The organism is Bradyrhizobium centrolobii (genome assembly GCF_001641635.1).
Classification (GTDB): domain Bacteria; phylum Pseudomonadota; class Alphaproteobacteria; order Rhizobiales; family Xanthobacteraceae; genus Bradyrhizobium; species Bradyrhizobium centrolobii.
In genome coordinates this window covers 2177-58193 of the sequence record NZ_LUUB01000098.1, presented here as the reverse complement: position 1 = coordinate 58193, position 56017 = coordinate 2177, and the positions used below count along the sequence as shown (strand labels likewise).

The following is a 56017-nucleotide window of genomic DNA, read 5'->3' as shown; positions in this document are numbered from 1 at the left end:
CCGTCGTTCTTGTTGCGCGGCACATAGGGCTTCGCCAATTGCGGCGCGATCAGCTTGGCCGTGTGCCCCAGCTTGCCAAGCTCTCGCGCCAGGTGGTGGGCAGCCCCGCAGGCCTCGATCGCCACCACCGTCGGCGGCAGCTTGGCAAAGAACGCCCGCATCGCCTTGCGGCTCAGCCGCTTGCGAAGCACGACCGATTCCGATGCATCAACCCCATGCAATTGAAAAATATACTTCGACGTATCCATCCCAATGCGGATAATCTGGCTCACGGACGGCTCCTGCGAATGAGTTTCTGACAACCTCATTCTGGCACACTGATGCCGTAGGGGGCCGTCCACACCATCAACCACAGGATTGGGTTTGGCGAAGATTCGTCGTCGTGGGACTATCATCATCCGCGACGGATAGATTCTGCGGTATAGGTCCCGGCTTTCGCCGGGACGACGGTGTTCATTAGCTGCTTGCACCTGCCGCTACTGCAGATGCGCCAGATAATGCGCAAGCGCGGCGATCTCTTCCTCGCTCAGCGAATAGGCGACGTCGGCCATCGCCGCGACGCCGCCGCCGACGCGCTGGCCCGCCTTGTAGTCGTGCAGCGCCTTGACGAGATATTCCTCGCGCTGGCCGGCAAGCCGCGCCACCGCCTTGGTGCCGGCGTAGGTATCGGTGTGGCATGAGGCGCAGCGCCGCCCCACCGCGGCCTGTGCGCCCTTCTTCGACAGGTCCGGGTCCTTGTCCTCCGGTTCCTTGGGCGGCGTCAGCGAGGAGAAATAGGCCCCTAAATTGCGGATGTCCTCGTTACTGAGCTCCTCGACGATCGGCTGCATCTGGTCGTTCTTGCGCGAGCCGGAGCGGAAGAACACGAGCTGCCATTGCAGGAATTGATCGGGCTGACCGGCGAGCGAGGGGATGTTCTCGGTCTGCGAGATGCCGTTCTCGCCGTGGCAACCGGCGCAGACCGCGGCCTTTTCCTTGACGGCAGCGGTATCCGCGGCGTGGGCCGGGACGGCGCCGAGCGAAAGAAGTGCAAGCGCGCTGATTGCGTGCGAGATGAACTGCCGGCGCATGATTGAAAATTCCGATCTGACGGGCTCGTCACTCCGGCTCGCCGAGGAACGAGCCGGACTCCATAACCCTCTTCGCGGTCATGGGTTCCGGGCTCGCGCTGCACGTGATCCGGCGTGACCGCGCGTGAACTTCAAAAGAGAGAAGCTGCGGCCGCCATCGGGCCACCGCAGCCTCCGTGTCGTCGCGCGCTACTTCTTGCTGTAGCTGATGCGGTAGATCGCGCCGGCCCAGTCGTCGGCGACGAGGATCGAACCGTCCTTGGCGAGGATGATGTCATCGGGTCGGCCGAGATAGCCCTGGTCACCCTCGATCCAGCCGGAGGCGAACACCTCCTGCTTGGCGTTCTTGCCGTCGGGCCCGACGATCACGCGCATGATGCGGCCACCCTGGTACTTGTGACGATTCCAGGAGCCGTGCTCGGCGATCAGGATGTTGTTCTTGTACTCGGCAGGAAATTGGTCGCCGGTATAGAACTTCATGCCGAGCGGAGCGACGTGCGCGCCGAGATTCAGCGCGGGCGGCGTGAACTCGGAGCACTTGTGGCCCACCGCGAACTTCGGATCCGGAAGATCACCCTGGTGGCAGTAGGGATAGCCGAAATGCTCGCCCATCTTGTTGATCATGTTCAGCTTGTCGCTGGGCAGATCGTCGCTGACCCAGTCGCGGGCGTTCTCGGTGAACCAGTACTTGCCGGTGCGCGGATCGACGTCGCCGCCGACCGAGTTGCGGACGCCGAGCGCCCAGATTTCGGCGTTGCCGGTCTTGGGATCGACGCGCCGGATCTGCGAGACGCTGGTCGGCGGAATGCCGATGTTGAAGGGCGGTCCGAACGGAATGTAGAACCAGCCGTCCTTGTCGACCGCGATGTACTTCCAGCCATGCGCGGCATAGGACGGCATGTCGTCATAGACGACCTTGCCCTCGCCGAGATTGTCGAGCTTGGCTTCGGCGTCGTCGTAGCGGATCAGCTTGTCGACGGCGATGACGTAGAGCGCGCCGTCCCTGAAGGCGAGACCCGTGGGCATGTTCAGCCCCTTGAGGATGGTCTTGACCTCGCGCTTGCCGTTGTTGTCCTTGATCGCATAGACGTTGCCGAGGCCGAACGAGCCGACGAACAGCGTGCCCTTGTCGCCCCAGGCCATCTGCCGCGCCGCGAGAACGCCCGGCGCCCAGACCTCGATCTTGAAGCCCGGCGGCAGCTTGATCTTCTTCATCATCGCCGCGAGCTCGGCTTCCGACGCGCCGGTCGGCGGACCGGAGGGCGGCGCCAGACCCTTCTGCGCCTCGGTCTCGTCGCCCAGGAACCAGTCATCCGGCGGATGGGTCCAGAACTCCTTGGTGCCGGATTCGTATTTCTTCAGCGCCCGGCCTTGGTCCTGCTGTTGCTGCGCTTTCGCAACGCTGGTCCCCGCGAGAAGGGCAACCGCTGCAAGCGCCAAGACGGATCGATGGAATTTCATCGCGTCACTCCCCTAAGGCAGCCGTCAGGGCTGCACGTTATTTTGTTTTGCTAGTCGGGTAGGCGAAGTTCGGAGTCTGTCGAGAGATCAGACCAAAAAAGGTTAGCACATCTGCGAGCGGTGAGAAGCGCGTCGCGCGCGGTGCAGTTGGGCTCGATCAGAATTGAAATGGAATTTCCATGATCGCCCAACCGGCAGCGACAATGCTCTCGCTGCAACGCGGGATCAAACGACGCGCGCGACTAATTTGCAGGCAGCGGCCGATCTAGGAGACGACTGGATAAGGCCCGTCCTCGAACACGGCATCATGATAGCCCTTCGATCCGACCTCACGCGCCAGCGCACTGCGAAAGTCCATGGACTCGCGAAGGCTGTTCAGGACATGGGCAAAGTCGAATTCGGGCCGCCAGCCCAATTCGCGGCGCGCGCGATCGTTGACATAGACGCGGTCGATTGCCGGAAAGAGACGCCAGCCTCGCGCCGCATAGAGCCGCTCGCAATCGGCATAGAGCGCGCGCACCACGCCGGCCGCGTCGCGGGCAAGTGCTGCGAGATGATGCGGCTCGAACGGACTTGTGGCTGACACGATGTAGCGCGCAAAGCCGATTCGACCGGCCTTCTCGCTCGCGAGCAGATGAGCGCTCACGGCATCGGCGATATCAAGGCGGCGATACAGAAGCTCGTTAGCCTGCGCGTTCTCCAGCGCGTAAGCCGTCCGCATCGCCGGATCGTCATCGTCCTCCGGAAAGAAGCGAGAGGTCCTGAGGATGATGATCGGGAGACGGTGCTCGCGAAAGAACAGCTCGCACAAACTCTCCGCCATCAGCTTGGTGGTGCCGTAGATGTTCTTCGGCACCGACGGCAGATCCTCGGTGACCCAGACCGCCGCCTGTCCCGCCTCCGGCCGGAGCTGCGAGCCGAAAGCGCTCGTCGTACTGGTGAAGACGAAGCTCCGCACGCCGGCGGCGACGGCCGCCTCGAGCAGGTTGAGCGTGCCGGTGACGTTGGTGTCGACAAAATCCTGCTTGGCGTGGGTCGCTACATGCGGCTTGTGCAGCGTCGCGGTGTGGATCACGGCGCTGACGCCGTCCATCTGCGCCCTGACGAAGTCCGGATCGACGATCGAGCCGACGGCATCGGTGTAGGCTGATTCCTTCAAATCAACCCCATGCACAGTAGAACCGCGGCTCCGAAGCGTACGGAGAATGGCTTCCCCGAGGTGGCCCGCGCTGCCGGTGACCAGAAATTTCATTGCAAACCCAACACAGCCGCCAGCGGTGTGGCGGACCACGATCCGATCCGGTTTGGCTGGATGCTCTGGGAAAAATTGGAGCGGGCGAAGGGGCTCGAACCCTCGACCCCGACCTTGGCAAGGTCGTGCTCTACCACTGAGCTACACCCGCATCCTGTGTCCGCCGCATGACGCGCCGGCAACGGCTGTCGTATGCCAAAAGCGGACGGCGAATGCAACAGCTACCGGCAGGATAGATTCGCATTCGGAGCCCCTATATGGGCCCGATCCCGGTCAAATCGGCCAAAAATGGCTGGGAACTGGCGAATCGACTGCCCTGGATTGAAATTCGGCCGTCCCGGCCCAATTTTAGGAGCCAACAGCGAAGCATCTGCATTGGCGACGTGCTAAAGAGCCGCCATTCCAGACATCAGACGAGGGGATCCCGTGACGATCATCGACCAGGGTAACGGAGCGGCGGGCCCGGCTGCGGCCGATCTGATCAAGGACACGACCACCCAGACCTTCGTGAAGGACGTCATCGAGGAATCGAAGCGCCAGCCGGTGCTGATCGATTTCTGGGCGGAATGGTGCGGTCCCTGCCGCCAGCTTACTCCCATGCTGGAAAAGGCGGTCAAAGCGGCCAAGGGCAAGGTCAAGTTGGTCAAGATGAACATCGACCAGCACCCGGCGATCCCGGGCCAGATGGGCATCCAGTCGATCCCCGCCGTCATCGCCTTCGTCAACGGCCAGCCGGCCGACGGTTTCATGGGCGCGGTGCCCGAGAGCCAGGTCAATGCCTTCATCGAACGGCTGACCAAGGGCGTCACAGCGCCGGGCGAGGTCAATGTCGCCGAGATCCTGCAAGAGGCCGAGGCCGTGCTCGCCGAGGGCGACGCCGCCGCGGCGGCGCAGATCTATGCCGAGGTGCTTCAGCACGATTCGACCAACATCGCCGCGCTCGCCGGGCTCGCCAAGTGCTATGTCACCTCGGGCGCAATCGAGCAGGCCAAGCAGACGCTGGCCATGGTGCCGGAATCCAAGCGCAACGACCCCGCCGTGAAGGCCGTGCAGGCCGCGATCGATCTCGCCGAACAGGCCAAGTCGCTCGGCCCGATCGCGGAGCTGGAACAGAAAGTTGCCGCAAATCCGCTCGATCATCAGGCGCGCTTCGACCTTGCGACCGCGCTCAACGCCGAGGGCGACCGGGCGGCCGCCACCGACCAGTTGCTCGAGATCGTCAAGCGCGACCGCAAATGGAACGATGACGGCGCCCGCAAGCAGCTCGTGCAGTTCTTCGAGGCCTGGGGCGGCACGGATGATGCAACCGTCGAAGGACGAAAGCGCTTGTCGACGATCCTGTTTTCGTAGGCGCGGGACTTTTTGTTTGAGCACGATCTTGTCGGAAAGCCGCTGCACACTCTGCGCTAACGCGGTCGTTCGGATCCGGATCATGCTCTAGCGATGTCCGCGGGGACCGGGCAAAGATGCCGATCAATATCGAATATCGCGGCCCCACCGACCTTCCGGAGATCATCCCGGTGTTTCCGCTGCCGGGCGCGCTTTTGCTGCCGCGCGGCCAGATGCCGCTCAACATCTTCGAGCCGCGTTATCTCGCCATGGTCGACGACGCCTTGCGCGACGGCCATCGCCTGATCGGCATGATCCAGCCGGATGTGGCGCATTCGCCGAAGAATGCCGACAAGCCGGCGCTGTTCCGCGTCGGCTGCGTCGGCCGCATCACCCAGCTCGCCGAATCCGGCGACGGCCGCTACATCCTCGAGCTCACCGGGATCGCGCGCTTCAAGGTGGTCGAGGAGCTCGACGTGCTCACCGCCTATCGGCAATGCAAGGTGGACTTCTTCACCTTTGTCGACGACTTCACCGCGCGCATGGGCGAGGACGACGTCAATCGCGAGGCACTGCTTGCGGCGCTGGCGGACTTTTTGAAGGCCAACAACCTCAAGGTCGACTGGGAAGGCGTCGAGAGCGCGCCCAATGAAGCGCTCGTCAATGCGCTGGCCATGATGTCGCCCTATGGCCCGGCGGAAAAGCAAGCCATGCTGGAGGCGCCGGACCTCAAGACCCGCGCCGAGATCCTGATCGCGGTGACCGAGATGGATCTCGCCAAGAAGCGCACCAGCGGCGATCCGCCGCTGCAGTAGGCCGGCCGGCGGCGCTACCGCGGCTCCCGTCGACCCAGCCAGATGTGAAGCGGAAACATCAGGGCCAGGGAAAATCCGACGCCAAGGTGGGTCCAACTCATCCATGGCCTCGGATCCCAAATAATAGAGCCCGAACGCGGTCACGATCAGCACGGCATTGAACGCCGCCATGACCGATCCGGAAACGAGGTTCTTGCCGCTTCGCCACGATCGCCGCAGGTGCACGGGAATGAGGGCGCCCACCAGCAACAGCGCCAGCATCGCGATGCCGCCATGGACCATCAGCATGTTGGCGGCGATCTGCTGCCAGATCTCATCGCCGGCAACGTCCTTCTGCCAGTCGGCCGCGAGCCAACCGGCGCCGGTCAGAAACAGCGCCGCGAACACTGCGTAGAGCGAATAGCGAAACGATGTTCTAAGCCGCAAGGTGCACCGCCTGATGCCAGTCGGAGGTTATCTGAACGTCGCCGTCGGCCGAGATCAACAAGGCGCCGGCCTGGTAACATTCGAGCAGTTGGCCCGCATCGGTCCCGGAGATCATGACGACCTTGGTCAAGGCGTCGGCAACCATGCAGGAGGGCGCGCGAACCGTGACGCCGTCGATCAGGCTTGCCGGCCTCTGAGTTGCGGGATCAATCACCGCCGAACAGCCCGGGTCGCTGCTGTCGAACAGCTCGACGCGGCGCGCCGTTGAGGCCAGCGCTTGGTCGGCCACGTCGATGCGGCAGATCAATCGGCCGGGGTCGCGGGGATCGCGGACGTGAACCGCGCGCGGCTCCGCGCCAAAGGCCCGAAGGTCGCCACCGGCGTTCACCATGCCGCCTGGAATGCCAAAATCACGCAGCGCGGCGACCGCGCGGTCGACGGCGAAGCCCTTCGCTATGCCACCAAGGTCAATCGTGACATCGGTCGAACGAAAGTTGACCTGCTGGTCCGGAAGCAGCTCAATCGCGTCGGCGGAGCGCGCAATCGGCGCCGATGCCGGCTTATCCTTCAGGAGCGGCAACAACCCCATCGTCTGCAACGCCGGCGCGATCGTGATATCAAAAAGCCCGCCGGAGCGGCGATGCAGCTCAACGGCGGTCTGGAGCACCTCGAACGTCCACGCATGAACGCGCAAGGGGCGAATGCCGGCTTCGCGGTTGAGCCGGCTGACGTCGCTATCCGGCTCATGAAAGCTCATCAGCCGATGCACCTGTGCAACGGCATCGAATGCGGCGTCGATGGCGCCGTCCATGTCGGATCTGCGGGCGCCCGCAACCTCGATCTCCACGAAGGTGCCGAGCAGCGGCCTTGCGCGACGGATGCTATCGGAGGCGATTGCCATAAGCTGCCAGTATTCTTTTCACACCTTCGGTGACATGGGTCGACGACAGCGTCGCGCCGGCGATGTTCCTGATATCGCCGTTGATCTTGAGCGCACTGCCGCTGGTCTTGCCGACGAACTGTGCGAGCCAGCTCGGGCTCCTGATATCGCCGCCATAGGATTCGCGATATTCGAGGATCTCGACCTTGTGGACCGCACCCGCCGGCGTCAGCGCCACCGCGTAGTCGATGAAAAGGTGCTTGCCGACGACCCGGTCGAACACGAAGAAGCCGACGACCTTGCCGCCGGCCTCGGCTTTCCAGACTCGGCCCGCCTGGACTTCGGTAAAATGTGTCGCGGACGGAAATGCCTCCTTCTGCGCTTCGTCGATCGACAGATACCGAACGGCATAGGCGGGAGAGGCGACAGACATAATCGCTGCAGCCGGCAGGGTGTATCGAACCCAATTCATAGTCACCTCGCTCCTGGTCCTCTCATCAGCTCTTGCAAAGTTGTCCCAAGCGACCCTCTCGGCATCAAAAGAAGAACCCGACGCCGCCGAGGAACGAATCCGAAAGCGCGCCGGTAACGCTCTTGTCGATCACATGCTGATAGGTCGCCTTCAACACAATCTTCGGCGATGGAAACACTGCAAAACCGGCCGTGTGGTACTGTCGCTGACCCTGACCGGTCGGCAGATTGGCATCGGTGCCGGCGAAGCCGCCCGTCTGCAGGTTCATATAGGTGTAGCGGTAGAACGGCACTGCCTCCCACTCGCTGTTGAGAATCGTGCCGAGCGGGACATGATAGGCAATCTCGCCGGAATAGCCGTACATCGACTTGCCGACATTGTTGGTCGGATCCGAGTCGTTGTTGGCGCGCAGATTTTCCGGGTGCCCGAACTCGGCGCGGACATATTCACCGCGAACCTCGAGGCCCGTGTCGGGCACCCTGTAGCGGAATTCGGCGTCAAACATTGTGAGACTCGACCTGCCGAGGAAGTTACCGAGATCATCGTGCGAACCGCGCGGCGTCGTGTTCGGCGAGTAATAGGCGCTGACGCTTCCGGCGAAGCCGGCCCAGAATGTCGGTGTGAAGTCGAGCCGGCCCGACACGGCCGTGGCGTTGTTGAGTTGCTGGAAGTCGCCGAGTGGGGGCCTCGAGAATGCGAGTGCGGTTATGCCGTCAATGCCCGCGACATACGCCGTGCCGGGAAGCGGGACGGTCTTTGCCTCCGTGCGATTGTCGAAGGAGTCGCCGAAATCCTCGTTGCTGGTGCTGATCATCACCTGATATTTGAGGTCCTCGCTGATCGTGCCATAGACGCTGGTGGCCGGCACCTTCCAGGTCGACGGAATGAGGCCGTTGTAAAGTTCGGGCCGGAGCACGCTGTAAAATTGCGTGGGTTCGTGATGCTGATTGATGTAGCCGATCGGCACAAGATCGACGCCCGGCGAACGCCAGTTGAATTGGTCGATGATCTTGAAATCGATCCATATCTGCTCGATCTCGGCGGTGCCGTGCAGCTTGTCGTCGTTGTCAAATCCGGAGCCCGCGTGCTCAAACTCGATTTCCGCATTGAAGATGATGTTCGGGGTGATCGCATAGGTGGGCAGGAGAACGAACCTCTGCGCATCAAAACCCTTCTGCCACTGGCCACCGGCAGCGGGATTTTGCACGGTGCCGAAGTTGATCTCGCCATAGGCCCCGATGCTGAGACCGGGGACCGGAGAATCCGCAAGCCCGAGGATCGGTTTGTCCGACGCTGACGGCAGCGGCGGCAAGGCGATGAAGTCTTTCGACTTCGACTTGGTCGATTTCTCGGACGATTGGGCTTCGGGCTTTTGATCCTCGGGCTTGGCTGGCGCGTCCTTTGCTTCGGCGGATGGCGCGGCCGCATTGGCGCTCGTCAGCGATGCCGTTTTGGCCGCCCGCTTTGCGCCTGCATCAGCCGCCGGGCGATCCTGCTTCTGCTTCAGCTCCGTTTCGAGCTGCAGGATGCGCTGCTCCATCTTTTCCAGCTTCTTCAGCAACACGGCGTTCGCGTCACCATCCGCTGCGAAAGCTCCCCCAGAACTCAGGATCGATATCGCGGTCGCCGCCAGCAGAGCCGATCGGCTGGGGCATCGACGGGGTTCGAATCGAAATGCAAACGGACCAGTGGAAACGTGCCGTGACATGCGTGCCCCCGAATAATTGCGACATCCGGCCGCAGGAAAAACAGGCAAGAGCGTTCTTGGGAAGCAGAAGAGGGAGGTTCGTGACTAGAATCACTCCACATTAGAATTAGAATAAATAAAAGAAACTCCATCCCACTGCAGCGTGAGCAGTTGATATGACTGGAATCCCTACAGAAACAGACGAGTGGGACTAGGAGATGCACTCGCGCATGGCGGATTGAACTAAACCGTCCCGCCCTAGGAGTGACTGCGGATGCGTTTGCGCCCCGTGATCATCGCGCGCACGAGGTTCTCGCGCTGGAGAATCCCCATCAGCACCACGCCCGCAACGTGCAGCACGACGAGGACGATGACGACGTCCGAGGAATAGGTGTGGGTGTCCTCGACCCACCAGATGCCGAAGAAAGTGACCGTCACCGCCATCGCGCCTGAAATCGCGGAGACGGCGAGAGTCAGCAGCAGCGCCACCAGCATCAAGGTGCCGGCGGGATTGAGCCCGATATAGCGGCCGGTCATGCCGCGGCGCAGATTCAGAAGATAGCGCGGCGCGGCGCGAAGCCTGACGCCGACCATCCGGAAGCGCGCGTAGCGGCTTCCGAAAAAACCCCAGACGAGGCGAAAGGCCAACAGCCCGATCACCGTATACCCCGCGAAGCGGTGAAGCCCGTCATAGACGTTGGGCGTGAACCAGGCGAGCACGACGAAGCCGGCAAGAAGCCAGTGCCAGAGGCGCAGCGGGAGGTCCCAAACCGTGACCATCCGCGAAACGGTTCGATCCGCGGGGCTCCCTGTGGACGCCCCGCGCGCTTCTGGCACCGCTTCTTCCATCAATCCCGCTTCATTCCGCGCAGTTCACTTGGCGCAGTTCACTTGGCGCAGTTCACTTGGCGCAGTTCACTTGGCGATCGTGTGCTTCAGGCTGAGATCCTCGGGGCTGTAGAACAGCTCGTAGAGCTTGCCTTCCTTGACACCATAGACCTCATAGCACGAACCTTCGATCTTGGAGCGCCGCACCTCGTAGCCGGCCTCCTTGGCCTTGGCTTCGGCGTCGCTGGCAGGTTTCCACGATGCCTTGTCGAGCTTGGTGCAATTCTTGAAGCCGTCGGCCATGGCCGCCGACCCCATGCTCATCCCGATCGACAGTGCAATGGCAACAACACGAATGATCCTCACGAAAATCTCCTCCTCTTTCGTGTGCGCAACGCCTAGCGCGAAGCGTCATCGAAGGAAGCGAAGGTGATCGTAGAGTCAACTCGGTTCGGGCCGGAAATGCTTTAGAGGTATTCTAACGTGGAGCAAAAGATCAGCGCTCTCCGTATGCAGCGCTTGTTTGACACCTTGCTGCGGCCTTACGCCTCATGAGTTGAGATCAGACCTCAAGCTGCATCTCGCGTGGCGGGATACCGACGCCGCAGCCAGTCTGCCCAGGAGAGCCGACCGCGCACGCCGCGGCTGACGACGAAGCCCATGCCCTGTGCCTTCGCCTGCGAAAGAGCCAGCGGTAGGATCTTGCGGCTGAGCCCGCGCGCATCCCGGTATTGGCCGGCAAGCGCGACGAGGCTGATATCCTGGGGACCACCGATCTCCGCGCGTTCGCCGCGCTCACCATCAAACGCGCACGTCACTACATGATCGGCGACATCCGACGTGTCGACCGGATTGAACAGCGTCGTCGGCACCGGCCACACCGGAAGCCAAGCGAGGTTGGAAAGCATGCTGTCGAGCAGATAGTAGAACGGCATCGCGCGAACGACAGACCACGGAGTTGCGGAGGCACGGACCAGCCGTTCGCCGGCGAGCTTGACCCGGGCGTAAGGCAATGTGGCGCTCTCGAGGCCGACGATCGAGACGTGGAGGAAGTGCTGCACTGACACATCCTGACAGAGCGACAGCAGCCGCTCCGTTCCCTCGACGTCCACCGCGGAGGGAGACCGGAAGAAGTCCACAGGCCGAACCCCGCCGCGTCGTGCGATCGGCGAGTAGGTCGCCGCATTGATGACCATGTCGACGCCCTGCAGCGCCTCGCGCAGTCCGGCGCCCGTGGCGAGATCGCCGATCGCCCATTCAACGTCCGACCGCGTGCCCGGCGATCTCGCGAAGACCCGGACGCGATGGCCGTCGCGCACCAGGCGATGGACGATATCCTGGCCCAAGTGGCCCGTACCGCCGGTGACGAGTGTCAACGCCATGCTTCAACGCTCGTCTGTCTTGCGCACGGGCTCGCCCGTGGGAATGAGCACGGTCTCGCCAGTTGCGACGAGGGACAGTTCACCGCGCTCGTCGCCGGCGAGAAGCTCGGCGCGAGCGAATACCTGCCGGCGGCCGGCACGCACCGTCGTTCCCCGCGCGACGAAGTGATGACCAACGGCCGGCTTCAGGCAGTTCATCGAGAAATGCGATGCGGTGACCGAACCCACCAGGGACGCGGCGGCGAAGCCGCAGGCAGTGTCGAGCAGCGCCGCGATCAGGCCGGCGTGGAGGTGGCCGGAATATTGGGTGAGATCGTCACGCCAGGTCATACGGATGGTCGCTTCGCCATTTCCGGCCGCAACGACTTCGAACCCCGCGAGGCGGTTGAAGGCAGCGGACGCATTGACGGCGTTGAGCGTTTGCAGATCGAAACCGTCGGTGGTGCTCATGCACAGCTCCATTGTGGTGGCCGGTTCTCGAGATTGCTCCTGACCGCCTCGACGTGATTGTACGAGCCGAGCAATGCGGCCTGTTCGGCGGTTTCGGCGGCAAGACCGGTGGCCGCGTCGCAGGTCGTCGCCAGAGTGAGCAATCGTTTGGTAGCGCGGACCGCATCGGGGCTGCGGCCCGCGATCTCGCGCGCGATCGATAGCGCGGCCGCCAGCGGATCGTCGGCAAGGCCTGTCGCAAAGCCATAGGCGAGCGCCTGCTCGGCCGAGAACACGCGGCCCGTGTAGGTCAGCTCGCGCACGACATCCTCGCGTGCGAGGTGGCGCATGAGCTGCGTGCCGCCCATGTCGGGAACCAATCCCCATTTGGCCTCGATGATGCCGAGCCGGGTATCGGGTGCGAGATAGCGGAGGTCGGCTGCGAGCGCGAGCTGGAAGCCGCCGCCGAAGGCGACACCATGAAGCGCGGCAATCACGGGCACTGGCAGCTCGCGCCAGAGCCAGACGAGATGCTGCGCATAATTCGCGATGCCGTGGCTTCGGCGCGTCAGGTCGATGGACGGGAGGAGGGGATCACCGTCGGCAGTGGCCAGAAGACGTTCCAGGTCGAGGCCCGCGCAGAATGCACGGCCTTCGCCGGAGAGAACGACAGCGCGGACATCCCTGCGCTCACGCAGGCTCGTGCCGGCCTCTATCATCGCTTCGAACATCGCCGGATCGAGCGCATTCATTTTGTCGGGACGATTGAGCCGCACATGAGCCACCCCGTCGTCAATCGTCAGGCGAACACGATTCTCCATGACCAGGCTCCGGTTGAGCGCATGGCGCTTCATTTGAGGGCGCAGTCAGTAGCCGGCAATCGCCATCGCCACGACGGCACTGAGCGCCATCCAGCCGAAGTGGCGGCCGCGCGTCGCCCAGGCATTGGCGAAGGCCGCGAAGGCGAACACGCAGGCCAGCGTGGCGATGATCCAGTGCCGCGCCGGCTCCGAGGCCATCCAGGGCGTGGCGATCAGCAAGACGCCGCCGCCGATCCAGGCGACGGTCGAGGTCTGCCAGACCAGCCGGATCAGGGTGCGCAGCCGTTCCGGCTCGATGCGGGCGCGCGCGAAGACTTTGGTCTCGCCGAGAATTCCGTGAGTGAGGGCCACGGCGATCGTGGCCAGCCCGGCACATTGGAGCAACAGGTCGCGCATCGCCAAGTCTCCGTATAGTGCTGTCCATACAGTAGTGTATGGAGAGATAGGCGCTGGCGCGGCGACTGTCAATACACTACTGTATGGTCGAATTCTGGAACCGCAGATGACCGAACAGCTTTCCGCCGACGACTGGGTCAAAGAGGGACTCAAGACGCTCGCCAAGAACGGCTTCACCGCGCTCAAGGCCGATCCGCTCGCAAAGGCCATGGGCGTCTCGCGCGGCAGCTTCTATTGGCATTTTGCCGATCTCGGCGCGTTCCACGCGGCCGTGCTGAAGCGCTGGCGCGAAATCGCGGCCGAGCAGATCATCGCCGATGTCGAGGCCGACAGCGACGAGCCGCTGAAATCCCTGCTGCGCAGGTCCTTTGGCGCGCGGCTCGACCTGGAGCGGGCCGTGCGCAACTGGGCGGCGTTCGATCCGGCGGCGCAAGGCGCGGTCCGCGCGATCGACCGCCGCAGGCTCGACTATATCGAGACACTGCTGGAGAAACGGGGGCTCGCCTCGGCGATGGCACAGGCCCGCGCGCAAATTCTCTATTGGACGTTCCTCGGCTTCGCCCTGTCGGGCGCGCCAGTACCGGCGGTGCGGCTTCAGGCGCTGCTCGACGAGCTCTGGCAGATGGTTTCTGCCTGACCACCGGCCCGCGGTCGCCGCGATGGGCGGCCGGCACTTTCTGTGCTACAGCCAGCTGATCACCGGAGACCACGATGAACGCGACCACCGAACGCCCCGAAAACAGCGTCGATCCCAAATTGCTGGAGATCCTGGTCTGCCCGCTGACCAAGGGCCCGCTGGAATTCGATTCGACGCGGCAGGAACTGATCTCGCGCTCAGCCAAACTCGCCTATCCGATCCGCGACGGCATCCCGATCATGCTGCCGGAAGAGGCGCGGAAGATCGACTGAGGTAGGGGCCGCCTGACCTAGATGTGTTGCGCGATGACCGTGCAACATTCTCAGTGTCGTCCCGGCGAAGGCCGGGACCCATAACCACAGGAAGTGGTTTGGCGAGGGCTGGTGGTTACCAGCTTCGCGCCACAACTACTCCCTGGGGTTATGGGTCCCAGATCTGCGCTCCGCTTCGCTGCGCTTGTCCGGGACGACATGGGAGTGTGTGGCGCGAGCGCGCTCTTACAACGCCTCGCCCTTCAACAGCCTCGGCACCTCGCCCGTCAGTCCGGCGGCCTGGCGGATGAACAGGTTCTTGAGCGGCGGCGCGCGGTCGACGATGCCGAGGCCGATGTCGCGCACGGTGCGGAGCAGCGTCGACTTGTTGGAGAACAGGAAGTTCAGCGAGTTGGTGGCGACGCCCATTGCCATCGTATCGAAGCGCCGCCAGCGCTGGTAACGTTCGAGCACGTCGGCCTGGCCGATATCCATGCCGAGCCGCGCGGCGTCGACGACCACTTCGGCCAGCGCCGCGACATCCTTCAGACCCATGTTGAGGCCCTGACCGGCGATCGGATGGATGACATGGGCGGCATCGCCGACCAGCGCCAGGCGCTCGGCGATGAAGGAGCGCGCCACGAAATAGGACAGCGGGAACGCGCGCGGCTTGTCGAGCGCCTTCACCTCGCCGAGATGCAGGCCGAAGCGCTGCTCGAGCTCGCCGTGGAATTCCTCCTCGCTCAAGCCAACGATGCGCGCGGCTTCCGCGCGGCGCTCGGTCCACACCAGCGAGGAGCGTTTTCCGGTGAGCGGCAGGATCGCGAAGGGACCTGAGGGCAAGAAGTGCTCTTCGGCACGCCCCTCGTGGTCACGCTCATGGCCGACAGTGACGACGATGCCGGACTGATCATACTCCCAGCCATGGGTGACGATGCCGGCGCGCTCGCGCAGCTTCGATCTTGCACCATCGGCGGCGATCAAGAGGCTCGCGGCAACCACGCTGCCATCGCCAAGCGTCACGTCGATGCCATCGGGGCGCGAATCGTAGGACGTCACCGCGGTGGCGCGGAGATCGACGCCCGCAGCTTCCGCGCGCGCCACCAGCACATCGATCAGGCGGCAGTTCTCGATCATATGCGCAAAGGGTTCGCCCGGCTCGACATCGCCGGCGAAGGTCAGAAACACCGGACGCATGGCGTCCTCCAGCTTTGAATCGGTGACGACCATGTCGAGGATCGGCTGCGCCTGATCCTTGACGTCGTCCCAGGCGCCGATCGCCTCGAACAGCCGGCGGCAGGCCGCCACGATCGCGGTCGCGCGCGGGTCGCGGCTCGGCCGCGTCGCAAGCGCGGGGTCGGCGACGATGACGGGCACGTCAGGCCCGAGCCCCTGGCGCAGCGCCAGCGCCAGCGCCAGGCCCGCAAACGCGCCGCCGCCAATGACAATGCTACCCTGTACCGACATACCAAAATTCCCGACCAACTCTTGGTCTTGCTAGCAGACTTGAGGTGGGCGAAACAGTGCGGTGAAACAAGGGCGGAAGGCCCCCATTTCGTCATTCCGGGAAGCGCGCGAGCGCGAACCAGGAATCCAGAGGTTGTCGGCTCGAGATTCCGGGTTCACTAAGCGTGCCCCGAAATGTCGAGATCCTTTTGAAAGCACCGCCATGTCCAAAAGCCTGATCGACCTCATTTCGATCCTCGACCTCGAGCAGCTCGAGGTGAACCTATTCCGCGGCAACAGCCCGAAGACGAGCTGGCAGCGGGTGTTCGGCGGGCAGGTGATCGGGCAGGCGATGGTTGCGGCCTGCCGCACGGTCGAGGGCCGGCTGCCGCACTCGCTGCACTGCTATTTCATCCTGCCGGGCGATCCGCAGATCCCGATCATCTACCAGGTCGAGCGCTTGCGCGACGGCAAGAGCTATTCGACCCGCCGCGTCACCGCGATCCAGCATGGCAACGCGATCTTCTCGATCATGGTGTCGTTCCATGCCGAGGAGGAGGGCGCCTTCGATCACCAGGACAAAATGCCCGACGTGCCGCCGCCGGAGAAGCTCACGGCGGAGGAGGTGGCGAAGCAGCCGATGTTCCGCGAGATGCCGGAATTCATCCGCCGCTACTACGAGTCCGATCGTCCGATCGAGCTGCGCCCGGTTGAGATCGGCCGCTATTTCGGCCAGAAGATCGACGACGGCCGCATCAATGTCTGGATCAAGACCGCGGCCAAACTGCCCGACGATCCGGCGCTGCACATGTGCGCTCTGGCCTATGCGTCGGATTTTTCACTGCTCGATGCGGTGATGGCCCGCTACGGCCGCACGCTGTTCGACAAGTGCATGATGCCGGCGAGCCTCGATCACGCGATGTGGTTTCACCGCCCCTTCCGCGCCGACGAATGGCTGCTCTACGCGCAGGATTCTCCGAGCGCGCAAGGCGGCCGCGGATTGACCCGCGGCCTGATCTTCAAGCCTGACGGCACGCTGGTAGCCTCCGTCGCGCAGGAAGGCTCCGTGCGCGAGCGGAGATAGTTCAGAAACCGTGAGCGGCGCCTCCCCGGCCAACGAGCTCGGTCTGCGACGCCGTCCAGTTCATGATCCAGCGATACACCCAGGGAATCGGGATGATGAAGCTGAACAGAATCGCGGCCACGATTCCGCGCCAGAGAATTCCCAGTCCGCTGCCCTGGAAGACGATCTCGCGTCGCGTGCCCTGAATGCTGCGACACATCCAGCGAAGCTGGGCCGCGGCGACCCAGGCCCAGCCGATGATCGTGATGACGGAGATCGCGAACAACAGGTTCCAGCCGATATAGGCCCACACTGAGCCCGTGAAGCTGAGAGCGAGCGACTGCCCGTTGGAGGCGAGGTTCGCGACCATCCATTTGATCAGGAGCCAGTAAAGAACGAGCTGGACGATGAACAGCAGGTTGCCGAGCAGCTGGACGCCGCTGTAGCCGATTGCGATCGCCAGAACGATGAAGCCGAAAAACCAAGGCACCAACGTCATCGCATTGCCGGTGAAGCTGAGATTGGGCCGCCCCGGGACTTTCACGCAGGACACGATCCACTTCGTGTACCAGACGAACACCCATGGCACCGGGATGATGAAGCACATGCCGATCAGCATCACGATGCTGCGCCACGTGAACTCGAGGATGCCGAAATCGACCGACAGCGATCCTCCGCCGGCACTTCCATAGCCACTGGCGCCCATCATCGGCGGACCGCCGGCCGGGACCATTGGTGGAGCACCGCCGCCCCCAATCAATCCGGGAATTTCGGCGGCCTTCTGCCAGCCGGCCATGCCTTCGGTCCACACCAGCGTATCGGGACGGACGACGCCTTGGGCGACGAGGTCGCGGAATTGCGCTTCGGGATAGGGTCCCTGCTGCTTGCCCTCGGATGCGTAAAACCAACTCGCCATGAAGCGCCCCTTCAACCTCAAAATACTTATGTGCCGTTCGACACGCGCAGGTTCACCGCATCCATGCCAAAAATGCATTGTGGAGGATGAACGGCTGCCCTGTACAGAGGCGGGGACCGGGAGCCTCACGCGTTTTTCCCCTTCAATCTGCAACTTTTTTGTGCCATTTGCCCGGAAAGATGCCAGATTGACGCAGCGCCGTTCACATGCGGCGTGGCGTAGCCCGGGGAATAGGCCTGACCATGAAACTCGTCGTCGCGATCATCAAACCCTTCAAGCTCGATGAGGTCCGTCAGGCGCTGACGGCGATCGGCGTCCACGGCATGACCGTGACAGAAGTGAAGGGCTATGGCCGCCAGAAGGGCCATACCGAGATCTATCGCGGTGCCGAATATGTCGTGAATTTCCTGCCGAAGCTGCGGATCGAGATCGCGGTCCCCTCCGACATCGCCGACAAGGCAGTCAGCGTGATCACCTCGACCGCGCGCACGGGCCAGATCGGCGACGGCAAGATCTTCGTCACGCCGATCGACCACGCGCTGCGCATCCGCACCGGCGAAACCGACAGCGACGCGCTCTAACACTGTCTTTTTCGATCGCACCGGCAACGTTGCCGCAGCGAGCGACGCTACTTGTATGCTGGGGGTAACGACATGGCGGGATTCTTGCGCCGCGCAGCGAGCATTGCTGCGCCGATCGGACTTGTGTCCGTCATTGCGTCGCCGGCGCATGCCGCGGCCGCCGACATCAGCACCGCCGACACCGCCTGGATGATTGTCGCCACCGCCCTGGTGCTGATGATGACGATCCCCGGGCTCGCGCTGTTCTATTCCGGCATGGTGCGCAAGAAGAACGTGCTTGCCACCATGGCGCAGAGTCTGGCCGCGGTGACGCTGATCTCGATTCTCTGGGTCGCGTTCGGCTATTCGCTCTGCTTCGTCGGCGACGGGCCGTGGCTCGGCACGCTCGACCGCTGGTTTCTCGCCGGCATGACGATGGACAGTGTCAACCCGGCGGCCAAGACGATTCCGGAAGCGCTGTTCATGCTCTACCAGATGACGTTCGCCATCATCACGGTGGCGCTGGTGGCAGGCTCGGTCGCCGACCGCATGCGCTTCTCCGCCTATCTGTTGTTCTCCATCGCCTGGTTCATCTTCGTCTACATTCCGCTGGCACACTGGGAGTGGGGCGGCGGCTTCCTGGCCAGCATGGGCGTGCTCGATTTCGCCGGCGGCCTGGTGGTGCATCTGTCCGCCGGCACCGGCGGCCTCGTGGCAGCGAAGGTGATGGGACGCCGTCACGGCTACGGCACTGACAATCTCTCGCCGTTCGATCTCTCGCTCGCCGTGATGGGCACGGGGCTGTTGTGGGTGGGCTGGTTCGGCTTCAACGGCGGCTCGGCGGGCGCGGCCAATGCACGCGCCGTCATGGCGATCATCGCGACGCATCTCGCCGCCTGCTCCGGCGCGGTGACCTGGGGCGCGATCGAATGGTCGACCCGGCGCAAGCCCTCAGTGCTCGGCATGATCTCCGGCGCCGTCGCCGGGCTCGGCACCATCACGCCGGCCTCCGGCTTCGTCGCGCCCTGGCACGGCATCGTCATCGGGGTGATTGCCGGGGCGGTTTGCTACTGGGCCTGCACCTGGCTGAAGCACCGCTTCAAGTACGACGACTCCCTCGACGTGTTCGGCGTCCACGGCATCGGCGGGCTGACCGGCACCCTGCTTGCCGGCGTGTTCGCGACCAGCGCGATCGGCGGGACCGCCGGGCTGCTTGAGGGCCATCCCCAGCAGGTGCTGATCCAGCTCCTCGGCGTCGCCATCACCTTCGCCTGGTCGGCCGGCGTGAGCTTCGTCCTGCTCAAGCTGGTCGCCCTGTTCGTGCCCTTGCGCGTATCCCGTGAGCACGAGCTCGAAGGGCTCGATATTTCGCAGCACGGCGAAGCTCTGCAGTAAGCGCCTGCCGTATCAAAATACCGGATTGCTGCCCGACGCATGAGCAACATTGTGTCGGTAGCCTGTCATGCCCGCGTTTTGAGCAGGTCTGACTACGTTTTGAGCGCGACGTAATGGCGCACTGCACCGCAACACCCGCCAAACGCGAAAAGCCCCGCGTTCATAGTCCGTTAGGCAATGCGGACGATCTGGCACGGCATTTGATTCTACGGGTGCCGGCTGTGCCCGCGTAGTGAAAACTTCTCCCTCGTGGCGAACCAGTCGAGAAACGCCCGGCCACGTCCGGACCGGGCCCAAGCGGGGATAGGACCCATGAAAATCGTTATGGCGATTATCAAGCCATTCAAGCTGGAAGAAGTCCGTGACGCCCTGACCGCCATCGGCGTTCACGGTCTTACGGTGACGGAAGTCAAGGGATATGGCCGCCAGAAAGGCCATACGGAAATCTATCGCGGCGCCGAATATGCCGTGAGCTTCCTGCCCAAGATCAAGATCGAGGTCGCTGTCGCCTCCGACCAGGTCGACAAGACCATCGACGCCATCACGTCCGCCGCGAAAACCGGACAGATCGGCGACGGCAAGATCTTCGTCATCAACCTCGACCACGCGGTTCGCATCCGCACCGGCGAGGCCGACGCTGCGGCCCTTTGATTTCGCGCACAACCTCATCCAATCAGGAGTAAATGAAATGACGTTCAAGCGTCCCTATGGCGCGGGATTGGCGGCTCTCGCAGTCGGCATGTTCGCTGCAACCGCGGCCTATGCCGAGCCAACGGTCAACAAGGGAGACAATGCCTGGATGCTGACATCGACAGTGCTCGTGCTGTTGATGACGATCCCGGGCCTCGCGCTGTTCTATGGCGGCCTCGTCCGCTCCAAGAACATGCTCTCGGTCTTGATGCAGGTGTTCTACACCGTCTGCGTCGTCACCGTGATCTGGGCCGTGTACGGCTACAGCCTCGCCTTCACCGGCGGTTCCGACTTCATCGGCGGCTTTTCCAAGGCCTTCATGATGGGCGTCACGACCGACTCGAAGGCCGCGACCTTCAGCGTCGACGCCAACATCTCCGAGCTCATCTACATGTGCTTCCAGATGACCTTCGCGGCGATCACGCCGGCCCTCATCGTCGGCGCCTTCGCCGAGCGCATGAAGTTCTCGGCAATCGCCCTGTTCATCCCGCTCTGGGTGACGCTGATCTACTTCCCGATCGCGCACATGGTCTGGTACTGGCCCGGCCCGGACGCGATCCAGGATGCGGCCAAGGCGCTCGCTGCTGCGGGTGACGCGGCGGCGAAGACCGCGGCGCAGGCCAAGCTCGACGAGATCAACGCCGACGCCGGCTGGATCTTCAAGAAGGGCGCGATCGACTTCGCGGGCGGCACCGTCGTGCACATCAACGCCGGTATCGCCGGTCTCGTCGGCGCTCTCCTGATCGGCAAGCGCATCGGCTACGGCAAGGAGCTGATGGCTCCGCACTCGCTGACCATGTCGATGATCGGCGCCTCGCTGCTCTGGGTCGGCTGGTTCGGCTTCAACGCCGGTTCGAACCTCGAAGCCAATGGCGGCGCAGCCCTCGCCATGACCAACTCCTTCGTCGCCACCGCGGCCGCCGCGCTGTCGTGGATGTTCGCGGAGTGGATCATCAAGGGTCACCCGTCGGTGCTCGGCGTCATCTCCGGCGCTGTCGCGGGCCTCGTGGCGGTTACGCCTGCGGCCGGCTTCTCCGGCGTGATGGGTGCGATCGTCCTCGGCCTCGTGGTCGGCGTGGTCTGCCTGTTCTTCTGCACCGTCGTGAAGAATGCGCTCGGCTACGATGACTCCCTCGACGTGTTCGGCGTGCACTGCATCGGCGGCATCGTCGGCGCCCTCGGCACCGGCATCCTGGTGAACCCGGCGCTGGGTGGTGCGGGCATCATCGATTACACTGCGATCCCGCCGAAGGTTGCCGATTACGACTTCGCGGCGCAGATGATCGCGCAGGCCACGGGCGTCTGTACCACGCTGGTGTGGTCGGGCATCGGCTCGGCGATCCTCTACAAGGTCGTCGACGTGATCGTTGGTCTGCGCACCAATGTCGAGAGCGAGCGTGAAGGCCTCGACATCACCGAGCACACCGAGCGCGCCTACAACATGTAACTCTCCTCACCGGGCGCGACCTCCTCGGAGGTCGCGTCCAGAACTACGGTTTGGGCACATACCCGGCAATGCCCCGACCGTTGAGGGGCTCCAGCGCAAGTTGGAGCCCCTTTCTTTTCGACACGCCGCACAGTCCCGGCGGCTGGGTCGCCGTAAGTCAAATTGCACAATGTCAAGGTTGGCGAATATCATGCTCCCGATTTGGAGCAGAATTTCATGCGTTTATTTGCATGCTTGGCCTTATGTTTCCTGTCGCTCGCTCTGTCTGCCCTTGATGCCCACGCGGACAAGCGCGTCGCGCTGGTGATCGGCAACGGCGCCTACAGAAACGTTCCCGCGCTGACCAATCCGGCCAATGATGCAGCCGACGTCGGCGCGGCCCTGAAACGAGCGGGATTCGAGCCGCTGGTCGCGACCGATCTCGATCAGGCCGCAATGCAGGACACCGTTCTTCGCTTTGCGCGCGAGGCCCGCGGCGCCGATGTTGCCCTGTTCTATTACAGCGGACACGCGCTCCAGTTCGCCGGCGTCAATTATCTCGTGCCTGTCGATGCCATCGTCCGCGACGAGGTCGACTTGCGGCGCCTGGTGCGCGCCGACGAGATCCTCGCAGATCTGCAGCAGGCGAAGAACCTGCGGATCCTCGTGCTCGACGCCTGCCGCGACAATCCATTTGCCGACGAGCTGCGGCGGAATGTGGGGCAGGGCCGCGGCGTGACCGTGGCACGCGGGCTGGCCAAGATGGAGAGCCCGGACGGCACGATCATCTCCTATGCAACCCAGGCCGGGCGGACCGCCGATGACGGCGACGGCCGTAACAGTCCCTATACCAACGCGTTCCTCGAGCACATCCGCGACAGGGACAACATCAATACGGTGTTTCAGACCATCAGCGCCGGCGTCTACCAGCGCACCAAGGGCACGCAGGTGCCCGAGCTTTCGCTGTCGTTCTTTGGCGAATACTACCTGAACGGCAAGCCCGAGACGGCGGCGCTGGCCCCATCAGGGCCCCAGGCCGATCCCTGTGCAGATGCCGGAGATCATTGGCGCAGTGCGGAAGCACTTGGGACACTCGCTGCTTTCAAGGATCACCTCGTGCGATTCCCGGCCTGCGCGTTCGCGGACCTCGCAAAATCCCGTATCGCGGCGCTGGCAAAATCCGCAGACGAAGAAAGGCGCACCACCGCCTTCGACGGAACCTGGATCGGCAAGGAAACCTGCGAGAACAAGCCGCCATTTCCGGAGGGCTATTACCAGTACGCCCTGCGCATCAAGGATGGGGTGCTTCACGCCGTTTTCGGCGAGGAGGGCAAGCCCGGTTCGTCCGTCTTTGATGGAAAGATCGAGGCCGACGGCAGTGCCAGCATCGCGGTCAAAGGTCTCTTTGGCGAAAACGACCCGCTGCGCCGACCCGCCGGCAGTCCCTACCAGTACAAGGTCGTCCTCGCGCTGAAGGAGGCGAGCGGAGCCGGCGTTCGCACCGAGACTGCGCGGCCGTGCCGGATGGAATTGACGAAGCTGGTACCACAGAGCCCGGATGCAAATCCGGCTCAACGGGCCACCAAGCGCGACGACAAGTCGGCCGTGGCCTCGCCTGAACAGCGGGAAGGCGGAAACGCGCGGCAGACCGGTGGCGGATTGAGCTGCTCGATGATGCGGAGCAGGTGCGCCGTGGCATGTGTCAGTATCTCTGGCAATCCGAATTGTGCTTCAACCGCTTGCCCGCGGCTGGAGGCGGAATGCATGAGCAGCGGATGCTGGCGCGGCCGCGGGTTCAGCGGCTGCGGGCTCGCCAAGAGATAGCCAAGCCATGGTTGCCAGATAGCTGCCGCGGGACTGTTGCGGGGCGATGTCGTTCTTGTCCGCCCGCGCAAAAAGAAAAGGATTGCCATTCGAGACGGCCGGCGCAGAAATATCGACCACAACGAACAACAATCGGGAGGTCGTCATGCGTTTGGAAGGCGGATGCTATTGCGGCGAGGTGCGCTACGTGGCCGAGGGCGATCCGATGATGCAGGCCCAGTGTCATTGCCGCGAGTGCCAGTACTTCTCCGGCGGCGCGCCCAACACCTTCATCGCGATGCCGGCGGCCGGCTTCACCTACATCACCGGACAGCCCAAGCAGTTCACGCGCAAGGACCTCGAACGCGCCGTGACGCGCGAGTTCTGCGCCGAGTGCGGCACCCATCTGGTGACCAAGGTGCCGGGACTGCCGGCGGCGATCCTGAAGGTCGGCACGCTGGATGAGCCTGCGCAATTCCACCCGCAAATGGCGATCTACACCTGCGACAAGCAGGAATTCCACCAGATCCCCGCAGGGATGCCGACCTTCGAGAAGCTGCCGGGGCACTAACGATATGCTGCGCACCACAATGGCGGTGCGCTCCCTCTCCCGCTTGCGGGGGAGGGCTGGGGTGGGGCGCATCCGCAATGGACACTCCCGACGTGGAGTGAGCCCCCACCCGGCGCTTCGCGCCGACCTCCCCCGCAAGCGGGAGAGGTTGACCGGGCCCGCGACTAGATCAGGTGGCGCGAGCACCTGCTGCGGCGCTTCGCGGCATAGAGCGCGCCGGCCATCGGTGCTGCACAACAGGTTCGTCCAGCATCTCGCCATCGGGAACCGGCATTCCTCGCCGAAGGGCGCATCCTGTTGTTCTCCGCTAATTATTCCGCTCTGGACGGACCCGCCCACCGATGGTTAATCGCGTCTTAACCTCGCCCTATCTATGGTGAACTGAACCGCTTCCGGCCGGCGCATCCATGCGACCGGCAGTTCCAAGAGTACTGGCGCCCAACGTATGGTTATGACCGCTTCATCCCGTGCGCCGCAGGGCGGTGGAAGCTCCGATACCGAACGCTCGCCCTTCATCCGGCTGAACGAGCTGCTGGCGCCCCATCAGCCGGGTAAGCCCTTGATTACGCTTGCGGTCGGGGAGCCCCAGCACCCGGTTCCGGATTTCGTCGGCCCTGAGCTCGCCAGGCACATCGCCGATTTCGGCCGCTATCCGCTGGGCAAGGGCATCGAGCCGTTCCGCAAGGCAGCCGCCGCCTGGCTGTCGTCGCGCTTCAGGCTGCCGCGACCGGTCGATCCCGAGAGCGAGGTGCTCGTCCTCAATGGCAGCCGCGAAGGGCTGTTCTTTGCGGCGATCACGGCCGCGCGCTATGTCGGCCCGCGCCCCGGCAAGCCCGCCATCCTGATGCCGAACCCGTTCTACCCGGTCTATGGCGCCGGCGCCCGCGCAGCTGCTTGCGAGCAGGTCTATCTGCCGACCACGGTCGAGAACGGCTTCCTGCCCGATCTCGACGCCATCGACGAAGCGACACTGGCGCGCACAGTGGCGTTCTATTTGGCCTCGCCCGCCAACCCGCAAGGTTCCGTCGCCTCGCGCGACTATTTCATCCGCTTGAAACAGCTCGCCGATCGACACGGCTTCGTGATCCTGAGCGACGAGTGCTATTCCGAGATCTACACCCGTGAAGCGCCGGGCAGCGCGCTGGAATGCGCCGGCCCCGACTTCACCCGCGTGGTTGCGTTCCAGTCGCTGTCGAAGCGTTCGAACCTGCCGGGCATGCGCGTCGGTTTCGCCGCCGGCGACAGGAAGTTCCTGAGCATGTTTCTCGAGCTGCGCAACGTGGCGGCGCCACAGGTGCCGGTGCCGCTCCAGCATGTCGGCGCGGTCGCCTATGGCGACGAGGCGCATGTCGAGGAGAACCGCAGGCTCTACCGCATCAAGTTCGATCTCGCCGACCAGATCATCGGCAACCGTTACGGCTATCGCCGGCCCGACGGCGGCTTCTGCGTCTGGCTCAAGACGTCCGAGCTCGGCGACGACGTGGCCGTTACTCTCAAGCTCTTCAGGGAAGCAGGCGTGCGCGTGGTGCCGGGCAGCTACCTGGCCCGGCTCCAGCCCGACGGCTTCAATCCGGGCGCGGGCTTCATTCGCCTCGCGCTGGTGCAGGATGGTGAGACCACGGCCCAGGCGCTGCATCGCCTGGTCGAAACTCTGGGTTAGGCGGGGCCCATGAGCATGTCGGCAATCGAACGGGTGATTCCACTGGTCGGCCATCTGCCGCCATCGATCCGCGAGGCCCTGACGCGGCGTCTCCGCGAGCTCAGTGGCCTTGGTCTGATCGCCCTGTCGGGCGTCGCTGCGACCGCGCTGATGACCTGGTCGGTGCAGGATCCCAGCCTCAGCCACGCGACCTCGCGGCCGATCCGCAACATTCTCGGCTATGCCGGCGCGATCGGCGCCGACCTCGCGATGCAGATCCTCGGGCTCGGCGCGATCATGCTGGTCCTGACGGTCGCGGTCTGGGGCTGGCGCATGCTGACGCATCGGCCGTTCGACCGCGAGGCGCTGCGGCTCGGCTCCTGGATTCTCTGCACGGTCATCGCGGCAGGCTTTGCCAGCTGCTGGCCGCATGGCGGCGCCTGGCCGCTGCCGACCGGACTCGGCGGCGTGGTCGGCGATGCCTTGGTACGCGCGCCCGCGGTGATCTTCGGGCCGGCCGGCGCGATCTACCGCATGGTGCTCGGTGTCATCCTGTTCGTCGCGATGGCCACGACCTTCCTGATCGCCGGCGGTCTTGGCGCACGCGAGCATGATGAAGAGCTCGCGCCGATCGAGGACGACGATACGCCCCTTGAGGACGACGAGGAGTCGGATCGCGGCTCGGTCTCGCTGGGCTGGCTGTTCCATGCGCTGATGAGCACCAAGGCGCGACTGACCTGGCTGCTCGGCACCGCCTATCGCGCACTGGTCTCGAGCGGGCCGAAGGCCCGTGCCGTTGGTTTCGATCGTCAGGAGCCGAATCTCGGCGGCGGCCGCGCCGCGCCGTCGATCTCGCCGCAGTCCGAGGACGAAGACTACGAGGAGGACCACGAAGAGGAAGAGGAAGACGAGGAAGAGGAGGAAGAGGAGGAAGAGGAGGTGCCCGCCGCGCGCGCCCCGCGCAAGAAGGCTGCGCCGAAAGCCGCTGCCAAGAAATCCGCCGACAAGTTCGATCTTCCATCCGTCTCCATGCTCGCGGCACCGAAGGCCGCCGATCGCCAGCCGCTCAGCAAGGCCGAGCTCGAGGCCAATTCGCGCGCGCTCGAAGGCGTTCTGCAGGACTTCGGCGTGCGCGGCGAGATCGTGAAGGCCAATCCGGGTCCCGTCGTCACCTTGTACGAGCTGGAGCCGGCGCCCGGCATCAAATCGTCGCGCGTGATCGGCCTTTCCGACGATATCGCCCGCTCGATGAGCGCGCTGTCGGCGCGCGTCGCCGTCGTTCCCGGCCGCAACGCCATCGGCATCGAGCTGCCGAACGCGCACCGCGAGAAGGTCTATTTGCGCGAATTGCTCGTCGCGAAGGAGGCGACCGAGACGGTTGCGAAACTGCCGCTCTGCCTCGGCAAGACCATCGGCGGCGATCCCGTCATCATCGATCTCGCGCGCACACCGCACATGCTGATTGCCGGTACCACCGGCTCCGGCAAATCGGTCGCCATCAACACCATGATCCTCAGCCTGGTCTACCGGCTCCGCCCTGACCAGTGCCGGCTGATCATGGTCGATCCGAAGATGCTCGAACTCTCCGTCTATGACGGTATCCCCCATCTGCTCACGCCCGTCGTGACCGACCCGAAGAAGGCTGTGGTCGCGTTGAAATGGGCCGTGCGCGAGATGGAAGAGCGCTACAAGAACATGGCCAAGCTCGGTGTGCGCAACATCGACGGCTACAATACGCGTCTGCTCGAATTGAAAGCCAAGGGCGAAGAGCCGACGCGCACGGTCCATACCGGCTTCGACAAGGAGACCGGCAAGGCGATCTACGAGGAAGAGAAGCTCTCGCTCGACCCGCTGCCCTACATCGTCATCATCGTCGACGAAATGGCCGACCTGATGATGGTCGCGGGCAAGGACATCGAAGGCGCGGTGCAGCGCCTCGCGCAGATGGCGCGCGCCGCCGGCCTGCATGTGATCCTCGCGACGCAGCGTCCGTCGGTCGACGTCATCACCGGCACCATCAAGGCAAACTTCCCGACCCGTATCGCCTTCCAGGTCACCTCCAAGATCGACAGCCGCACCATCCTCGGCGAAATGGGCGCCGAGCAACTGCTTGGCCAGGGCGACATGCTCTACATGGCGGGCGGCGGCCGCATCAGCCGCGTGCACGGCCCGTTCGCGTCCGACGAGGAAGTCGAGAAGGTGGTGCGTCATCTAAAGACGCAGGGCCAGCCGGAATATCTCGAAGCGGTCACGGCCGAGGAGCCGACCGAGGACGAGGACGGCGCGGTATTCGATGCCACCGGCATGGGCGCGGATGGAGGCGGCGACCTGTTCGCGCAGGCCGTTGCGATCGTCAAACGCGACCGCAAGGCCTCCACCAGCTACATCCAGCGCCGCCTGCAAATCGGCTATAACCGCGCCGCATCGCTGATGGAACGCATGGAACTGGAAGGTATTGTCGGACCTGCAAACCACGCCGGCAAGCGCGAGATTCTGGTCGAGGAAGAAGACAGCCATATGTGAGGCAAGCCGCCTCGAAACGATAATTTCACGCAAAAACGATATCCGCTTTTGCCCGAAATCACGGTAAAAGGGCGCCCAGCCACACAGGACGACGCGTTGACCAGACATCCGGACACCCGATTCGCTGCCTCCTTCGCTGCGCGAAGCGCGCGCGTGATGGGCGTGCTTCTCGTCACCGCCGCGATGGCGACCGCGACGTCGTTTGCGCAGACCGTGCCTGTTCCAAAACCTGCGCCTGTTCCGAAGCCCGCGCCGAAGGGCCGCGACGGCGGATCGGCATCCGATGGGCAGCGTGGGCCGACGACGACGGGCGCGACGCAACAGCCGCCGAATCCGATCATCCCGGATCCGCGCCGCAACGTGCCGAGCAGCATCTTCCAGACCTTCGATGCGAACCAGAAGGCGCAGGCCGCCAAGGTCAGCGCCTATCTGTCCTCGCTCCAGACGCTGGTCGGAAATTTCGTCCAGGTCGGCCCCGACGGCAGCAAGACGCAGGGCGATTTCTACATCCAGAAGCCCGGCAAGATGCGCGTCGAATACGATCCGCCAAGCCCGATCGACATCATCGCGGACGGCTCGTCAGTGGTCGTGCGCGACCGCAAGCTCGCGACGCAGGACGTCTATCCGCTGTCGCAGACGCCGCTGCGCTTCCTGCTGTCGGACCGCATCGATCTGATGAAGGACACCAACGTCGTCAACGTCACCGCCGACGATCTCTTCATCAGCGTCACCATCGAGGAGAAGCAGGCGCTGGTCGGCACCAGCCGCCTGTTGCTGATGCTCGGCGCCAAGGACGGGCAGTTGAAGCAATGGACGGTGACCGATCCCCAGGGATACGACACCACGTTCGCTGTCTATAACCTGGACACGAGCAAGAAGCTCGATCCCACCATGTTCAAGATCGACTTCACCAATTACGGCCCGTCGCCGGGCTGAGAGCGTAAGGGTGGATTAGCGAAGCGTAACCCACCTCTTTCGCTTCCGCGGGATAGACAGTGGTGGGTTACGCCTTCGGCTAACCCACCCTACTATTCCGCCCCTGTGGACAAGCATTTTCCCCGCGCCAATCCATGCTAAGACGCAATTCCCATGCGTCTTTCCCTGACAACCTGGAACATCAATTCGGTGCGGCTGCGCATCGATCTCGTCGCGAAATTCCTCAAGAGCGCGCGGCCGGACGTGCTGTGCCTGCAGGAGACCAAGTGCATCGACGACGCCTTTCCGCTCAAGCGCTTCAAGCGGCTCGGCTATGAGCACATCGCGCTGAACGGGCAGAAGGGCTATCACGGCGTCGCCATCGTCTCGAAGATTCCGTTCGAGTCGAAGGACATCCGCACCTTCTGCGACAAGGTGGATTCGCGCCACATTTCCGTGTCCTTCGGGACGCAGGCCAACATCGCAAAGCCGCTGGTGCTGCATAATTTCTACGTTCCGGCCGGCGGCGACATTCCCGATCCCGCGTTGAACGAAAAGTTCGACCACAAGCTTCGCTTCCTCGACGAGATGACGGCCTGCGAGCCGCTGCATCCGCGCGGTGAGGATCGCCACATCCTGGTTGGCGATCTCAATGTCGCGCCGCACGAGAACGACGTGTGGTCACACAAGCAACTTCTGAAGGTGGTCTCGCATACGCCGATCGAATGCGAAAAGCTGCTGGCGGCGCTCAACGCCGGCGAATGGATCGACGTCGCGCGCGAGCGCATCCCGATGTCGGAGAAGGTCTACACGTGGTGGAGCTACCGCGCCGCCGACTGGACCGTCGGCGACCGCGGCCGCAGGCTCGACCACATCTGGGTCTCGCGCGCGCTCAAGGATGCGGTGAGCGATTTCAGGATTTTGCGCGACGCTCGCAGCTGGGAGCGGCCGTCGGACCACGTCCCGGTGACGGTGACACTGGAGGTGTAGCCTCTCGTCATTCCGGGGCGCGCGTAGCGCGAGCCCGGAATCCATGGAGCCGCAGAGACCGTGGATGAATGGATTCCGGGCTCGTCGCTTCGCGACGCCCCGGAATGACGAGCGGAGAGAGCTACGACGTCAGCTTCGCGCCGGCCATCAAAATATCACTGGCGAGCTGGCTGGAGCGGATGGCGAACTCGTCGCGCAGGCGGAGGGCGGCGGCCGGATCGCTTTCGAGCACGCGCTGAAACAGGCTGCGCGAAACCCGGATGACGGAGGAGTGCTCCAGCGCGATCGCGCTCGACGGGCGCTTCATCGGCACGACCAGCGCGAGCTCGCCGATCAACGCGCCGGGACCTGCGATCATCTCCGCACCGGCGCCATCATCGACACGAAAGGCGCCGCGCTGAACCACGAAGCCGGCGTCGGCATCGTCGCCAAGATTGAACAGGACATCACCGCGGACGAAATCGCGCTGTTCGGAGCCAATCGCCAGCATGCGCAACGAGGCGTCTCCCAACAGGCGCAGTGTCGGGACACGCTCGAGAAGCGCTACGTCGTCGTCGATTGACATTCAGGTCCGAGGCTCTGGGGCACGCGATCTGAAACGATTCGTGCGCCCCTGAAAGCGTATCACGGCACCAGCTTGTAGCCACCGGCTTCCGTTACCAGGATTTCCGGGTTGGCGGCGTCCTTCTCGATCTTCTGGCGAAGGCGGTAAATGTGGGTTTCCAGCGTGTGGGTGGTGACACCGGAATTGTAGCCCCAGACCTCCTGGAGCAGGGTCTCGCGCGAGACCGGCATCTGACCGGCCCGATAGAGGAAGCGCAGGATCGCCGTTTCCTTCTCCGTCAGCCGCACCTTGCGGGCGTTGGCGGCGGTCAGCATCTTGGAGCCGGGGCGGAAGCTGTAGGGGCCGACCGAGAACACCGCGTCCTCGCTTGCCTCGTGCTGGCGGAGCTGGGCGCGGATGCGCGCGAGCAGCACGGCGAAGCGGAAGGGCTTTGCGACATAATCGTTGGCGCCGGATTCCAAGCCCAGAATGGTGTCGGAATCGGTGTCGTGCCCGGTCAGCATGATGATCGGGGCCTTGAAGCCGCCCTTGCGCAGGGAGCGAACGACCTCACGGCCGTCGGTGTCGGGCAGGCCGACATCCATCAGGACGAGATCGGGAGAGTTGGCCTTCGCGGCGCTCGCACCCTTGGCGCCGGTATCGACGGCGGAGGCTTCAAATTCTTCGTGCAGCGATAATTGCTCCACCAACGTATCGCGCAGATCGGAATCGTCATCCACGATCAGGATCTTGCGGGCATTGGCCATGGGGGATCATCCTTTTGGAGTCCGGCTCGACGCGCACGTGCCGCGCCCAGCCGTGATGGTAAGTTAGGGGTCGCCGTTTTTATTGTTGTTCGTGTTGAAGTAGTGGGCTGTTACCGATTCACAAGCCACAACTAATCTAACTCAGAATAGCAGGGCGTTTCGATGAATGTCCTGTAATGAATTCCACATTGCGCATTCGCATGAAAAACAACGCAATTTCAGATAGTTACGCCAAAATTCGGCACTCGGGACCGCTCTCCGCGATCCGCGTCAGGCCCGCCGCCGGTAATCCGCGCCGGGGCTGGCTGACGGCGGGGCAGCTGACGATTCCGGTGGCGCTGGGCCGCGGCGGCATCCTGGCCAACAAGCGCGAGGGCGATGGCGGCACCCCCAGGGGCAGCTTCCGGCCACGCCAACTATGGTGGCGGGGTGATCGCCACTGCCGCCCGCAGACATTCCTGCCGGCCCGCATCATCGGCAGTGAGGATGCCTGGTGCGAAGACCCCAGAGATCGTCACTACAATCAGGCGATCCGGCTCGGGCGGGAGCAGGGCGGCGATCGGCTCAAGCGAGCGGACCACCTCTATGATTTCATCATCGAGATCGACCACAACACCAGGCCGCGCATCGCCGGCCGCGGCAGCGCTGTTTTCCTGCATCTGGCCCGCGACAATTTCGGTCCGACAGCGGGCTGTGTCTCGATGACCAAGTCGGCGATGCTTCAGTTGCTCCGGCGATTGGGACCTCGAACCAGAATCATCATCGGGTGAGGGAGCATGCTCGACAGGGATCAGATCGCCGCCGCATCGCGCGTCCTCGTCAAACATTGGTGCGACGGCACCAAGCTTGAGGCGCTCGAGAGCTCCTTGCGACCGCGCAGTCGCGCCGAGGGCTACGCCGTCCAGGCCGCGCTCGAAGCGCATTCGGCCGGAAAACTGTTCGGCTGGAAGATCGCGGCGACGAGCGAGGCCGGACAGAGGCACATCAATGTCGCGGGTCCCATGGGCGGACGGATCCTGAGCGACACCATCGTCGCCGATGGCGGCACGGCGTCGATGAAGGGCAATGAGATGCGCGTCGGCGAGCCGGAGTTCGCCTTCCGCATGGGCCGCGATCTGCCGCCACGCGCGGCACCTTTTGGCGTCGACGAGGTGCTAGCCGCGGTCGAGACGCTGCATCCGGCGATCGAGATTCCCGATTCGCGCTTTGCCGATTTCGTCAGCGCCGGGGAGGCGCAGCTGATCGCCGACAATGCCTGCGCGCATCTGTTCGTGCTGGGCGCATCGACCTCCGCCGACTGGCGCGCGATGGATCTCATCGAGGAGCGGCCGCAGATCACGCTGCGCGGCCAGCGCTACATCGGCCACGGCAAGAACGTGCTCGGCGATCCCCGTGTCGCGCTCGCCTGGCTCGCCAATGAGCTGCGCGCGCTCGGCATCACGTTGAGGGCAGGGGAGGTGGTGACGACCGGCACATGTCATCCGCCGCTGCCGATCCGGGCCGGCGACCATTTCGCGGCGGATTTTGGCAGGTTGGGAAGAGTGTCGGTGAAGTTCGCGTAATCACCGCGCACTCCGCTGTCGTGCTGGCGAAAGCCAGGACGACCGAAGATAACTACCGGTGCCCGAAGATCGCACTCCCCACGCGAACATGCGTGGCGCCGAGCATGATGGCGGTGGCGAAGTCGGCGCTCATGCCCATCGACAGGTTCTGCAATCCGTTGCGCGCGGCGATCTTGGCCGTCAGCGCGAAATGCGCCGCCGGCGGCTCGTCGACCGGCGGAATGCACATCAGGCCGGAAATCGTCAGCCCATAGGTATCGCGGCATTTTGCGATGAACGCATCGGCCTCGCCGGGCGCGACCCCAGCCTTCTGCGGCTCCTCGCCGGTGTTGACCTGGACGAAGAGCTGCGGGTGCTTGTTCTGGGATTCGATTTCTTTGGCTAACGCCTGGCAAATGCTCGGGCGATCAACCGAATGAATGGCGTCGAACAGCGCGACCGCCTCTTTCGCTTTGTTGGATTGCAGCGGCCCGATCAGGTGCAGTGCGATATCCGGGTAAGCCGATGTTAACGCCGGCCACTTGCCTTTCGCCTCCTGCACGCGATTCTCGCCAAATACGCGCTGTCCGGCGGCGATAACCGGCGTAATTGCATCCGCTGCGAAAGTCTTGGACACCGCGATCAGCGTGACCGAGGCGCGATCGCGCCGCGCTTCCTTGCAGGCGCGCGCGATTTCCGCCTCGACGGCGGCGAGCGCGTTTGGTGAATGAACGGTTAGCGGAGCGGCGTTTTGTTCTGTCATGAGATTAGACCGTCGGTGATGGTGACGGAGGTAATTCCAATTTTACCGAGTTCAAGAAAGGCTTTTTGAATCCTTCGCTTTACCTTGCCGCATGGGTGGGTAGCGAAAATGGCCAACGTCAGTCTCAACCGCAAACGAGCGAAACTCAAGCAGGTTCTCGGAATCCGGGCCCGGCTAGCGTTGCTCGCGGTGATTCTCGTGGCACCCCTGATGCTCGAGCGCATCCGTTCGCTCGAAGATGCGCGCGCGAGGCAGATCGCGCAGGCTGCGGCCGAATTCACCACCATCGCAAGACACAGCGCCGATGCGCAGCGCGAGGTGATCTCGTCGGTCGAGACCATCCTGAAATCGGAAGCCTTCATCCGCGCCTCCGCCGGCGGCATCAGCAAGAGCTGCGACGTGCTGCGTGCCAGTCTGCCGTCGAGCCTGCCCTGGATCCGCACGCTTCTGATCGCCGGCCAGGACGGACGTATCCAGTGCGCTACCAACAATATGTATGTCGGCCTCGACCTCAGCGACCGGCCTTACTTCCAGCAGGCGCAGGAAACGGGCCGCTTCGTGCTGAGCGACTTCCTGTTGTCTCGGCCCGTGACGACGCCGACCGTCATGGCGGTTTATCCGGTGTCCGCCTTCAGCGGCGTCGCGGATGCCGTCGTGCTTGCAACCGTGAACCTCGACTGGATGTCGAAGGTCATGAGCAATCTCGGCGGTCGCGCCGGCATCACCGCTGTTCTGGTCGACAGCGCCGGCACCGTACTGGCCGCGCCCGCCGACCAGCACAGCGCGGTCGGCCGTCCCCTCGATAACATGCCGCTGATGTCGGTGATCGCCGACACGGCGTTGCGGTCGGACCAGGACGAGGGCTCGCTCTCGTTTCTCGCAGCCGACGGTTCCCGGCGCGCGGTCAGCTACATCCGCATTGCCGGCACCAATGCCCGCCTGATCGCCAGCATCGACGAGGACAAAGTGTCCGCGGCGGTCAGCCGCGACATCCGCACCGCCTATCTTCAGCTCGCCTTCGTCGTCGTGTTCGTCCTGCTCGGCGCGCTGATCGCCGCCGAGAAGCTCGTGATCAAGCCGATTGAGATGCTCGCTGATATGGCCAAGCGTCTGGGCGAGGGCGATCTGTCGGCACGCGCCGCGCGCAAGAGCCTGCCGTCCGAATTCGTGCCGCTGGCACGTGCGTTCAACGCGATGGCCGCGCAACTGAGCCAGCGCGAGCGCGAGCTGATCGCGAGCAACGACCGTCTCATGGTCATGGCCTCGATCGACATGCTGTCAGGGCTCGCCAACCGGCGCGGCTTCCAGAGCCGGCTCGATTTCGAATGGATGCGCGCGCAGCAATATGGCAGCGAGCTCGCCCTGCTGATGATCGATGTCGACCACTTCAAGCTTTTCAACGACACCTATGGCCACCTCGAGGGCGATTCCTGCCTGACCAGGCTCGGTGAGACGCTGTCCGGCATTGCCGCGGACACGATGGGCTTTGCGGCGCGCTATGGCGGCGAGGAGTTCTGCCTGCTGCTGCCGAACACCGACGAGAAGCGCGCCGTCGAAATCGGCGAACATGTGCGAGCATCGGTGTTGAAGCTGTGCCTGCCGCACATCACCTCCAACCACATGATCGTCACCGTCTCGATCGGCGTTGCCGCCACGAAGCCCAACGAGACCCTGCGTCCGGGCGATCTGATCGAGGCGGCTGACGCCGCGCTCTACGCCGCCAAGCATCGCGGCCGCAACACCGTCGCCGAGCACGGCATCGTACGGATCGACGGCGACGCGACCAAGATGGCGATGGCGGGCTGATCCCGCGCCCTAACCCGCAGCCCAGGCGCGATCGAGCTCGTTCTCCGTCACCACGCGATTGCGTCCGCCGCCCTTGGCGAGATACAGCGCACGGTCGCAGCGCTCGATGAGGTCGGCGATCGCCTCGTCCGTCCGATACTGCGCCACGCCGATCGATACGGTGATGTTGGGCAGGACCTCGCCGGTCGAGCGGCGCGTGATGGTGCACTCGGCGATCGAACGCCGGATGCGCTCGGCGATGTCAGCGCAGGCGCCAAGATCCGCATCCGGCATCACCGCAATCAGCTCCTCGCCGCCATAGCGGGCCGGCAGATCATGCTTGCGGACCTTGTCGCGCAACACCTTTGCCATCAGCCGCAGCACCTGGTCGCCGACGCCATGGCCGAAATTGTCGTTGAAGGTCTTGAAGTGGTCGATGTCGAGCATCAGTACGCTGAGCGGCTCGCCCCATTCGGCAGTCGCCTGCGCCTTGCGCAAGAACTCGTCGAGCGCCCGCCGGTTCGCCAACCCGGTCAACGTATCGGTCCGGGCGCGCTCCTCGGACTTGGAGAGCGAGTCGCGGATCACGTCGAGCTCGCGGGTCTTTTCCGCAAAGCCCGCCTCCAGCTGCGTCGCCCGGGTGGCGGCGCGCGCCAGCTCGTTCATGAGCTGCGCGACCAGGGCCCGCGGATCGACGCCGGCCTGGCTCTGGTCGGCGACATTGCTGATCGCTTGCATCTGGGAGTGGTTGTCGGCAATCGCGGTCGCCAAAAATTCCTTCGCGGTGCCCATCAGCGCATGCAGCCGTTCGGACGTCTCGAGGGCGACAACATCGGCATCGGGCGCGATATAGGTCTCGAACAGGTCCTGGTTGGTCCGGTTGTCGAAGGGACGATTGTGGTCGATCAGAAGATCGACGGCGTGGCGCAGATCGTCATGGTCGCCGACAAAATAATGGAACCAGACGGCAAAATTGTTCGGCGTCGGCGGAATCCGCTGCTCGGCCATGCCACGCGTCGCCCGAGCGGCGACCGAGGCGGCATAGTCGTAGTCGAGATCGTCGAAGCTGGCGTCCATCGCGGGTATGGGGGTTTTTGTCCGGCCGCAACCTCGCACCGACCCCTTAATCGCGCCCCAACGGGCGCCTCAGTATTTATGCGGGGGTCGGACCTGCGCAGACCCGGTCCGTGCGGCAACCCATTGACCCCTTAAGGACTTCTATGGCCTAGTCCGCCGTCTTTAGACGGCCGAACCCAAGAAAAACCAACGATTCCATGACCTCCGAACGCTACAACGCCCGCGACGCCGAACCGCGCTGGCAGCGCCAATGGGACGAAAATGCGATCTTCGTCTCCAAGAACGACGATCCGCGGCCGAAATATTATGTGCTCGAGATGTTCCCCTACCCGTCCGGGCGCATCCATATCGGCCATGTCCGGAATTACACGCTCGGCGACGTGCTGGCCCGCTTCATGCGCGCCAAGGGGTTCAACGTGCTGCATCCGATGGGCTGGGATGCGTTCGGCCTGCCGGCCGAGAACGCCGCCATCGAGCGCAAGGTCGCACCGAAGGCCTGGACCTACGACAACATCGCCGCGATGAAGAAGCAGCTCCGCTCGATCGGGCTGTCACTGGACTGGAGTCGCGAGATCGCAACCTGCGATCCCACCTACTACAAGCACCAGCAGAAGATGTTCCTGGACTTTTTGCGCGCCGGTCTCGCCGAGCGTGAGAAGCGCAAGGTGAACTGGGACCCCGTCGACATGACCGTGCTCGCCAACGAGCAGGTGATCGATGGCCGTGGCTGGCGTTCGGGTGCCGTTGTTGAACAACGGGAAATGAACCAATGGGTCTTCAAGATCACGAAATATTCGCAGGCGCTCCTGGACGCGCTGGATACACTCGACCGCTGGCCCGACAAGGTTCGGCTCATGCAGCACAACTGGATCGGCCGCTCCGAGGGCTTGCTGATCCGCTTCGCGCTGGATCAGGCGACGACGCCGGCCGGCGAGACCGAGCTGAAGATCTTTACGACACGCCCCGACACGCTGTTCGGCGCGAAATTCATGGCGATCTCGGCCGATCATCCGCTGGCGATCGCTGCCGCCGCGAAGAATCCGAAGCTCGCGGAGTTCATCGCCGACATCAAGAAGATCGGTACCGCGCAGGAGATCATCGACACCGCGGAGAAACAGGGTTTTGACACCGGCATCCGCGCGGTCCACCCGTTCGATCTGAGCTGGAAGCTGCCGGTCTATGTCGCCAACTTCGTGCTGATGGAATACGGCACCGGCGCGATCTTCGGCTGCCCCGCGCACGACCAGCGCGACCTCGACTTCGTCAACAGGTACAATCTCGGCAATACGCCCGTCGTGTGTCCGGAGGGCCAGGACCCCAAGACCTTCGTCATCACCGATACCGCCTATGACGGTGACGGCCGCATGATCAATTCCCGCTTCCTCGACGGCATGACGATCGACGAGGCCAAGGAAGAGGTCGCAAAACGCCTGGAAAACGAGATGCGCGGCAATGCACCGGTCGGCGAGCGCCAGGTGAATTTCCGCCTGCGCGACTGGGGCATTTCACGCCAGCGCTATTGGGGCTGCCCGATCCCCGTCATCCACTGCCCTAAGTGCGATGTCGTACCGGTCCCTGATGCCGATCTGCCGGTAAGACTGCCGGAGGATGCGACATTCGATCGGCCGGGCAATGCGCTCGACCATCACCCGACCTGGAAGCACGTCACCTGCCCGCAATGCGGGGCTAAGGCCCAGCGCGAAACCGACACCATGGACACGTTCGTGGATTCGTCCTGGTATTTTGCGCGCTTCACCGATCCCTGGAACGAGAACGCGCCGACGACGCCTGCGGTCGCCAACCGGATGATGCCGGTCGACCAGTATATCGGCGGCGTCGAGCACGCGATCCTGCATCTGCTCTACAGCCGATTCTTCGTGCGCGCGATGAAGGCGACCGGCCACATCGCGATGGACGAACCGTTCGCCGGCATGTTCACGCAGGGCATGGTGGTGCACGAGACCTACCAGAACGCCGACGGCACCTATGTCCAGCCGGCCGAGGTGAAGATCGAAGGCGCCGGCAACGACCGCCGCGCCACGCTGCTTTCGACCGGCGAAGCCGTCCAGATCGGCGCCATCGAGAAGATGTCGAAGTCGAAGAAGAACACGGTCGACCCCGACGACATCATCGAGACCTACGGCGCGGACGTCGCCCGCTGGTTCATGCTGTCGGACTCCCCGCCGGACCGCGACGTGATCTGGAGCGACGAGCGCGTCCAGGGCGCCTCGCGCTTCGTGCAGCGGCTGTGGCGGCTGGTGAACGAGTCCGCCGAGCTCGGCAAGGCTGCACCGTCGGCGCGGCCGCCGAGCTTCGGCCCGGACGCGACCGCCTTGCGCAAGGCCGCCCATGGCGCCCTGGACAAGGTCACCACGGGAATCGAGCGGCTGCACTTCAACGTCTGCCTCGCCCATATCCGCGAATTCGCCAACGCGCTGTCGGAGGTGCTGCAGCGGCCCGGCCAGCCCGGCCCCGATCTCGCCTGGGCCATCCGGGAGGCCGGCCAGATCCTGGTCCAGCTCTTCTCCCCCATGATGCCGCATCTGGCCGAGGAGTGCTGGCAGGTCCTGGGCCTGGCGGGGCTGGTTTCGGAGGCGTCCTGGCCGCAAATCGAACGCGATTTGCTGGTTGAAGACACCGTGACCCTGGTGGTCCAGGTCAATGGCAAGAAGCGGGGTGAGGTCACAGTTGCAACAGCGGCCCAGAATCCGGAAATCGAGGCTGCCGTTTTGGCCCTCGATGCGGTAAAGCTGGCGCTGGACGGCAAACCCGTCCGCAAGGTGATCATCGTCCCCAAGAGGATCGTGAATGTTGTCGGCTAGGATCCGCATCGCAGCACGCTTGCTGGCGGTCGCCACTCTCGCGGCGCTGACGGCCGGCTGCTTCCAGCCGATGTATGCCGAGCATACCGACGGTACCCCCGGCCTGCGCGAGAAGCTGATGGGAGTCGAGCTCCCGCCGATCGCCAAGCCGAATGCCTCCCGCGAAGCCCGAGTCGGCGTGGAGGTCCGCAACGCCCTGGCCTTCAAGCTTTACGGTACGGCGACCGGCATGCCGCCGACCCACCGCCTGGACATCCGCTTCTCGTCCAGCCGCTCGTCCCTGATCGTTGATCCCAATACGGGCCTGCCGACCAGCGAGAACTACGGCATCGACGCCCAGTACAATCTGATCGATAACGCGACCAACAAGTCGGTGATGACCGGCACGACGTTCTCGCGCGTGTCCTATGACATGCCCGGTTCCTATCAGCGCTTCTCCCGCACCCGCGCGGTGCGCGATGCGGAGGATCGTGCGGCCAACGAGATCGCCGAGAACATCGCGACCCGGCTCGCCTCGTTCTTTACCGCGGGCACGTAAATCATCTCCGTCATTCCGGGGCACGCGCAGCGTGAACCCGGAATCTCGATCCATTACCTCTGGATTCCGGGTTCGCGCGATGCGCGCCCCGGGATGACGAGTCTCAGGCAACATGGTCGCGCTGCGCGGAAAAGAGATCGACGCCTTCCTCGCCCGTCCTGATGCGGGCCGGCCGATCATCCTGCTCTACGGTCCTGACGCCGGCCTCGTGCGCGAGCGTGCCGACGCGTTGATCGCATCAGCCGTCGACGATCCCAACGATCCCTTCTCGCTCGTGAAGCTCGATGGCGACGAGCTTTCCGCCGAACCGTCGCGCCTGGTCGATGAAGCCATGACGGTGCCGCTGTTCGGCGGCCGCCGCGCCATCCGCGTGCGCGCAGGCTCGCGCAGCTTTGCGAGCGGCGTCGACACGCTGGCCGAGATCGAGGTGAGAGACTGCCGCATCGTGATCGAGGCCGGCGAGCTGCGGCCGGAGTCGCCGCTGCGCAAGGCCTGCGAGCGCGCCAAGACAGCCGTGGCGATCGGCTGCTATCCCGACACCGAGCGCGATCTCGCCAAGTTGATGGAGGACGAGCTCCGCATCGCCAACCTGCGCATCGCGCAGGATGCCCGCGCCGCGCTGATGTCCTTCCTCGGCGGCGACCGTCAGGCCTCGCGCAACGAACTGCGCAAGCTCACGCTCTACGCGCACGGCCGGGGCGAGATCACGCTCGACGATGTCATGGCCGTGGTCGCCGACGCCTCCGAGCTGAAGCTTGATCCGATCGTCGACGGCGCCTTCGCCGGCCGGCCGGACATCGTCGAGAGCGAATTTGCCAAGGCGATGATCGCCGGCACTTATCCCGGCGTGATCATCTCGGCGGCACAGCGTCAGGCGGCATGGCTGCACAAATCCGCACTCGCGATCGCCGACGGCACGCCGGCCTCCGCCGTGCTCGATGGCGGATTTCCGCGCTTACATTTTTCACGAAAGCCCGCGGTCGAAACGGCGCTGCGCAATTTCAGCGTGCCCCGGCTCGCTGGCATCATCGAGCAGCTGGCAACCGCCGCGCTCGACACCCGCAAGCAGCCAGCGCTTGCCGCCGCGATCGCCCAGCGTACGCTGATGGCGATTGCAGCGAACGCGAAGCGGCGGGGCTGAGCCCCGCTCTATATCCACGCGTCATTGCGAAATGCCAGCTCCTCATCCTGAGGCGCGCGGAACGCGCGTCTCGAAGGATGAAGGCCGGGTCGGTGCCCCTCGCCCTTCGAGGCGCCGCTTCGCGGCTCCTCAGGGTGAGAGATTTGTGTCCGTCGCGCGAGATTCCGGGTTCGCGCTGCGCGCGCCCCGGAATGACGATTCGAGTCTAGAGACCGCCCTTCGCCAGCCGTCGCATTACTTCGTCGAGCTGCTCGAGGTTGCGGTAGTTGACCTGCACGCTGCCGCCGGGATCGTGGTGGCTCACCGTGACCTTGAGCCCGAGCGCGTCGCTGACGCGCTTCTCGAGATCGATCGTGTCGGGGTCTTTCTCCTTGGCTCCGGTGCGCGCCTTCTGCGGCTTGCGCTCCGGCACGCCCTCCTCATGCGCCAGCGCCTCGGCCTGGCGGACGTTGAGGCCCTCCTCGACGATGCGCTTGGCGGCAGCGAGCGGATCGGGCACGCCGATCAACGCGCGGGCGTGGCCGGCCGTCAGCTCGCCGCTCGCGATGAAGGCCTGCACCTCGGCGGGCAGCTTGGTCAGCCGCATCATGTTGGCGACATGGCTGCGGCTCTTGCCGACAGCCTTGGCGATGTCGTCCTGGCTGCGTTTGAACTCATTGGCGAGCGCGTGATAGCCTTGCGCCTCTTCCATCGGGTTGAGATCTTCGCGCTGCACGTTCTCGATGATCGCGAACTCGAGCGCATCGCTGTCGCTGATGTCTATCGGCACGATCGGGACTTCGTGCAGGCCTGCGAGCTGCGAGGCGCGCCAGCGTCGTTCGCCGGCGATGATCTCATAGCGGTCCTGCGTGCCTTTCACCGGACGCACGACGATCGGCTGGATCACGCCGTGCTGCTTGATCGAGTCGCTGAGCTCCTTGAGCTCGGTCTCCGAGAAAGTGCGGCGCGGGTTGCGCGGATTGGGCTTGAGGAATTCAATCGGCACCTTGCGCTGCGTGCGCGGACGCTCGACATGCGCCGCCTCGCCGCCGACGTCACCGATCAGACTCGCAAGACCCCGGCCCAATCGCGAACGCGCTTCGTCGGCCATCGCCAGCTCCCTTGGATTCACTTGGCAGCACTCCAGAACTGAATTTCAAAACTTGTAGGGTGGGCAAAGCGCCCACCGGTTATGCGCGGAAGATGGTGGGCACGGCGAAGACGCCTTTGGCCACCCTGCGGCATCTTCAATCCGTCGTGCGCAGCTCGCGCTCGCGCTGGATCACTTCAGTGGCGAGCCGCAAGTAAGCTTCGCTGCCGACGCATTTGAGATCGTAGACCAGCACTGGCTTGCCGTAGGACGGCGCTTCCGAGATGCGCACGTTGCGCGGGATCATGGTCTTGTAGACCTTCTCGCCCATGAACTGGCGGACATCGGCGACGACCTGGTTCGAGAGGTTGTTGCGCGAGTCGAACATGGTCAGCACGATGCCATGGATCGACAGGTTCGGGTTGAGCGTCGAGCGCACCTGCTCGACCGTCTGCAGCAGTTGCGACAGACCTTCGAGCGCGAAGAACTCGCACTGGAGCGGCACCAGGATCGCGTCCGACGCCGCCATCGCGTTCACCGTCAGCAGATTCAGCGAGGGCGGGCAGTCGATCAGCACGTAGGTGTAGTCGGCGTCGGGCGAGACGTTGTTGTTGAGGGAGCTGATCGCATCGCGCAGACGGAAGGCGCGGCCCGGCGTGGTGCCGAGCTCGAGCTCGAGGCCGGAGAGATCCATGGTCGACGGTGCGATGTGCAGCCGAGGCACCGCGGTCGCGACCACCGCCTCGCGCAGGTTCGCTTCGCCCACCAGCACGTCGTAGGTCGAGCAGGAGCGGTTGCGGCGATCGATGCCGAGGCCGGTCGAGGCGTTGCCCTGCGGATCGAGATCGACAATCAGGACGCGCTCGCCAATCGCCGCGAGCGCCGTGCCGAGATTGATTGCTGTGGTTGTTTTTCCCACGCCGCCCTTCTGATTCGCGAGCGCCAGGATGCGTGGGTGGCCCTGGGGCACCACGTCGGTCTGTTCTTGCTGCGGTTCGTCAATCACGGTCATCGAAATTCCCCACTCGACCCCTTGGGCGCCTCACCCGCGCCGTTCGACGGAAGTCAGCTCCACGATCCAGCCGTCACCCGTGCGGCTTTGGTGGAGCCGAGGCTGAATATTCCAATATTTAGCGGCATCGGTCAATTCAGCCTCTACATCTTGACCCTTGAGAAACAACGCTTTTGCACCACCGCGCATCAGCGGCTCCGCAAAGCCGATGAGTTGATGTAGCGGAGCCAGTGCACGGGCGGTGACGCAATCAACCGGGCCAGTGATTCTATCCACATTATCCCCGATCTCAGCGAGATGTACGACCCCCGGTGACGCCGTGACGCGAATCGCTTCGCGGAGGAATGCCGCCTTCTTGGCGATTCGCTCGACGAGGTGGACGCCTGCTCCTGGGGTCTCGGCCATGGCGCAGGCCAGGACGACGCCAGGGAACCCCCCGCCGCTGCCGAGGTCGGCCCAACGTTTTGCCGATGGCGCGAGGTCTACGAGTTGAAGCGAGTCGGCGACGTGCCGGGTCCAGAGATGCGGCAGCGTCGAGGGCGCGACCAGATTGGTCTTGGCCTGCCACTCCCTGAGCAGCGCGATGTAGCGATCGATCCGGGCTTCCGTTTCACGTGAAACGGGGGCGAGCTTGAGTGCCGCGATCTTGTCGGCCGCGACGACAGAGTCCAACGACTTAGCGCTCGCGCTGGCCTTATCGATCTTCTGACTGGTTGGGGTCCGTCCGGGTCCACGGCCTGCCCCCTCGCCCGCCTCAGGTCGCCGTGATGAATATCTGCCGCCGGCCGGCCCGCGTTGTTTCACGTGAAACGCCTATGCGATTGCCTTCGAAGTCTTCCGCGCCTCGCGGCGGAGATAAGCTGCGAGGATGCCCAGCGCCGCCGGCGTCATCCCATCGATCCGGCCGGCCTGGCCGACGGTGAACGGCCGCGCCTTTTCCAGCTTGGCGCGGACCTCATTGGAAAGACCCGGCACCAGCTTGTAGTCGACCTCGGACAGCACCAGCCCCTCGTCGCGTCGGAAGGCTTCGACGTCGGCGCTCTGACGCTCCAGATAGACATCGTACTTGGCGTCGATCTCGAGATGGGCGGCGATGACGGGGTCGATGGCCGCCAGCTCCGGCCAGATCGCGCGGACCTGATCCCAGCCTACTTCCGGATAGGCCATCAACTCGAAGGCCGAACGGCGCTGGCCGTCCCGGTTCAGCCACAGTCCGTGCTTGATCGCCTCGTTCGGCGTGATCGTCAGAGACTTCGAAAGCGCCCGCGCCGCATTCAGAGCGTCCATCTTGGCGCGATGGTACTCCATCCGGGCACTGCCGACGCATCCCAGAGCGATACCCTTCTCGGTTAGACGCCGGTCGGCATTGTCCGCCCGCAGCGTCAGCCGGTACTCGGCCCGCGAGGTGAACATCCGATAGGGTTCGCTGATCCCACGGGTGACGAGGTCGTCGATCATCACACCGAGATAGCCATCTGCCCGATCGAACACCGCCAGAGCGGCACCACTGGCGGCCAGTGCAGCGTTCACCCCGGCGACGATGCCCTGGCCGGCAGCTTCCTCATACCCGGTCGTCCCGTTGATCTGCCCGGCCAGGAACAGACCGCGCAACCGCTTGGCTTGGAGAGTCGGGTCGAGTTCGCGGGGATCGATGTGGTCGTATTCGATGGCATAGCCCGGCCGGACCATCCTCACTCGCTCCAGTCCTGGAATGCTCGCGAGGATCGCGAGCTGGACCTCCTCAGGTAGCGAGGTCGAGATCCCGTTGGGATAAACCGTGGTGTCGTCGAGCCCTTCCGGCTCCAAAAAGATCTGGTGACCGTCGCGATCACCGAACCGCACGATCTTGTCCTCGATCGAGGGGCAATAGCGCGGTCCCGTGCTCTTGATCTGGCCGGAGTACATCGGTGAGCGATGGACGTTGGTCCGGATCACCTCATGGGTGGCGGACGTCGTCCGGGTGATCCCGCACTGGATCTGCGGCGTGGTGATCCGCTCTGTCAGCACCGAGAACGGCTCCGGCGGATCGTCTCCCGGCTGCATCTCGACTGCGGACCAATCGATCGTCGTGCCGTCCAGACGCGGCGGCGTCCCGGTTTTCAGCCGCCCGAGCGTGAAGCCAGCGCGCTCAAAGGAGTTCGACAGGCCCATCGCCGGCGCTTCACCGACGCGCCCGGCGGGCCAATTCTTCTCCCCGAGGTGGATCAGACCGCGCAGGAACGTACCGGTCGTGACGACGATCGCCCCTGCCCGGAAGGTCCGGCCATCGGCCAGCCGAAGACCCGTGACCCGGCCATCGGCCACAATGAGCTCGTCGGCCTCGCCCTCGATAACGGACAAGCCCTCGATCTGCTGGATCGCGGCCTGCATGGCTGCGGCATAGAGCTTTCGGTCAGCCTGGGCCCGTGGGCCACGGACGGCGGGACCCTTGCGGCGATTGAGGACCCGGAACTGGATCCCACCGGCATCGGCCACACGTCCCATCAGACCATCGAGTGCATCGACTTCGCGGACCAGATGGCCCTTGCCGAGACCACCGATGGCGGGATTGCAGGACATTGCGCCGACGGTCGAGAAACGGTGCGTCACCAGGGCAGTCGTCGCGCCCATCCGCGCGGCCGCAGCCGCGGCTTCACAGCCGGCATGGCCGCCGCCAATGACGATGACGTCGAAACTCTCTCGCTCTGTTCGCATGGGCGGACTTCTAACTCAGAGACGAAAAAGCCGGAAGTGGAAACTGGGTGAGTCGGTTGTTTCACGTGAAACAGGGGCAGGCTTGCGATCTCGCATTTTCGCAAAACAACCCCATGCAAAGTACGGCGATGTTTCCACCGAGGTGTTTCACGTGAAACGCGGTAGGCCGTTCCAAGTTTTGTTTCACGTGAAACAGCAAGGAACGGAACAAGGGCTAGTTCTACAATGAAGAACTAGCTCTACTTTCCGATGCAGAATTTCTGGAAGATGGCCCCGAGGACGTCCTCGACATCGACCCGGCCCAGCAGTCGACCCAGCGCGTAGGCGGCGGCGCGGAGTTCTTCCGCAACCAATTCTTCACCATCTTTGACAAGAATCAGACCGCGCTGCAAGCCATCCGCCGCCTGGCGCAACAACTCACGCTGACGCGCCCGGGTGACGAGTGCGCCCTCACCGGTCCCAAAAAACTCACCGGCGAATCCAACCAGCGCCTCGATCAGCTCAGCCAGGCCATCACCACGCCGCGCCGAAATCGCGAACGTCCGGTCCACCGCGGCTTCTGCCACCGGAGCCCCCTCGCCGAGATCGATCTTGTTGCGCACCACCCAGACCGGGGCGGTCCCAACTGGCCGCCCTTCCGCGTCCACGCCGGGACCGGTCAGCCACAGCACGAGATCCGCATCCGCCGCGCGCGCCCTCGCCCGGCGCACACCCTCCTGCTCGACTGGATCGTCGGTCTCGCGAATGCCGGCCGTGTCGATCACCGTGACCGGATAACCATCGAGATCGAGCTGCACCTCGATCACGTCACGCGTCGTGCCGGCGTGCGGCGAGACAATCGCAACCTCGCGCCGCGCGAGCTGATTGATCAGCGTCGACTTACCGACATTCGGCGGACCGGCGATCGCAACGACCAGACCGTCGCGCAGACGTTCGGCGTGGCCCTGTGCCGCAAGCACTTCCGTGATTTCGCCGTGCAATGCCCTGATCATCTTCAACGCCGGCGCCATCAATTCCGCCGGCACGTCGCCCTCGTCGGAGAAGTCAATGCCGGCCTCGATCAGCGCGGATGCCTCGATGATGCGCTCGCGCCAATCGCGCGCCCGATTGCCAAGCAGACCCTGCAACTGACGCAGCGCCTGCCGACGCTGCCGGTCGGTATCGGCATGGATGAGATCGTCGAGGCCCTCTGCCTCAGTGAGATCGAGCTTGCCGTTCTCGAAGGCCCGCCGTGTGAACTCGCCGGGTTCGGCCGCCCTCGTATTCGGAATCGCGGAAATGGCGGCGAGCAGCGCCGACAGCACCGCGCGGCCGCCATGGACATGAAATTCGGCGACGTCCTCGCCGGTCGCGCTCGCCGGCCCCGGAAACCACAGTACGACCGCATCGTCGATCGGCCGGCCCGCCACGTCGCGAAGCAGCCTGCGGCCCGCCAGCCTGGGTGCCGGCAGCTTGCCCGCAAGCGCGGCCAGAATCTGGTTCGCCTGCGACCCCGAGACACGCACCACGGCAATCGCGCTGGGCGGTCGGCCGGACGACAGTGCAAAGATGGTCTGCTCACGCGGATGCATGGCTTATTTGTCCGGCTGCCACCGAAAAGGCAAACGCCGGTTTTGGGGCAGTGTCCGCTTCCTTTCGCCGCCTCACCAGCCGCAGCAAATGCTTCATATTGCACCGCAACATCGAGCGCCGCATTTTTGCTGCAATAATCCCGCGGTTGAGCCAATCAGAAGCGGTCTATTCGTTTAAAACTGAATAAAAACAATAAGTTATAAAGATATCAGCTTGAAAAACGATGAGCCCTCGATGCTGCACTTCGCTGCAGCAAAGGCGCACAAAAGAAAAGGGCGCCCAAAAGGCGCCCTTCTGATCTTTGATCGACTGAAGCACCCAGCTCAGGTGTTCATCGAATCGAAGAACTCGGAATTGCTCTTGGTGCTGCGGAGCTTGTCGAGCAGGAAGTCGATCGCGTCCATCGTGCCCATCGGGTTCAGGATACGGCGGAGCACGTACATCTTCTTGAGCACCTGCGGATCCGTGATCAGCTCCTCCTTACGCGTGCCGGAGCGCGAAATGTCGATCGCCGGGAAGGTGCGCTTGTCCGAGACCTTGCGGTCGAGGATCAGTTCGGAGTTACCGGTGCCCTTGAACTCTTCGAAGATGACTTCGTCCATGCGGCTGCCGGTATCGACCAGCGCGGTCGCGATGATGGTCAGCGAACCGCCCTCCTCGATGTTGCGCGCGGCACCGAAGAAGCGCTTCGGCCGCTGCAACGCATTGGCGTCGACACCGCCGGTCAGCACCTTGCCGGATGACGGCACCACGGTGTTGTAGGCGCGGCCCAGACGCGTGATCGAATCGAGCAGGATCACGACATCGCGGCCATGCTCGACCAGGCGCTTTGCTTTTTCGATCACCATCTCGGCGACCTGGACGTGGCGCACGGCCGGCTCGTCGAAGGTCGAGGACACCACCTCGCCCTTCACCGAGCGCTGCATGTCCGTGACTTCTTCCGGGCGCTCGTCGATCAGCAGCACGATCAGATAGCACTCGGGATGATTATGCGTGATCGAATGCGCGATGTTCTGCATCAGCACGGTTTTACCCGTGCGCGGCGGCGCGACGATCAGCGCGCGCTGGCCCTTGCCGATCGGCGCGACGATGTCGATCACGCGCGCGGACAGGTCTTTTCGCGTGGGATCGTCGATCTCCATGCGGAAGCGCTGATTGGGAAACAGCGGCGTGAGGTTGTCGAAATTGACCTTGTGCTTGGCCTTTTCCGGATCCTCGAAGTTGAGCGTGTTGACCTTCAGCAGCGCAAAGTAGCGTTCGCCCTCCTTCGGGCTGCGAATGTGACCTTCGATGGTGTCGCCGGTACGCAGGCCGAAGCGTCGGATCTGTGACGGCGAGACGTAGATGTCGTCCGGACCCGGCAGATAATTGGCATCGGGCGAGCGGAGGAAGCCGAAGCCGTCGGAAAGCACCTCGACGACGCCCTCGCCGACGATGTCGGTTTCAGCGAGCGAGAGCTGCTTGAGGATGGCAAACAGCAGCTCCTGCTTGCGCATGGTGCTGGCGTTCTCGACCCCATTCTCTTCCGCAAACGAGACGAGCTCGGCCGGGGTCTTGGACTTGAGGTCTTGGAGTTTAATTTCCCGCATTGGGGTGGTCCTGTGGGGTAACCTTGGAAGGGGGTGCGAGGAGGCTCAGAAATGCGGACGCGAGCAGGTGCAGGTAAGGTCCGCAGGTCTAGCAAGGTGAGTGCCGGGGGGCTTCAAACCTGATGTGGTGTCCGGCCTTCAAAAGCTCGGACACAACCACATCCGCCTGCGTTGGGTGGGATATCGAACATATATAGAAAATCGCTCCTCACTCCGCAAGCCGAAGGGCTGAGCGATCAATCAGGTTCATCGCCTAGAATGGCTTCACGATCACCATGATGACGATGAAAATCATCAGAACCGTCGGCACCTCATTGATAATCCGATAGAATTTCTGGGTCCGCGGGCGCCGGTCGGCGGCGAAATCCTTCACCCAGCGCGAAAAAAAACCGTGGACCGCGGACAGGGCCAAGACCAGTGCCAGTTTTACGTGCAGCCAGCCGAAGGTGAACCAATGGCCGGACCAGGCCAGATAGAGCCCGGCTAGCCAGGTCACGATCATTGCGGGGTTGATGATCGCTTTCAGCAGCCGGCGCTCCATCATCTTGAAGGTTTCCGACTGTTTCGAGCCGATCTCGGCCTCGCAGTGATAGACGAACAGCCGCGGCAGATAGAGCATGCCCGCCATCCAGGAGATGACGGCGATCACGTGCAGTGCCTTGATCCAGAGATAGACGTCCTCAAACATTTCCAGCGTCCGAATTCGCGACCAGCGTTCCGACCGCTGGGGATAGTAAGAACTCGTTAAGTTCTTCCAGCGCACACATATCCGTCCGTAGCGCCTTCCTCAAATCTAGAATCTTAGATTCTTAAGGTTTGAGTCTGAGTGACCGTGGATTGGACTCACGCAATGCCATCCGTCGCTTCACGGGCGCTTGTTCACATCCATCAACATATCCTGCGCGGGTCCGGCCGGTCCGGATAAGCCGTCCATCATCAAGGGCTTGCGCTAAGCTATCGGCAGCTTATCAAGGGGCTTGTCCGCGCAATCCCGCTTGCTGGTCGCGCGGGCGTCAGACTTGTTCTTTCGGGCAGTGGTGTGAAGAAACTTGGCCGTTGTCCCGCCCCTGGTGTCGCGCATCCCTTTCTGAGGGGTTAAGCTCCACAGAAATCCACAAATCGCCCCGTCGAAATTCAAAGAGTTTTTGTGCCGACCTCGAACAATTATTTCCATCTGCACCTCGTCTCCGACTCGACCGGTGAGACGCTGATCACCGTGGCGCGCGCGGTCGCGGCGCAATACGCCAAGGTGACGCCGGTCGAGCATGTCTATCCGCTGGTGCGCAGCCAGAAGCAGCTCGATCGCGTGCTCGACGAGATCGAGGAAGCGCCGGGGATCGTGCTGTTCACGCTGCTCGAGAAGGACCTGGTCTCGCGGCTCGAGGACAAGTGCCAGGAGATCAACGTTCCGAGCCTCTCGATCATCGGCCCGGTCATGCAGTTGTTCGAAGCGTATCTCGGTGCCGCGACGACCGGCCGGGTCGGCGCCCAGCACGTGCTCAACGCGGAATATTTCAAGCGCATCGATGCGCTGAACTACACGATGATGCACGACGACGGGCAGCACGTCGAAGGCCTAGAAGAGGCCGATGTGGTCCTGGTCGGCGTCTCCCGCACCTCGAAAACGCCGACGTCAATCTATCTCGCCAATCGCGGCATTCGCACCGCTAACGTGCCGCTGGTGCCGGGCATTCCGGTGCCGGCGCAGCTGGAGACGCTGGCGCGGCCGCTCATCGTGAGCCTGCATGCGACGCCGGAACGACTGATCCAGGTGCGCCAGAACCGCCTGCTCACGATGGGCGCGGGCTCCGGCAATGACACTTATATCGACAAGCAGGCGGTTGCCGACGAAGTTGCGTTTTCCCGCAAGCTGAGCGCCAAGCACAATTGGCCGCTGCTCGACGTCACCCGGCGCTCGATCGAGGAAACTGCGGCGGCGATCATGAAGCTCTACTCCGACCGGCAACGCAACCGGCCCTTGGAATAAGCTTTCGGCGATGGCTCTCTGGCGCGGCAAATTCCCGTTGATTCTGGCGTCGCAAAGCGGCGCGCGCAAAATGCTGCTGGCCAATGCTGGGCTCGATTTCCAGGCGATTGCGGCCGATATCGACGAACGCGGCGTGCAGGCGTCTTCTAAGCTTTCCAATCCGCGCGAGATTGCGTTGCTGCTGGCGCGCGAAAAGGCCAAGGCGGTCTCGCTGCATCATCCGGGCGCCTATGTGATTGGCGCCGATCAGACGCTGGCGCTCGGCGAGCGTCTCGTCAACAAGCCCGCCGGCCGTCCCCAGGCCATGGCGCAACTGCGCGAGCTCGCCGGCAATAGCCACGAGCTGAATTCCGCCGTGGCCGTGGCGCGCGATGGCCAGGTCGTCTTCGAGGATATTTCGGTCGCGCGCATGACCATGCGGCAGATGACCGAGGCGGAGCTCTCGGCCTATCTCGACGCCGCCGGCGAAGCCGTGACCTCCAGCGTCGGCGCCTATCAGCTCGAGGGCCTCGGCATCCATCTGTTCGAGCGGATCGACGGCGACCATTTCACCATTCTCGGCCTGCCGCTCCTGCCCCTGCTTGCGTTCCTGCGGCGCGAACGGCTAGTTGCGGTGTGAATGGCAAAGATGGCTGTGCGCTGATGCGGATCCTGGGACTGACCGGCTCGATCGGGATGGGCAAATCCACCACCGCGAAATTGTTCGCGGAGGCCGGTGTCCCCGTCTATGACGCCGATGCCGCGGTCCATCAATTATACGAGGGCGAGGCCGCGCCCGCGATCGAGGCCGCCTTCCCCGGCACCACCGCCAATGGCAAGGTCGATCGGCAAAAACTGTCCGCGCGCGTGGTGCATGATCCCGCCGCCATCAAGCAGCTCGAGCAGATCGTTCACCCGATGCTCGGCGCCTCGCGCCGGAAATTTTTCGCCGACGCGGAGGCCGCCAACGCGCCCGTCGTGGTCCTGGACATTCCGCTGCTGTTTGAAACCGGCGGTGAGAAAAGGGTCGACGCCGTGGTCGTGGTGTCGACTTCGCCGGAACTTCAGCGCGAGCGTGTGCTCGCTCGCGGCACAATGGACGAGGCGAAACTCGACGCCATCATCGCCAAGCAGACGCCCGACGCCGAGAAGCGAAAGCGCGCCGATTTCGTGGTGGATACGTCACACGGACTTGAGCCGGTGCGCGCGCAAATCAAGGACATTCTGGCCGAGGTCGTTAAGATGCCGCAGCGGCGAAGCTGATTCGCTGCGTCACACGGCCTCTTAGATCATGCGCGAAATCGTCCTCGACACTGAAACCACTGGCCTCGACCCCCTCCGCGGCGATCGCCTGGTCGAAGTCGGTTGCGTCGAGATTTTCAACCGCATGCCGACGGGGCAGACCTTCCACCGCTACATCAATCCTGAGCGGGACATGCCGGCGGAGGCCTTCGCGGTGCACGGGCTGTCGACCGAATTTCTGGCGACGAAGCCGCTGTTCCACGAAGTCGTTGACGAGTTTCTGGAGTTCATCGGCGATGCGCCGCTGGTGATCCACAACGCCTCGTTCGACATCAGCTTCATCAATGCCGAGCTCGACCGGATCAAGCGCGTAGCGATTCCGCGCGAGCGGCTTGTCGACACGCTTCTGCTGGCGCGGCGCAAGCATCCCGGCGTGTCCAACCGCCTCGACGATCTCTGCTCGCGCTACGCGATCGACAATTCCCACCGCACCAAGCACGGTGCGCTGCTCGACGCCGAGCTGCTCGCCGAGGTCTATGTCGACCTGATCGGAGCGCGGCAGTCGCAGCTGATCCTGGCCTCGGAGAGCGAGGAAATTCGCGTCAGTGCGAGCGGCGAGATGCCGCGGCGGCAGCGGCCGACGCCGCTTGCGCCGCGGATTACCGACGCCGAGCGCGAGGCCCACCGGGCCTTCATTGCCACGCTCGGCGACAAGGCGATCTGGAACGAGTTCCTTCCCGCCCCGACTGTCAGTCCGGCCGGTTAGGCCTGGCCTGTCTGCTGGGCGGCCATCTGCCGCTCCATGTTCTGGCGGTAGAGGCCGACGAAATCGACCGGATCCAGCATCAGGGGCGGGAACCCGCCGTCGCGGACCGCGCTCGCGATGATTTCGCGGGCGAACGGGAACAGCAGCCGCGGGCACTCGATCATGACCAGCGGATGCAGGTTTTCCTTCGGCACATTGACGATCCGGAACACGCCGGCATAGGCGAGCTCGAAGGAGAACATCACTTTGCCCGGGGTCTCCGCCTTGCCCTCGACCGAGAGCACCACCTCGAACTCCTGTTCGCTGAGGTTGTTGGCCGTGACGTTGATCTGGATGTTGATCTGAGGCTGCTGGCCCTGCGCCTGGAGCGAGCTCGGTGCGTTCGGATTTTCGAACGACAGGTCCTTGGTGTACTGCGCCAGCACGTTGAGCTGGGGAGCCTGGGCCGCCTCGGGAGGGGTGCCGTTACCGTTGGTCATGAAAGTCTCTCCTTACCCGATTGGGGCTGAATTTCGCGGCGGTTGGCTAACATAGGCTCGCCTCGTTCCACAAGGACGAACGGCTCCGCACAGGGTATTCGGGGCGCCGCACATAAAGGTGACGTCCGGCCCGCCCTGACTGCGAAATCTCGTCTTAAATAATTGAAGATGCGCGATTTCCGGGCAGGATCGGGTTTCCCCTTAAGCATAAAACGCGCTACACTTCACGCTGTGCCAAAAGGCGCCATTGGCCGGGCAAGATTTCGTGCCTACATCCGAAGAGCCAGATGTCGGCCTTGAGAGCCGGACATAAAATGGCGATGGAGTCTTGCCGTTCCCGTGTGGAACGGTCTACTGGCCGGAGCGATTTTCCCGGCGAACACCTCTCAGAAGACCAGACCAGAAAGCGAATACGACGTGGATATCTACACCATCATCTTCCTAGCGCTGGCGGTCTTTATTTTCCTGCGGCTGCGCAGTGTGCTGGGGCAGCGCACGGGCAATGAGCGGCCACCGTTCGACCGCACGGCCCGCAACGCGCTTCAGGGTGCCCAGGACAAGAATGTCGTGACGATGCCGGGCAAGGTGATCGACCAGGCTCCGCTGGCGCCGACCGCCGAGCCGACTCCGCCGTCCGACCGCTGGAAGGACCTGACCGAACCCGGCACCGCGCTGGCTCAAGGTCTCGATGCCATTGTCGAGAAGGACTCCGCGTTCGATCCTCGGCACTTCCTGTCGGGCGCCCGCGGCGCCTATGAGATGATCGTGCTGGCGTTTGCCAATGGCGATCGCCGTGCGCTGCGCGACCTCTTGTCGTCGGATGTCTATGAGAGCTTCGACGCCGCGATCAAGGAGCGCGAGAAGAACGAGCAGAAGACCGAGACGCGCTTCGTCTCGATCGACAAGGCCGAGCTGGTCGGCGCCGAACTCCGCGACCGCACCGCGCAGCTCACCGTGCGCTTCGTCTCGCAGATGATCTCGGTCACCCGCGACAAGGCCGGCAACATCGTCGACGGCAACGCCGACAAGGTTGCCGACATCACCGACATCTGGACCTTCGCCCGCGACACCACCTCTCGCGATCCGAACTGGAAGCTGGTTGGCACCGGAAGCGCGAATTAAATTTGCTCTGAAGAATTGCGCGACGGCGCTGTGCGCAGGTGTCGTCGCGCTGTCGTCGTTTTCGCTCGGCGCCGAGGCGGCGCGGCGTCATTACCGCAGCCATCATCACCTTCCGGAAACGGCCGCACTGCCGGTACGGGCGTTGCCTTATCCCCAGCTCCCCCTGCCGTTCGAAATTCCCGGCGCACAATATCTGCCGCTCGCCTGGTCGGAGGTGAAGGGCTGGAACGACGACGATCATCTCGCAGCCTACAAGACCTTCCGCGCGAGCTGCCGCTCGATCAATGCGCAAAACGGCGCGGTCGAACCCAAGGGCGAATTCAAGGGCGAATTCAAGGCGCTCGGCGCCTCGCTGAGCGAACCCTGCCGGGTTGCCAAATCGCTCGAACTCACCGACGACGCCAAGGCCAAAGCCTTCTTTCAGGCGAACTTTTCACCGCTGCGCATCTCGCGCCTCGGCGAGCTCGACGGTTTTGTGACCGGCTACTACGAGCCGGTGCTCGAGGGCTCGCGCACGCAGACCGACGTCTACAACGTTCCGGTCTATCGCCGTCCCTCGAACCTGTTCGTGCGCGGCTACAAGCAGGACTCGGTCAGCCTGCCCAACAAGGGCCCGGTCTACCGCAAGATCGGCCGCCGCAAGCTCGTGCCCTATTACGATCGCGGCGAGATCGAGGACGGCGCGATCGCCGGCCGCGGGCTCGAGCTCTGCTGGCTGAAGGACCCGACCGATCTCCTGTTCGCCCAGATCCAGGGCTCGGCGCGGATCAAGTTCGACGACGGTTCGTCCATCCGCCTCAACTACGACGCCTATAACGGCTACCCCTACACGGCCGTCGGTCGCATCCTGATCGAGCGCGGCATCATCCCGAAGGAGGAGATGTCGATGCAGAAGATCAGGGAATGGATGACGCAGAATCCCGATGGCGCCAAAGAGCTGCGCCGCCAGAACCGCGCCTACATCTTCTTCCGCGAGGTCAACCTGTCCGACAAGGACGAGGCGGTCGGCGCGCAAGGCATTCCGCTGACCGCGGGCCGCTCGATCGCGGTCGACAAATCGCTGCATGTCTACGGCACGCCCTTCTTCATCGAAGGCGAGCTGCCGATCGACTCGGACCGGTTCAAGACGCCGTTCCACCGCCTGATGATCGCGCAGGACACCGGCTCGGCGATCATTGGCCCGGCGCGCGCCGACCTCTATTTCGGTGCCGGCCAGGAAGCCGGCCGGGTCTCGGGGCGGCTGCGCCACAGCATGCATTTCGTGATGCTGGTGCCGAAGAGCCTCGATCCTGTCGTGCGCGGCTCGAGGTTGCCGGTGCCGGATCCGCGGCCGTCGGAGAAGATCGCAAAGCTGTTTCCGCAAACCGATCCCGCAAAGGATCCGAAGACCGCGGCGGCTATCGCGAAACCGACTGACCCAGGCAAGACTGAAGGCAAGGCGGGCTCAGGCAAGGC

General features: G+C 63.8%; 53 protein-coding genes, 1 tRNA gene and 1 pseudogene. 27 read left to right on the top strand and 28 right to left on the bottom strand.

All coding sequences use genetic code 11. The features are described 5' to 3' along the window. From AYJ54_RS36195 to AYJ54_RS36175, 5 genes and pseudogenes are all read right to left on the bottom strand, one after another. Positions 1-272, bottom strand: a pseudogene (locus AYJ54_RS36195) (IS110 family transposase); the annotation flags it as partial. A 204-nt stretch (positions 273-476) separates the two neighbouring features. Further along, positions 477-1070 carry a c-type cytochrome gene (locus AYJ54_RS36190; RefSeq protein WP_063706775.1) on the bottom strand — a complete coding sequence of 198 codons (594 nt, stop codon included), beginning with the start codon at positions 1068-1070 and terminating at the stop codon, positions 477-479. Between the two features lie 189 nt (positions 1071-1259). After that, a complete protein-coding gene (locus tag AYJ54_RS36185; protein ID WP_063706773.1) occupies positions 1260-2531 on the bottom strand; it encodes a PQQ-dependent sugar dehydrogenase in 1272 nt (423 codons plus the stop codon). Positions 2532-2796: 265 nt separating this feature from the next. Beyond that, positions 2797-3783, bottom strand: a complete 987-nt coding sequence (locus AYJ54_RS36180) for an NAD-dependent epimerase/dehydratase family protein (RefSeq protein ID WP_063706771.1) — start codon at positions 3781-3783, stop codon at positions 2797-2799. Positions 3784-3859: 76 nt separating this feature from the next. After that, positions 3860-3934, bottom strand: a tRNA-Gly gene (locus AYJ54_RS36175). Positions 3935-4209: 275 nt separating this feature from the next. On the opposite strand from AYJ54_RS36175, the gene trxA reads away from it, so the two are divergent. Both trxA and AYJ54_RS36165 read left to right on the top strand, forming a co-directional pair. After that, positions 4210-5133 (top strand): thioredoxin, encoded by a 924-nt coding sequence (gene trxA, locus AYJ54_RS36170; RefSeq protein ID WP_063706769.1) that lies wholly within the window; start codon positions 4210-4212, stop codon positions 5131-5133. A 116-nt stretch (positions 5134-5249) separates the two neighbouring features. Further along, positions 5250-5927 carry an LON peptidase substrate-binding domain-containing protein gene (locus AYJ54_RS36165; RefSeq protein WP_063706768.1) on the top strand — a complete coding sequence of 226 codons (678 nt, stop codon included), beginning with the start codon at positions 5250-5252 and terminating at the stop codon, positions 5925-5927. 415 nt (positions 5928-6342) lie between these two features. Here the strand turns inward: AYJ54_RS36165 and AYJ54_RS36160 are convergent, their stop codons facing one another. The 9 genes from AYJ54_RS36160 to AYJ54_RS36120 all read right to left on the bottom strand — a co-directional run bounded on the left by AYJ54_RS36160 (position 6343) and on the right by AYJ54_RS36120 (position 13248). Continuing rightward, positions 6343-7254 carry an FAD:protein FMN transferase gene (locus AYJ54_RS36160; RefSeq protein WP_063706767.1) on the bottom strand — a complete coding sequence of 304 codons (912 nt, stop codon included), beginning with the start codon at positions 7252-7254 and terminating at the stop codon, positions 6343-6345. Then, positions 7235-7705, bottom strand: a complete 471-nt coding sequence (locus tag AYJ54_RS36155) for an FMN-binding protein (RefSeq protein ID WP_063706766.1) — start codon at positions 7703-7705, stop codon at positions 7235-7237. The genes AYJ54_RS36160 and AYJ54_RS36155 overlap by 20 nt, the downstream gene beginning before the upstream one ends. A 64-nt stretch (positions 7706-7769) precedes the next feature. Beyond that, on the bottom strand, positions 7770-9269 hold the full coding sequence (locus tag AYJ54_RS36150; RefSeq protein ID WP_245329217.1) for a hypothetical protein: 1500 nt from the start codon (positions 9267-9269) through the stop codon (positions 7770-7772). 381 nt (positions 9270-9650) lie between these two features. Beyond that, entirely contained in the window at positions 9651-10244 is a 594-nt protein-coding gene (locus tag AYJ54_RS36145) for a cytochrome b/b6 domain-containing protein (protein WP_201724302.1), read from the bottom strand. A 63-nt stretch (positions 10245-10307) separates the two neighbouring features. After that, on the bottom strand, positions 10308-10586 hold the full coding sequence (locus AYJ54_RS36140; RefSeq protein WP_063706763.1) for a PepSY domain-containing protein: 279 nt from the start codon (positions 10584-10586) through the stop codon (positions 10308-10310). 203 nt (positions 10587-10789) lie between these two features. Then, on the bottom strand, positions 10790-11602 hold the full coding sequence (locus tag AYJ54_RS36135) for an SDR family oxidoreductase (protein ID WP_063706761.1): 813 nt from the start codon (positions 11600-11602) through the stop codon (positions 10790-10792). A 3-nt stretch (positions 11603-11605) separates the two neighbouring features. Then, complete coding sequence (locus AYJ54_RS36130; RefSeq protein ID WP_063706790.1) at positions 11606-12052, bottom strand: PaaI family thioesterase; 447 nt, start codon at positions 12050-12052, stop codon at positions 11606-11608. Continuing rightward, positions 12049-12852 carry a crotonase/enoyl-CoA hydratase family protein gene (locus AYJ54_RS36125; protein WP_063706789.1) on the bottom strand — a complete coding sequence of 268 codons (804 nt, stop codon included), beginning with the start codon at positions 12850-12852 and terminating at the stop codon, positions 12049-12051. Before AYJ54_RS36125 ends, AYJ54_RS36130 begins: the two co-directional genes overlap by 4 nt. 45 nt (positions 12853-12897) lie before the next feature. Further along, on the bottom strand, positions 12898-13248 hold the full coding sequence (locus AYJ54_RS36120; protein ID WP_063706759.1) for a hypothetical protein: 351 nt from the start codon (positions 13246-13248) through the stop codon (positions 12898-12900). A gap of 106 nt (positions 13249-13354) precedes the next feature. On the opposite strand from AYJ54_RS36120, the gene AYJ54_RS36115 reads away from it, so the two are divergent. Together AYJ54_RS36115 and AYJ54_RS36110 are read left to right on the top strand one after the other, a co-directional pair. Continuing rightward, the gene (locus AYJ54_RS36115; protein ID WP_063706757.1) at positions 13355-13885 is read left to right on the top strand and encodes a TetR/AcrR family transcriptional regulator; all 531 of its coding nucleotides are present in this window, start codon (positions 13355-13357) and stop codon (positions 13883-13885) included. 74 nt (positions 13886-13959) lie between these two features. Next, entirely contained in the window at positions 13960-14157 is a 198-nt protein-coding gene (locus AYJ54_RS36110) for a Trm112 family protein (RefSeq protein ID WP_063706755.1), read from the top strand. A gap of 225 nt (positions 14158-14382) precedes the next feature. On the opposite strand, the gene AYJ54_RS36105 is transcribed toward AYJ54_RS36110, so the two are convergent. Further along, the gene (locus tag AYJ54_RS36105; RefSeq protein WP_063706753.1) at positions 14383-15603 is read right to left on the bottom strand and encodes a ubiquinone biosynthesis hydroxylase; all 1221 of its coding nucleotides are present in this window, start codon (positions 15601-15603) and stop codon (positions 14383-14385) included. Between the two features lie 202 nt (positions 15604-15805). Between AYJ54_RS36105 and tesB the strand changes: the two genes are divergently transcribed. Beyond that, the gene (gene tesB, locus AYJ54_RS36100) at positions 15806-16666 is read left to right on the top strand and encodes an acyl-CoA thioesterase II (protein WP_063706751.1); all 861 of its coding nucleotides are present in this window, start codon (positions 15806-15808) and stop codon (positions 16664-16666) included. A 1-nt stretch (position 16667) separates the two neighbouring features. Here the strand turns inward: tesB and AYJ54_RS36095 are convergent, their stop codons facing one another. Then, positions 16668-17561 (bottom strand): DUF4339 domain-containing protein, encoded by an 894-nt coding sequence (locus AYJ54_RS36095; RefSeq protein WP_063706749.1) that lies wholly within the window; start codon positions 17559-17561, stop codon positions 16668-16670. Positions 17562-17803: 242 nt separating this feature from the next. Between AYJ54_RS36095 and AYJ54_RS36090 the strand changes: the two genes are divergently transcribed. From AYJ54_RS36090 to AYJ54_RS36045, 10 genes are all read left to right on the top strand, one after another. Further along, entirely contained in the window at positions 17804-18142 is a 339-nt protein-coding gene (locus tag AYJ54_RS36090; RefSeq protein ID WP_063706748.1) for a P-II family nitrogen regulator, read from the top strand. A 72-nt stretch (positions 18143-18214) separates the two neighbouring features. Next, complete coding sequence (locus tag AYJ54_RS36085; protein WP_063706746.1) at positions 18215-19516, top strand: ammonium transporter; 1302 nt, start codon at positions 18215-18217, stop codon at positions 19514-19516. A gap of 312 nt (positions 19517-19828) precedes the next feature. Continuing rightward, a complete protein-coding gene (locus tag AYJ54_RS36080; RefSeq protein WP_008142813.1) occupies positions 19829-20167 on the top strand; it encodes a P-II family nitrogen regulator in 339 nt (112 codons plus the stop codon). Positions 20168-20204: 37 nt separating this feature from the next. Next, positions 20205-21653, top strand: coding sequence for an ammonium transporter (locus tag AYJ54_RS36075; protein ID WP_063706744.1), 1449 nt, complete (start codon positions 20205-20207; stop codon positions 21651-21653). 216 nt (positions 21654-21869) lie between these two features. After that, a complete protein-coding gene (locus AYJ54_RS36070) occupies positions 21870-23456 on the top strand; it encodes a caspase family protein (protein WP_063706787.1) in 1587 nt (528 codons plus the stop codon). Between the two features lie 145 nt (positions 23457-23601). After that, complete coding sequence (locus tag AYJ54_RS36065; RefSeq protein WP_063706785.1) at positions 23602-24006, top strand: GFA family protein; 405 nt, start codon at positions 23602-23604, stop codon at positions 24004-24006. Between the two features lie 445 nt (positions 24007-24451). Beyond that, the gene (locus AYJ54_RS36060; protein ID WP_063706742.1) at positions 24452-25666 is read left to right on the top strand and encodes an aminotransferase class I/II-fold pyridoxal phosphate-dependent enzyme; all 1215 of its coding nucleotides are present in this window, start codon (positions 24452-24454) and stop codon (positions 25664-25666) included. Positions 25667-25675: 9 nt separating this feature from the next. Then, on the top strand, positions 25676-28168 hold the full coding sequence (locus AYJ54_RS36055) for a DNA translocase FtsK (RefSeq protein WP_063706741.1): 2493 nt from the start codon (positions 25676-25678) through the stop codon (positions 28166-28168). Positions 28169-28321: 153 nt separating this feature from the next. Then, positions 28322-29104: an outer membrane lipoprotein carrier protein LolA gene (locus AYJ54_RS36050; protein ID WP_063706783.1), complete on the top strand. Its 783-nt coding sequence runs from the start codon at positions 28322-28324 to the stop codon at positions 29102-29104. Between the two features lie 153 nt (positions 29105-29257). Beyond that, the gene (locus AYJ54_RS36045) at positions 29258-30073 is read left to right on the top strand and encodes an exodeoxyribonuclease III (RefSeq protein WP_063706739.1); all 816 of its coding nucleotides are present in this window, start codon (positions 29258-29260) and stop codon (positions 30071-30073) included. 121 nt (positions 30074-30194) lie between these two features. Here AYJ54_RS36045 and AYJ54_RS36040 read toward each other — a convergent pair whose 3' ends face one another. Then, positions 30195-30638 (bottom strand): Crp/Fnr family transcriptional regulator, encoded by a 444-nt coding sequence (locus tag AYJ54_RS36040; RefSeq protein WP_063706737.1) that lies wholly within the window; start codon positions 30636-30638, stop codon positions 30195-30197. Between the two features lie 59 nt (positions 30639-30697). Continuing rightward, positions 30698-31384 (bottom strand): response regulator transcription factor, encoded by a 687-nt coding sequence (locus AYJ54_RS36035; protein ID WP_027525091.1) that lies wholly within the window; start codon positions 31382-31384, stop codon positions 30698-30700. Between the two features lie 200 nt (positions 31385-31584). On the opposite strand from AYJ54_RS36035, the gene AYJ54_RS36030 reads away from it, so the two are divergent. After that, positions 31585-32154, top strand: coding sequence for a L,D-transpeptidase family protein (locus AYJ54_RS36030; protein WP_063706735.1), 570 nt, complete (start codon positions 31585-31587; stop codon positions 32152-32154). A 6-nt stretch (positions 32155-32160) separates the two neighbouring features. After that, a complete protein-coding gene (locus AYJ54_RS36025; RefSeq protein WP_063706733.1) occupies positions 32161-32946 on the top strand; it encodes a 2-keto-4-pentenoate hydratase in 786 nt (261 codons plus the stop codon). 52 nt (positions 32947-32998) lie between these two features. On the opposite strand, the gene AYJ54_RS36020 is transcribed toward AYJ54_RS36025, so the two are convergent. Beyond that, a complete protein-coding gene (locus AYJ54_RS36020) occupies positions 32999-33688 on the bottom strand; it encodes a YggS family pyridoxal phosphate-dependent enzyme (protein WP_063706731.1) in 690 nt (229 codons plus the stop codon). Positions 33689-33796: 108 nt separating this feature from the next. Between AYJ54_RS36020 and AYJ54_RS36015 the strand changes: the two genes are divergently transcribed. Next, positions 33797-35494, top strand: coding sequence for a diguanylate cyclase domain-containing protein (locus AYJ54_RS36015; RefSeq protein ID WP_063706729.1), 1698 nt, complete (start codon positions 33797-33799; stop codon positions 35492-35494). Between the two features lie 9 nt (positions 35495-35503). Here AYJ54_RS36015 and AYJ54_RS36010 read toward each other — a convergent pair whose 3' ends face one another. Next, on the bottom strand, positions 35504-36550 hold the full coding sequence (locus AYJ54_RS36010) for a GGDEF domain-containing protein (protein ID WP_201724301.1): 1047 nt from the start codon (positions 36548-36550) through the stop codon (positions 35504-35506). Between the two features lie 197 nt (positions 36551-36747). Between AYJ54_RS36010 and leuS the strand changes: the two genes are divergently transcribed. The 3 genes from leuS (at position 36748) to holA (ending at position 41051) form a co-directional block, all read left to right on the top strand. Further along, positions 36748-39372, top strand: coding sequence for a leucine--tRNA ligase (leuS, locus tag AYJ54_RS36005; protein ID WP_063706727.1), 2625 nt, complete (start codon positions 36748-36750; stop codon positions 39370-39372). Beyond that, a complete protein-coding gene (gene lptE / locus AYJ54_RS36000) occupies positions 39359-39910 on the top strand; it encodes an LPS assembly lipoprotein LptE (protein ID WP_063706725.1) in 552 nt (183 codons plus the stop codon). Before leuS ends, lptE begins: the two co-directional genes overlap by 14 nt. A 112-nt stretch (positions 39911-40022) precedes the next feature. After that, positions 40023-41051, top strand: coding sequence for a DNA polymerase III subunit delta (holA, locus tag AYJ54_RS35995; RefSeq protein WP_063706723.1), 1029 nt, complete (start codon positions 40023-40025; stop codon positions 41049-41051). Positions 41052-41256: 205 nt separating this feature from the next. Here holA and AYJ54_RS35990 read toward each other — a convergent pair whose 3' ends face one another. From AYJ54_RS35990 to hemJ, 7 genes are all read right to left on the bottom strand, one after another. Then, positions 41257-42141, bottom strand: coding sequence for a ParB/RepB/Spo0J family partition protein (locus AYJ54_RS35990; protein WP_063706721.1), 885 nt, complete (start codon positions 42139-42141; stop codon positions 41257-41259). A 136-nt stretch (positions 42142-42277) separates the two neighbouring features. Beyond that, a complete protein-coding gene (locus AYJ54_RS35985; RefSeq protein WP_063706719.1) occupies positions 42278-43132 on the bottom strand; it encodes a ParA family protein in 855 nt (284 codons plus the stop codon). 30 nt (positions 43133-43162) lie between these two features. Continuing rightward, positions 43163-43834 (bottom strand): 16S rRNA (guanine(527)-N(7))-methyltransferase RsmG, encoded by a 672-nt coding sequence (gene rsmG, locus AYJ54_RS35980; RefSeq protein ID WP_245329218.1) that lies wholly within the window; start codon positions 43832-43834, stop codon positions 43163-43165. A gap of 111 nt (positions 43835-43945) precedes the next feature. Further along, positions 43946-45826, bottom strand: coding sequence for a tRNA uridine-5-carboxymethylaminomethyl(34) synthesis enzyme MnmG (mnmG, locus tag AYJ54_RS35975; protein ID WP_063706715.1), 1881 nt, complete (start codon positions 45824-45826; stop codon positions 43946-43948). Between the two features lie 239 nt (positions 45827-46065). Continuing rightward, entirely contained in the window at positions 46066-47397 is a 1332-nt protein-coding gene (mnmE, locus tag AYJ54_RS35970) for a tRNA uridine-5-carboxymethylaminomethyl(34) synthesis GTPase MnmE (RefSeq protein ID WP_063706713.1), read from the bottom strand. A 324-nt stretch (positions 47398-47721) separates the two neighbouring features. Then, positions 47722-48987 (bottom strand): transcription termination factor Rho, encoded by a 1266-nt coding sequence (gene rho, locus AYJ54_RS35965; RefSeq protein ID WP_011083462.1) that lies wholly within the window; start codon positions 48985-48987, stop codon positions 47722-47724. Positions 48988-49240: 253 nt separating this feature from the next. Then, positions 49241-49675 carry a protoporphyrinogen oxidase HemJ gene (gene hemJ / locus AYJ54_RS35960; RefSeq protein ID WP_063706711.1) on the bottom strand — a complete coding sequence of 145 codons (435 nt, stop codon included), beginning with the start codon at positions 49673-49675 and terminating at the stop codon, positions 49241-49243. A gap of 459 nt (positions 49676-50134) precedes the next feature. Between hemJ and AYJ54_RS35950 the strand changes: the two genes are divergently transcribed. The 4 genes from AYJ54_RS35950 to dnaQ are packed head-to-tail and all read left to right on the top strand — an operon-like array spanning position 50135 to position 52961. Beyond that, the gene (locus tag AYJ54_RS35950; protein ID WP_063706709.1) at positions 50135-50974 is read left to right on the top strand and encodes a pyruvate, water dikinase regulatory protein; all 840 of its coding nucleotides are present in this window, start codon (positions 50135-50137) and stop codon (positions 50972-50974) included. Between the two features lie 10 nt (positions 50975-50984). Further along, entirely contained in the window at positions 50985-51593 is a 609-nt protein-coding gene (locus tag AYJ54_RS35945) for a Maf family nucleotide pyrophosphatase (RefSeq protein ID WP_063706708.1), read from the top strand. A 23-nt stretch (positions 51594-51616) separates the two neighbouring features. Continuing rightward, positions 51617-52216, top strand: coding sequence for a dephospho-CoA kinase (gene coaE, locus AYJ54_RS35940; RefSeq protein ID WP_063706779.1), 600 nt, complete (start codon positions 51617-51619; stop codon positions 52214-52216). Positions 52217-52244: 28 nt separating this feature from the next. After that, the gene (dnaQ, locus tag AYJ54_RS35935) at positions 52245-52961 is read left to right on the top strand and encodes a DNA polymerase III subunit epsilon (RefSeq protein WP_063706706.1); all 717 of its coding nucleotides are present in this window, start codon (positions 52245-52247) and stop codon (positions 52959-52961) included. Here the strand turns inward: dnaQ and secB are convergent. Further along, positions 52958-53440 (bottom strand): protein-export chaperone SecB, encoded by a 483-nt coding sequence (gene secB / locus AYJ54_RS35930; protein WP_063706704.1) that lies wholly within the window; start codon positions 53438-53440, stop codon positions 52958-52960. The two genes, dnaQ and secB, sit on opposite strands and share 4 nt — an antisense overlap. Positions 53441-53857: 417 nt before the next feature. Between secB and AYJ54_RS35925 the strand changes: the two genes are divergently transcribed. Continuing rightward, positions 53858-54562, top strand: coding sequence for a Tim44/TimA family putative adaptor protein (locus AYJ54_RS35925; protein ID WP_063706777.1), 705 nt, complete (start codon positions 53858-53860; stop codon positions 54560-54562). Further along, positions 54540-56017 (top strand): murein transglycosylase A (gene mltA, locus AYJ54_RS35920; RefSeq protein ID WP_063706702.1); only part of this gene is annotated, 1478 nt, incomplete at its 3' end. The genes AYJ54_RS35925 and mltA, both read left to right, overlap by 23 nt.

What these genes read in the sequence shown, in the direction of transcription:
- holA (WP_063706723.1), top strand. Translation starts at nt 40,023, where the DNA reads ATGGTCGCGCTGCGCGGAAAAGAGATCGACGCCTTCCTCGCCCGTCCT.
- AYJ54_RS36040 (WP_063706737.1), bottom strand. Translation starts at nt 30,638, where the DNA reads ATGTCAATCGACGACGACGTAGCGCTTCTCGAGCGTGTCCCGACACTG.
- hemJ (WP_063706711.1), bottom strand. Translation starts at nt 49,675, where the DNA reads ATGTTTGAGGACGTCTATCTCTGGATCAAGGCACTGCACGTGATCGCC.
- AYJ54_RS36070 (WP_063706787.1), top strand. Translation starts at nt 21,870, where the DNA reads ATGCGTTTATTTGCATGCTTGGCCTTATGTTTCCTGTCGCTCGCTCTG.
- AYJ54_RS35945 (WP_063706708.1), top strand. Translation starts at nt 50,985, where the DNA reads ATGGCTCTCTGGCGCGGCAAATTCCCGTTGATTCTGGCGTCGCAAAGC.
- AYJ54_RS36125 (WP_063706789.1), bottom strand. Translation starts at nt 12,852, where the DNA reads ATGGAGAATCGTGTTCGCCTGACGATTGACGACGGGGTGGCTCATGTG.
- AYJ54_RS35985 (WP_063706719.1), bottom strand. Translation starts at nt 43,132, where the DNA reads ATGACCGTGATTGACGAACCGCAGCAAGAACAGACCGACGTGGTGCCC.
- AYJ54_RS36080 (WP_008142813.1), top strand. Translation starts at nt 19,829, where the DNA reads ATGAAAATCGTTATGGCGATTATCAAGCCATTCAAGCTGGAAGAAGTC.
- AYJ54_RS36035 (WP_027525091.1), bottom strand. Translation starts at nt 31,384, where the DNA reads ATGGCCAATGCCCGCAAGATCCTGATCGTGGATGACGATTCCGATCTG.
- lptE (WP_063706725.1), top strand. Translation starts at nt 39,359, where the DNA reads ATGTTGTCGGCTAGGATCCGCATCGCAGCACGCTTGCTGGCGGTCGCC.
- coaE (WP_063706779.1), top strand. Translation starts at nt 51,617, where the DNA reads ATGCGGATCCTGGGACTGACCGGCTCGATCGGGATGGGCAAATCCACC.
- AYJ54_RS36090 (WP_063706748.1), top strand. Translation starts at nt 17,804, where the DNA reads ATGAAACTCGTCGTCGCGATCATCAAACCCTTCAAGCTCGATGAGGTC.
- leuS (WP_063706727.1), top strand. Translation starts at nt 36,748, where the DNA reads ATGACCTCCGAACGCTACAACGCCCGCGACGCCGAACCGCGCTGGCAG.
- secB (WP_063706704.1), bottom strand. Translation starts at nt 53,440, where the DNA reads ATGACCAACGGTAACGGCACCCCTCCCGAGGCGGCCCAGGCTCCCCAG.
- AYJ54_RS36110 (WP_063706755.1), top strand. Translation starts at nt 13,960, where the DNA reads ATGAACGCGACCACCGAACGCCCCGAAAACAGCGTCGATCCCAAATTG.
- AYJ54_RS36115 (WP_063706757.1), top strand. Translation starts at nt 13,355, where the DNA reads ATGACCGAACAGCTTTCCGCCGACGACTGGGTCAAAGAGGGACTCAAG.
- AYJ54_RS36185 (WP_063706773.1), bottom strand. Translation starts at nt 2,531, where the DNA reads ATGAAATTCCATCGATCCGTCTTGGCGCTTGCAGCGGTTGCCCTTCTC.
- AYJ54_RS36065 (WP_063706785.1), top strand. Translation starts at nt 23,602, where the DNA reads ATGCGTTTGGAAGGCGGATGCTATTGCGGCGAGGTGCGCTACGTGGCC.
- mnmE (WP_063706713.1), bottom strand. Translation starts at nt 47,397, where the DNA reads ATGCATCCGCGTGAGCAGACCATCTTTGCACTGTCGTCCGGCCGACCG.
- AYJ54_RS36130 (WP_063706790.1), bottom strand. Translation starts at nt 12,052, where the DNA reads ATGAGCACCACCGACGGTTTCGATCTGCAAACGCTCAACGCCGTCAAT.
- AYJ54_RS36165 (WP_063706768.1), top strand. Translation starts at nt 5,250, where the DNA reads ATGCCGATCAATATCGAATATCGCGGCCCCACCGACCTTCCGGAGATC.
- AYJ54_RS36095 (WP_063706749.1), bottom strand. Translation starts at nt 17,561, where the DNA reads ATGGCGAGTTGGTTTTACGCATCCGAGGGCAAGCAGCAGGGACCCTAT.
- tesB (WP_063706751.1), top strand. Translation starts at nt 15,806, where the DNA reads ATGTCCAAAAGCCTGATCGACCTCATTTCGATCCTCGACCTCGAGCAG.
- AYJ54_RS36160 (WP_063706767.1), bottom strand. Translation starts at nt 7,254, where the DNA reads ATGGCAATCGCCTCCGATAGCATCCGTCGCGCAAGGCCGCTGCTCGGC.
- AYJ54_RS36120 (WP_063706759.1), bottom strand. Translation starts at nt 13,248, where the DNA reads ATGCGCGACCTGTTGCTCCAATGTGCCGGGCTGGCCACGATCGCCGTG.
- AYJ54_RS36135 (WP_063706761.1), bottom strand. Translation starts at nt 11,602, where the DNA reads ATGGCGTTGACACTCGTCACCGGCGGTACGGGCCACTTGGGCCAGGAT.
- AYJ54_RS36020 (WP_063706731.1), bottom strand. Translation starts at nt 33,688, where the DNA reads ATGACAGAACAAAACGCCGCTCCGCTAACCGTTCATTCACCAAACGCG.
- AYJ54_RS36190 (WP_063706775.1), bottom strand. Translation starts at nt 1,070, where the DNA reads ATGCGCCGGCAGTTCATCTCGCACGCAATCAGCGCGCTTGCACTTCTT.
- AYJ54_RS36180 (WP_063706771.1), bottom strand. Translation starts at nt 3,783, where the DNA reads ATGAAATTTCTGGTCACCGGCAGCGCGGGCCACCTCGGGGAAGCCATT.
- AYJ54_RS36045 (WP_063706739.1), top strand. Translation starts at nt 29,258, where the DNA reads ATGCGTCTTTCCCTGACAACCTGGAACATCAATTCGGTGCGGCTGCGC.
- dnaQ (WP_063706706.1), top strand. Translation starts at nt 52,245, where the DNA reads ATGCGCGAAATCGTCCTCGACACTGAAACCACTGGCCTCGACCCCCTC.
- AYJ54_RS36155 (WP_063706766.1), bottom strand. Translation starts at nt 7,705, where the DNA reads ATGAATTGGGTTCGATACACCCTGCCGGCTGCAGCGATTATGTCTGTC.
- AYJ54_RS36085 (WP_063706746.1), top strand. Translation starts at nt 18,215, where the DNA reads ATGGCGGGATTCTTGCGCCGCGCAGCGAGCATTGCTGCGCCGATCGGA.
- AYJ54_RS36055 (WP_063706741.1), top strand. Translation starts at nt 25,676, where the DNA reads ATGAGCATGTCGGCAATCGAACGGGTGATTCCACTGGTCGGCCATCTG.
- AYJ54_RS36075 (WP_063706744.1), top strand. Translation starts at nt 20,205, where the DNA reads ATGACGTTCAAGCGTCCCTATGGCGCGGGATTGGCGGCTCTCGCAGTC.
- AYJ54_RS36025 (WP_063706733.1), top strand. Translation starts at nt 32,161, where the DNA reads ATGCTCGACAGGGATCAGATCGCCGCCGCATCGCGCGTCCTCGTCAAA.
- AYJ54_RS36030 (WP_063706735.1), top strand. Translation starts at nt 31,585, where the DNA reads ATGAAAAACAACGCAATTTCAGATAGTTACGCCAAAATTCGGCACTCG.
- AYJ54_RS36015 (WP_063706729.1), top strand. Translation starts at nt 33,797, where the DNA reads ATGGCCAACGTCAGTCTCAACCGCAAACGAGCGAAACTCAAGCAGGTT.
- AYJ54_RS35990 (WP_063706721.1), bottom strand. Translation starts at nt 42,141, where the DNA reads ATGGCCGACGAAGCGCGTTCGCGATTGGGCCGGGGTCTTGCGAGTCTG.
- AYJ54_RS36105 (WP_063706753.1), bottom strand. Translation starts at nt 15,603, where the DNA reads ATGTCGGTACAGGGTAGCATTGTCATTGGCGGCGGCGCGTTTGCGGGC.
- AYJ54_RS36010 (WP_201724301.1), bottom strand. Translation starts at nt 36,550, where the DNA reads ATGGACGCCAGCTTCGACGATCTCGACTACGACTATGCCGCCTCGGTC.
- mnmG (WP_063706715.1), bottom strand. Translation starts at nt 45,826, where the DNA reads ATGCGAACAGAGCGAGAGAGTTTCGACGTCATCGTCATTGGCGGCGGC.
- AYJ54_RS36060 (WP_063706742.1), top strand. Translation starts at nt 24,452, where the DNA reads ATGGTTATGACCGCTTCATCCCGTGCGCCGCAGGGCGGTGGAAGCTCC.
- rho (WP_011083462.1), bottom strand. Translation starts at nt 48,987, where the DNA reads ATGCGGGAAATTAAACTCCAAGACCTCAAGTCCAAGACCCCGGCCGAG.